The sequence below is a fragment of the Prevotella sp. 10(H) genome (assembly GCF_000711235.1).
GTDB lineage: Bacteria > Bacteroidota > Bacteroidia > Bacteroidales > Dysgonomonadaceae > Dysgonomonas.
In genome coordinates, this window is sequence record NZ_JOMI01000005.1 from 115343 (window position 1) to 173013 (window position 57671).

Annotated in this window: 38 protein-coding genes (2 of these 38 running past the window's edge); 17 read left to right on the forward strand and 21 right to left on the reverse strand. The window is 38.6% G+C overall.

Going from position 1 to position 57671, the window contains the following annotated elements; genetic code table 11:
• The 7 genes from K348_RS0111180 to K348_RS0111210 all read left to right on the forward strand — a co-directional run.
• Positions 1 to 828 carry the 3' end of a hybrid sensor histidine kinase/response regulator transcription factor gene (locus K348_RS0111180; protein ID WP_029905041.1) on the forward strand. The gene continues 3165 nt to the left of window position 1, outside the view, so only the last 828 of its 3993 coding nucleotides appear in the window; its start codon lies beyond the left edge, outside the window; its stop codon occupies positions 826 to 828.
• 176 nt (positions 829 to 1004) lie between these two features.
• Positions 1005 to 2123, forward strand: a complete 1119-nt coding sequence (locus K348_RS0111185) for a hypothetical protein (RefSeq protein ID WP_156032862.1) — start codon at positions 1005 to 1007, stop codon at positions 2121 to 2123.
• Entirely contained in the window at positions 2120 to 4930 is a 2811-nt protein-coding gene (locus K348_RS0111190) for an SUMF1/EgtB/PvdO family nonheme iron enzyme (RefSeq protein ID WP_029905043.1), read from the forward strand. The genes K348_RS0111185 and K348_RS0111190 overlap by 4 nt, the downstream gene beginning before the upstream one ends.
• 156 nt (positions 4931 to 5086) lie before the next feature.
• The gene (locus tag K348_RS0111195; RefSeq protein WP_036930479.1) at positions 5087 to 7684 is read left to right on the forward strand and encodes a glycoside hydrolase family 3 protein; all 2598 of its coding nucleotides are present in this window, start codon (positions 5087 to 5089) and stop codon (positions 7682 to 7684) included.
• A 123-nt stretch (positions 7685 to 7807) separates the two neighbouring features.
• Entirely contained in the window at positions 7808 to 9652 is a 1845-nt protein-coding gene (locus K348_RS0111200; protein WP_029905045.1) for a glycoside hydrolase family 127 protein, read from the forward strand.
• A gap of 64 nt (positions 9653 to 9716) precedes the next feature.
• Positions 9717 to 11762: a beta-L-arabinofuranosidase domain-containing protein gene (locus K348_RS0111205; protein ID WP_029905046.1), complete on the forward strand. Its 2046-nt coding sequence runs from the start codon at positions 9717 to 9719 to the stop codon at positions 11760 to 11762.
• A 278-nt stretch (positions 11763 to 12040) separates the two neighbouring features.
• The gene (locus tag K348_RS0111210; RefSeq protein ID WP_029905047.1) at positions 12041 to 14092 is read left to right on the forward strand and encodes a beta-L-arabinofuranosidase domain-containing protein; all 2052 of its coding nucleotides are present in this window, start codon (positions 12041 to 12043) and stop codon (positions 14090 to 14092) included.
• A gap of 171 nt (positions 14093 to 14263) precedes the next feature.
• Here the strand turns inward: K348_RS0111210 and K348_RS0111215 are convergent, their stop codons facing one another.
• From K348_RS0111215 to ftsH, 7 genes are all read right to left on the reverse strand, one after another.
• Entirely contained in the window at positions 14264 to 14743 is a 480-nt protein-coding gene (locus K348_RS0111215; RefSeq protein WP_029905048.1) for a hypothetical protein, read from the reverse strand.
• Between the two features lie 104 nt (positions 14744 to 14847).
• Complete coding sequence (locus tag K348_RS0111220; protein ID WP_029905049.1) at positions 14848 to 15954, reverse strand: DUF5007 domain-containing protein; 1107 nt, start codon at positions 15952 to 15954, stop codon at positions 14848 to 14850.
• Between the two features lie 18 nt (positions 15955 to 15972).
• On the reverse strand, positions 15973 to 16749 hold the full coding sequence (locus K348_RS0111225; protein WP_156032863.1) for a hypothetical protein: 777 nt from the start codon (positions 16747 to 16749) through the stop codon (positions 15973 to 15975).
• 11 nt (positions 16750 to 16760) lie between these two features.
• Positions 16761 to 18377 (reverse strand): RagB/SusD family nutrient uptake outer membrane protein, encoded by a 1617-nt coding sequence (locus K348_RS0111230; protein WP_029905051.1) that lies wholly within the window; start codon positions 18375 to 18377, stop codon positions 16761 to 16763.
• Positions 18378 to 18394: 17 nt separating this feature from the next.
• On the reverse strand, positions 18395 to 21718 hold the full coding sequence (locus K348_RS0111235; RefSeq protein ID WP_081852559.1) for a SusC/RagA family TonB-linked outer membrane protein: 3324 nt from the start codon (positions 21716 to 21718) through the stop codon (positions 18395 to 18397).
• Positions 21719 to 22111: 393 nt separating this feature from the next.
• Entirely contained in the window at positions 22112 to 22684 is a 573-nt protein-coding gene (locus K348_RS0111240) for an HdeD family acid-resistance protein (RefSeq protein WP_029905053.1), read from the reverse strand.
• A 28-nt stretch (positions 22685 to 22712) separates the two neighbouring features.
• On the reverse strand, positions 22713 to 24578 hold the full coding sequence (gene ftsH / locus K348_RS0111245) for an ATP-dependent zinc metalloprotease FtsH (RefSeq protein WP_029905054.1): 1866 nt from the start codon (positions 24576 to 24578) through the stop codon (positions 22713 to 22715).
• A gap of 164 nt (positions 24579 to 24742) precedes the next feature.
• Here ftsH and K348_RS0111250 point away from each other — a divergent pair, with 164 nt between their 5' ends.
• On the forward strand, positions 24743 to 25615 hold the full coding sequence (locus K348_RS0111250; protein WP_029905055.1) for an AraC family transcriptional regulator: 873 nt from the start codon (positions 24743 to 24745) through the stop codon (positions 25613 to 25615).
• On the opposite strand, the gene K348_RS0111255 is transcribed toward K348_RS0111250, so the two are convergent.
• Positions 25612 to 25917 carry a hypothetical protein gene (locus K348_RS0111255; RefSeq protein WP_156032865.1) on the reverse strand — a complete coding sequence of 102 codons (306 nt, stop codon included), beginning with the start codon at positions 25915 to 25917 and terminating at the stop codon, positions 25612 to 25614. The two genes, K348_RS0111250 and K348_RS0111255, sit on opposite strands and share 4 nt — an antisense overlap.
• Before the next feature lie 158 nt (positions 25918 to 26075).
• Between K348_RS0111255 and K348_RS0111260 the strand changes: the two genes are divergently transcribed.
• Positions 26076 to 26975, forward strand: a complete 900-nt coding sequence (locus K348_RS0111260; RefSeq protein WP_029905057.1) for a TIM barrel protein — start codon at positions 26076 to 26078, stop codon at positions 26973 to 26975.
• 4 nt (positions 26976 to 26979) lie between these two features.
• Positions 26980 to 27501, forward strand: coding sequence for a DNA-3-methyladenine glycosylase (locus K348_RS0111265; RefSeq protein WP_029905058.1), 522 nt, complete (start codon positions 26980 to 26982; stop codon positions 27499 to 27501).
• Positions 27502 to 27543: 42 nt separating this feature from the next.
• Here K348_RS0111265 and K348_RS0111270 read toward each other — a convergent pair whose 3' ends face one another.
• The 4 genes from K348_RS0111270 to K348_RS0111285 all read right to left on the reverse strand — a co-directional run bounded on the left by K348_RS0111270 (position 27544) and on the right by K348_RS0111285 (position 33797).
• Positions 27544 to 28953, reverse strand: coding sequence for an efflux transporter outer membrane subunit (locus K348_RS0111270; RefSeq protein WP_029905059.1), 1410 nt, complete (start codon positions 28951 to 28953; stop codon positions 27544 to 27546).
• A gap of 2 nt (positions 28954 to 28955) precedes the next feature.
• Positions 28956 to 32123 carry an efflux RND transporter permease subunit gene (locus tag K348_RS0111275; RefSeq protein WP_029905060.1) on the reverse strand — a complete coding sequence of 1056 codons (3168 nt, stop codon included), beginning with the start codon at positions 32121 to 32123 and terminating at the stop codon, positions 28956 to 28958.
• Positions 32124 to 32210: 87 nt separating this feature from the next.
• Entirely contained in the window at positions 32211 to 33335 is a 1125-nt protein-coding gene (locus K348_RS0111280) for an efflux RND transporter periplasmic adaptor subunit (protein WP_029905061.1), read from the reverse strand.
• A gap of 6 nt (positions 33336 to 33341) precedes the next feature.
• Positions 33342 to 33797 carry a MarR family winged helix-turn-helix transcriptional regulator gene (locus tag K348_RS0111285; RefSeq protein WP_051697797.1) on the reverse strand — a complete coding sequence of 152 codons (456 nt, stop codon included), beginning with the start codon at positions 33795 to 33797 and terminating at the stop codon, positions 33342 to 33344.
• Positions 33798 to 34079: 282 nt separating this feature from the next.
• Between K348_RS0111285 and K348_RS0111290 the strand changes: the two genes are divergently transcribed.
• Together K348_RS0111290 and K348_RS0111295 are read left to right on the forward strand one after the other, a co-directional pair.
• Positions 34080 to 35114, forward strand: coding sequence for a sensor histidine kinase (locus K348_RS0111290; protein ID WP_029905063.1), 1035 nt, complete (start codon positions 34080 to 34082; stop codon positions 35112 to 35114).
• 16 nt (positions 35115 to 35130) lie between these two features.
• Positions 35131 to 35862 carry a LytTR family DNA-binding domain-containing protein gene (locus tag K348_RS0111295; protein ID WP_029905064.1) on the forward strand — a complete coding sequence of 244 codons (732 nt, stop codon included), beginning with the start codon at positions 35131 to 35133 and terminating at the stop codon, positions 35860 to 35862.
• Positions 35863 to 35935: 73 nt separating this feature from the next.
• Here K348_RS0111295 and K348_RS0111300 read toward each other — a convergent pair whose 3' ends face one another.
• From K348_RS0111300 to K348_RS0111315, 4 genes are all read right to left on the reverse strand, one after another.
• On the reverse strand, positions 35936 to 37504 hold the full coding sequence (locus K348_RS0111300; RefSeq protein ID WP_029905065.1) for a calcineurin-like phosphoesterase family protein: 1569 nt from the start codon (positions 37502 to 37504) through the stop codon (positions 35936 to 35938).
• A gap of 26 nt (positions 37505 to 37530) precedes the next feature.
• Positions 37531 to 40677, reverse strand: a complete 3147-nt coding sequence (locus K348_RS0111305; protein WP_029905066.1) for a TonB-dependent receptor — start codon at positions 40675 to 40677, stop codon at positions 37531 to 37533.
• Between the two features lie 120 nt (positions 40678 to 40797).
• Positions 40798 to 41442 (reverse strand): hypothetical protein, encoded by a 645-nt coding sequence (locus K348_RS0111310; RefSeq protein WP_029905067.1) that lies wholly within the window; start codon positions 41440 to 41442, stop codon positions 40798 to 40800.
• 134 nt (positions 41443 to 41576) lie between these two features.
• Positions 41577 to 42539 (reverse strand): AraC family transcriptional regulator, encoded by a 963-nt coding sequence (locus tag K348_RS0111315; RefSeq protein WP_029905068.1) that lies wholly within the window; start codon positions 42537 to 42539, stop codon positions 41577 to 41579.
• Between the two features lie 100 nt (positions 42540 to 42639).
• On the opposite strand from K348_RS0111315, the gene K348_RS0111320 reads away from it, so the two are divergent.
• From K348_RS0111320 to K348_RS0111340, 5 genes are all read left to right on the forward strand, one after another.
• On the forward strand, positions 42640 to 43923 hold the full coding sequence (locus tag K348_RS0111320; protein ID WP_029905069.1) for an MFS transporter: 1284 nt from the start codon (positions 42640 to 42642) through the stop codon (positions 43921 to 43923).
• A gap of 425 nt (positions 43924 to 44348) precedes the next feature.
• A complete protein-coding gene (locus K348_RS0111325; protein ID WP_029905070.1) occupies positions 44349 to 46502 on the forward strand; it encodes an alpha-galactosidase in 2154 nt (717 codons plus the stop codon).
• A 30-nt stretch (positions 46503 to 46532) separates the two neighbouring features.
• The gene (locus K348_RS0111330; protein ID WP_029905071.1) at positions 46533 to 49343 is read left to right on the forward strand and encodes a beta galactosidase jelly roll domain-containing protein; all 2811 of its coding nucleotides are present in this window, start codon (positions 46533 to 46535) and stop codon (positions 49341 to 49343) included.
• 74 nt (positions 49344 to 49417) lie between these two features.
• Complete coding sequence (locus K348_RS0111335; protein WP_029905072.1) at positions 49418 to 50518, forward strand: glycoside hydrolase family 43 protein; 1101 nt, start codon at positions 49418 to 49420, stop codon at positions 50516 to 50518.
• A 31-nt stretch (positions 50519 to 50549) separates the two neighbouring features.
• Positions 50550 to 52088, forward strand: a complete 1539-nt coding sequence (locus K348_RS0111340) for a hypothetical protein (RefSeq protein WP_029905073.1) — start codon at positions 50550 to 50552, stop codon at positions 52086 to 52088.
• A 98-nt stretch (positions 52089 to 52186) separates the two neighbouring features.
• Here the strand turns inward: K348_RS0111340 and K348_RS0111345 are convergent, their stop codons facing one another.
• The 5 genes in view from K348_RS0111345 to K348_RS0111365 are tightly spaced (at most 28 nt apart) and all read right to left on the reverse strand, a layout consistent with a single transcriptional unit that may run on beyond the window.
• Positions 52187 to 54541, reverse strand: a complete 2355-nt coding sequence (locus K348_RS0111345; protein ID WP_029905074.1) for an FtsX-like permease family protein — start codon at positions 54539 to 54541, stop codon at positions 52187 to 52189.
• 25 nt (positions 54542 to 54566) lie between these two features.
• On the reverse strand, positions 54567 to 55235 hold the full coding sequence (locus K348_RS0111350; RefSeq protein WP_029905075.1) for an ABC transporter ATP-binding protein: 669 nt from the start codon (positions 55233 to 55235) through the stop codon (positions 54567 to 54569).
• Between the two features lie 28 nt (positions 55236 to 55263).
• Positions 55264 to 55716, reverse strand: a complete 453-nt coding sequence (locus K348_RS0111355) for an energy transducer TonB (RefSeq protein WP_029905076.1) — start codon at positions 55714 to 55716, stop codon at positions 55264 to 55266.
• An 18-nt stretch (positions 55717 to 55734) separates the two neighbouring features.
• Positions 55735 to 56985, reverse strand: a complete 1251-nt coding sequence (locus K348_RS0111360; protein WP_029905077.1) for an efflux RND transporter periplasmic adaptor subunit — start codon at positions 56983 to 56985, stop codon at positions 55735 to 55737.
• A gap of 6 nt (positions 56986 to 56991) precedes the next feature.
• Positions 56992 to 57671 carry the 3' end of a TolC family protein gene (locus tag K348_RS0111365; RefSeq protein ID WP_029905078.1) on the reverse strand. It continues 805 nt past the right edge of the window, so only the last 680 of its 1485 coding nucleotides appear in the window; its start codon lies beyond the right edge, outside the window — the gene reads right to left on this strand; the stop codon is at positions 56992 to 56994.

The following is a 57671-nucleotide window of genomic DNA, read 5'->3' on the forward strand; positions in this document are numbered from 1 at the left end:
GATGAAATTGAAGAAATAAAGAAAGAACATACCAGTCATAACGATGACCCTTTAAAAATAGATAACCGCAAAGTTATCCTGTCGGTAGAAGATAATGAAGAATTTCAACAGTTCATGGCTAAACAACTGAATGAAGAATATCAGGTATTGATGGTCCAGAACGGGCAGCAAGCACTGGATACTTTAAGCACTCATCATGTAGATATTATCCTTTGTGATATTATGATGCCTGTCATGGATGGGCTAACTTTCTGCAAGGAAATAAAGATGAACCTCAGATACAGCCATATTCCCATTATTCTCTTGACAGCCAAAACATCTCTGAAATCGAAAATAGACGGTTTGAATATAGGTGCAGACGAATATATTGAAAAGCCTTATTCTATAGATTACCTGAAAGCCCGAATAGAAAATCTGCTGGAGAACCGCAAAAAGATTAAAGAATCTTACAAGAATTCGCCGGAACTGAATTATGATACGATTGCACATTCGAAGGCCGATGAAGATTTTTTGAATAACCTGATAGCAATTATACATTCGCATCTGGATGAAACAGAACTCGATGTGGATAAACTTGCGGCAGCCATGAATATGAGCCGTGCGACATTATACCGCAAAGTGAAAAATATATCTGAACTCACTCCGAACGACTTTATCCGCCTCATCCGTCTGAAAAAGGCTGCTGAACTCTTAGTACAAAAAGAGTACAGGGTAAATGAAATAGCGTATATTGTCGGCTTCCGGTCATCGTCTTATTTTTCGAAGTGCTTTCAGAAACAATTCGGAGTATTGCCTAAAGATTTTGAAAAAAGCAGAATTCCTGAATAGTGAGGTCTTAAATAAACGGAAATACAGATTGATAAAAATTTAGCTTTTTTTGATACGAAAATCACACACCTGAATACATATATGATGTGATATTTGTATAAGCAAGTCTTGGGATGCACCGTTTTTTGAAATCTTACGATGCATTCATATCTATTATTAATCTTAAAACTAATACTATGAATTCCAAATGCCTTTTTTTTCTGGTTTTTTCCTTGTGTCTGTCATGTACTATATCGGCTCAGAAAAAGAAAAAAAATGAGAATGCCGACCCTCTTAAGATAAAAGTTGCTGTTGTATACGAAAATCCTGTATACCCTCAGCATGGCAACAAACGGCTGCACGAATGCTTTTTTACACCCAATCTGAAAGGGCGTATATGGTACGATCCCGTACAACTATCTGCCGAATATGAAAAGACACTGGAAGAAGTTTCGGGTTATACTGTAGACTACGAAGTTGTCAAAGAAATAGATGCCGACCGCTTCTTCACTTATTTTAAAAATGACCCGTTCAAACGTCCCTTTACAAAAGATGAAGTAGCCTTTCTTATGGGTGAAGAAGATTGGAAAACACTGAAAGACATCGGTACATCCTACGATTATAATGCGATGGTAAAATATTACGGATTCGATAAAATGAGGGATAACGGTGAAATACACGAAGTATGGGTATGGACATTCCCTTACGGTGGCATGTGGGAATCGCATATGATGGGTAAAGGTGCTTTCTGGATAAATTCACAGCCGAATGAAAATCCGTCATGTACCGAATTACTGAGTATAATGGGATTAAATTATGAACGTGATTTGGCATGTGCAATGGAAAGCTACGGGCATCGATACGAATCTACCATGATGCAGGTATTCGGATGGTGGGCATATGATAAGAAAAGTGAGAAATCTGAACTGACCATGTGGGAAAGGTATACAGGCTATGTTAAGAATTACGATAAGTTTGATAAAGGCAATTCGAATATCGGTAATATCCACTTCCCGCCTAATGGAGAAAAAGACTACGACTGGAGCAACAAAACACCTGTTTACAGCTATGCCGATGAATGGGTCAATTATCCCGACATAAAAGAAAAGAAAGGCCGTATAATGGACTGCTCGGAATGGAACTGCTCGCATATCGGATATATGAAGTGGTGGTTCTCTCATACGCCGCATTTCAAAGGTTTGGATCCGGTTAACGGGAAGCTGAATAACTGGTGGCATTACGTGGTCGATTATAACAATGCCGTTAAAGAAGAAGCCCGCCTGAAAGAAGAATTGAATAAAAAGAAGAAAAAATGACAATAAAAAAATTCTGTATTGCTGTACTTATCTTGTGCAGCAATATCTTTACCATTACTTCCCAAAGCCTGAATTCAATACAGGTCGACACAAAGGACGGGCTTGTGGTGCATTCTCTTGGGCCCGGTGTAGAATGGGCGGCTCCCCGTCCGCTGGTATCCTTCAAGATTGGAGAAGAGTCCTATACCTCTGATAAGAATGTGCGAGGTATGGAGATTACTTATTCAAACGAAAACTATGCACATGGCATCAAAGGAAAGATATTTTTCAAAAATACAAGCTCGGATACTATCATTCTACATAATATTGTTCCCTTAGGTGAATCACCAAAGAATGTTTATATAACAGGAAAAGGAAAGCACGGGCTCTCGCGTACCCATCTCTTCCGCCCCGGTTATGCACCCATAAACGTTACTGTGCCTGATAATGCTTGGGAACTCGGCTTTACATCTATAGATTTGCCTAAAGGTAAAAATATAACAGCCCTCACACGACGCGACCGTGAAAATATGCAGAACGCCCGCCGCGGCCGTTTCGAAACTACTATATACCCAGGAGGGACGGTTGCCTACAACATATGGATTGATAAATATGAAGGCGACTGGCAGGAAGGCCTTCGCCTCATGTTTCAGAAAAGGTATCTGTATGATGTGGAAGTCGGTACATTCGATGATTCGCTTATCCAGCGCGACGACCTGAAATGGTTCCGCAAATGCTTTGCCGTGAACCTGATGATGAACTGGGATAAACGTTTCTTCGACTATAAAGACGGCAAATTCCACATAAAGGAACATCTGGAGAAAATGAAAAAACTCATGGGTGGCTATGATGTATACAGCATCTGGCCTACATGGCCGGCTCTGGGTATGGACCAGCGCAACCAGTGGGATATGTTCAGGGATTTGCCGGGCGGATATGATAAACTGAGGGAAATCTCCGATCTGTGTCATAGCCTAGGCACCTATTTCTTTGTATGCTATAATCCGTGGGATGAAAGTACTCGCTCTGAAGAAGGACATTTCGATGGGATGACAACTATCACTAACTGGGTGAATATCGACGGCTTTGTACTCGATACTAAAGGAGGCTCCAGCAAAGAATTGCAGGATGCTGCCGATGCTGCCCGTCCGGGAGTGATGATGTACAGCGAAGGTATGGCTGTACCTGTAGATATGCAGGGAATCGCATCGGGGCGCGTACATAATGCGCTCTACTACTGCCCTATGCTCAACCTGAATAAATTTATCAAGCCCGACTTTGCCATTTTCCGTGTAGCGGAAGAAGCACGCGAGCCGATTCAACGGGAATTCAACGTGTCATTTTTCAATGGTTACGGAACGGAGATAAACAATTTCCCTCCGGGTCATTTCGAATGGTCCGACGACCAGATGCGTTATTGGGGAAAGCTGTTACGCATTCAGCGGGAGAACAGCGAAAATTTTGTACAATCGTCTTATATACCGCTAGTTCCAACGTTAACAGACAATATATATGTCAATAAATGGCCTAAAGAGGATAAAGTACTTTATACCGTCTATAATCTGCAGCCGGAAGGCTATTTCGACAATCTTTTTGAAGTAGAAATTAATGAAGAAAAACATTTTGTAGATATTTATCATCACAAAGAGTTGAAACCTGTAGATAAAGACGGAAAGAATTATCTTCCTGTAAAGGTAGATGCATTTAATAAATTCGAATTAGGTACGAATAATGAAAGTACTGTTACTACGATTGCCGAGTTTCCGCATTTAATAGATTATAAACTCAAAAGTGATGAACTTTCATTCTTTTCTAAAAAAGGAGATAGAATTCGGATATGGGCGGGCATGCCGTCTTACGAAAAAGAATATAAAGAATATGCTGTTACCGGAAAAACAATACGCCTGCTCGATGAATTCCCGGACTATGAAGGAAAATTTATCATACAGGCATTTGAGGGTGAAGAATTATTGGATGAACGTGTCCTTATGATTAAACCGGGCTCGCCTCGGAAAATATCTTTACCTGAAATTACCGAGCTGGCAAGAAAAGACCCGAAAGGTATGGTAGAAATTCCTGCCGGAATATTCTCCTGCGATAATTACAGGATAGGCGATTCTTTTATCCCATATCCGGAAGATATGACGGAGAAAGGAGAAAAAGTGCAAATGAAATGTTTCTTTATGGATAAATATCCGGTAACGAATGCACAATATAAAGAGTTTATCGATGCTACAGGATATACGCCTGATGATAAAACAAACTTCCTGAAACACTGGGAGAATGGCAAAATAAAAGCAGGAGAAGAAAATTATCCGGTCATATATGTTACTCTCGAAGACGCCCAAGCCTATGCAAAATGGGCGGGAAAGCGTCTGCCTACCGAAATGGAATGGCAATATGCCGCCCAGACAGAGAAAGGAAACGACTGGCCATGGGTGCAGAAAACTCCTGTAAAGAGAGTAGAAGACTTTATTACTAATACGCTTTCGGTATGGAAACTCGAAGGAATTGAACCCGACAGATGTAATCTGGGCGACGGCAAACTGTATCCTGTAGGCAAATATCCGAAAGGAAAGAATTTGTATAATTTACATGATCTGGTAGGCTGCGTATGGCAACTGACATCTGATGTATACGACAATACTACTTACAGGTATATTATGATAAAAGGCGGCAGTTATTTCCTTCCGTCATCCAGTTTCTGGTATGTACAGGGCGGTCCGCGTGAATTATATTTCAGACAATACCTTTTGCGTGTGTCCCCGTCTTTCGAACGAAAAGCTACGGTTGGATTCCGTTGTGTAGTGGATGCTTATTGTAAATAATACAGTTAAACCGTATATCAGGTTTTATTTTGTCTTATTTTCTGCTTATTTTTAACATTCGGTAAGCAGAAAATAAGACAAGTTTTTAATAACGGTCGGAGTTTCTATGTTATTTGAAAATCAATATAAAGAATATATTTAAATAGATTTATTACTATGAAAAAAAGTGTAATTATTATTTCTGCACTTATTCTACTCACAGGAAAAACAGCGGCGCAGCAAAAGCCGTGGATGGACGAATCCAAGCCTGTAGAACAACGTGTAGAGATGCTTGTAAATGCAATGACTCTCGAAGAAAAAATCGGGCAGATGATGAACAGTGCTCCGGCAATAGACCGTCTGGGAATTCCTTCATACGATTGGTGGAACGAGTGCCTGCATGGTGTAGGCCGTGCCGGATTAGCCACTGTATATCCTCAGGCAATCGGACTTGCAGCAACTTTCGACGATGACGCGTTATTCAAATCGGCAACCATCATATCGGACGAAGCACGGGCAAAACATCATCAGTTTGTGCGCGAAGGTTCCCGGCAAATTTATCAGGGTTTGACTTTTTGGTCGCCTAATATCAATATTTTCCGTGATCCGAGGTGGGGACGCGGACAGGAAACCTACGGCGAAGACCCACATCTGACTACCCGCATGGGTATCGCCTTTGTAAAAGGATTGCAGGGTGATAATCCTAATTATTATAAACTGGTAGCTACCGCCAAGCATTTTGCAGTACATAGCGGCCCCGAATACGAGCGTCATACATTCGATGCTTATCCTACAGCTTACGACAACTGGGCTACTTATCTGCCTGCTTTCAAAGCCTTGGTAGACGAGGGCAAAGTTGCTTCTGTGATGTGTGCATATAACCGTCTCGACGGAGTACCGTGTTGCGGCAGTCATCCTTTACAGGTAGATATTTTGAGAAATCAGTGGAAGTTTGACGGTTACATCGTATCAGACTGTGGCGCTATCGACGATTTCTACAGAACACATAAGACTTCACCAGATGCAGCAACCGCTTCGGCAGAAGCTGTCATAGCAGGTACCGACCTTGAGTGCGGTTCCAGCTACAGAGCGTTGAAAGAATCTGTAGATAAGGGAATGATCTCTGAAAAAGAACTCGATGTATCTTTGAAAAGACTTTTCTATGCACGATTCAAATTGGGTATGTTCGATTCGGACAGTAAAAATCCATATGCACAAATCCCGTATTCAGTTTTAGATTCGGAGAAGCACAGACAGGATGCATTGGACATGGCGCGGAAATCTATTGTATTGCTGAAAAACAATAACCGCACACTGCCTTTATCTAAAAATATAAAGAAAATAGCGGTCATCGGGCCGGGAGCAACAGACTCTGTTTCTCTTCTAGGAAACTATAACGGCACGCCGGGTAAAATTGTTACTATCCTGCAAGGTATAAAAGACAAATGCGGAGATAACATCGATGTTGTTTACGAAAGAGGTGTCAATCTGCTTGACGATAATATGGTCTCCTCTGTAGATATATGGTCTATGATGCGAAGCGGCAATAAGAAAGGAATGAAAGCCGAATACTATAAAGGAATAGAACTGAAAGGTAAACCGCAGCTTACACGTGTAGAAACTAAGATAGATTTCAAAGGAGGGGTTGCGGACGAAATAGCTCCCGGCATAAAAGCTAACTGGGTTTCAGTTAGGTGGACAGGAACATTCACCCCTGAAGAAACGAAAGACTATACTTTCCACGTAACAGGCGATGACGGATTCCGCTTATTCGTAAATGATGAAAAGGTTATCGACCATTTTTCCTACCACGAAGCCATGACGGATTATTACACCCTGAAAGCTGAAAAAGGAAAGAAATACAATATTCGTCTCGAATATTTCCAAGGCGATCAAGGTGCAGTTATAAGATTTGGTGCGGGATATATGTATAATACAGATTACGACAAGGTACTGGCTGCTGTATCGGATGCCGATGCTATCGTATTTGCCGGAGGTATCTCCCCTACTCTCGAGGGTGAAGAAATGCCTGTAGACCTGCCCGGATTCTTCAAAGGTGATCGTAATACAATAGCCCTGCCTGCAATACAGACACGGATGATGAAAGAACTGAAGAAAACAGGAAAGCCGGTGATATTCGTTATGCAAACCGGAAGCGCTTTGTCTATCAACTGGGAGAATGAAAACGTACCTGCCATTATCAATTCATGGTATGGCGGACAAGCTGCCGGAGTGGCAATTGCCGATGTTCTGTTCGGAGATTATAACCCTGCTGGGCGTCTGCCTGTTACATTCTACAAATCGGATAACGACCTGCCGCCTTACGAAGATTATAATATGGCAGGACGTACTTACCGCTATTTCGAAAAAGAACCGCTCTATCCGTTCGGACACGGGCTAAGCTATACTTCTTTTGTTTATTCCGATCTGAAAGTGAATAAAAAGAGCCGCTTAGGGGAAAATATTCCGGTTTCGGTGACAGTACAAAATACCGGAGAGAATGACGGTGACGAAGTTGTTCAGTTGTATATTTCGCACGAAAAGAATGCAGCCCAAATCATACCGATAACCGAATTGAAAGGATTTAAACGTATATTCCTGCGAAAAGGTGAGAAAAAAACGGTTAACTTTACTCTATCCCCTAATGATTTGGGAATAATAGACGGAGCAGGTAACTTGATAAAAGAAGCAGGAAACATAAAAATATTTGCAGGAGGCGGACAGCCCCGCTACAGTAAAAACGGCGTGGATGCTGTTACAGAACTTATAGATTAGTTATAGAATGGTATTATAAATAGAAATGATATGATTTTTTCATTTAATGAGAAAATTATCAAATTATTTTTATTTATAATACCATTATTTTGTGCTTATGTTTTACAAGATTAGCCTTAAATCATGAAAAAAAGCACAATACATTTTATATTATTGTCATGCCTTATTTTATTCACTTACTGCACTAAAAATAAGGAAAACAACTTTCAGAAGAATTATCCAGTCAATTTCTCGAAAGTAAAAATTACGGATAATTTCTGGACTCCCCGCCTGAAAACACATGCAGATGTTACTCTCAAAGCCTGCATTCATCAGTGTGAACACGAAACACAGCGTATCAAGAATTTCGCCATTGCCGCCAAAATGGAAGAGGGCGAATTTAAAGGTTTGGTATATGACGACTCCGACCTGTATAAGATGTTGGAAGGTGCTTCATATTCTCTGATGAATAACCCCGATCCCCAATTGGAAAAAAAGCTGGATAGTATAATTGCAAAAATAGCAGGGGCGCAACTTCCCGACGGATACCTGATGACGTATTTCCAGCTGAATAATCTGGACGAACGCTGGACTAATATGGATAAGCATGAGATGTACTGTTGCGGACATCTTATCGAGGCAGGAATAGCTCATTACAATGCTACAGGAAAACGTTCGTTATTAGATGTGGCAATAAAATATGCCGACCATATAGATAACACATTCGGTAAAGGAAAACGGGACTGGGTACCGGGACATCAGGAAATCGAACTGGCACTTGTTAAACTGTACCGCGTAACAGATGACCAACGTTATCTGAATCTGGCGCATTGGCTGCTCGAACAGAGAGGGCACGACAAAGCCGACTGGAAAGCAAAAGACTACTATCAGGATCTGAAACCGGTAAAAGATCTGGCGAAGATAAGCGGACATGCTGTACGTGCTATGTATATGTTTACAGGTATGGCCGACTATGCAGCCATAACAGAAGATACAACTTATATAAAGGCCCTCGACCGATTGTGGGATGATGTAGTACATACCAAAATGTACCTGACGGGCGGTATAGGCTCGTCACGTAAAAATGAAGGTTTTACCGAAGACTACGACCTGCCTAACGAAGAAGCATACTGCGAAACCTGCGCATCGGTGGGAATGGTATTCTGGAATCAGCGGATGAATATGCTCAAAGGCGACAGTAAATATATAGACGTACTGGAACGTTCCTTGTATAACGGCGCTCTTGCGGGAATATCACTTTCGGGAGACAGATTCTTCTATGTTAATCCACTGGCCTCATCGGGTAATCATCATCGCAAACCATGGTACGGTACAGCTTGCTGTCCGAGCCAGATATCCCGTTTCCTGCCGTCGATTGGCAGCTATATATATGCCACATCCGATGATGCATTATGGGTTAATCTTTTTATCGGCAATGATACAAAAGTACAACTAAGTGGTACAGATATAGCAGTAAGTCAGAAAACCGAATATCCATGGGACGGAAAAGTAGCGATTTCAATAGACCCGGATAAAGATAAATCTTTTGAACTCAAATTGCGTCTGCCGGATTGGTGCAAGAAATATACTTTGGCAATAAACGGAAAACAAGCGGACGCAAAAACTGAAAACGGTTACATATCAATCGACCGCCTGTGGAAAAAAAGCGACAAGATAGAATATACGATGGATATGCCGGTAGAAGTTGTCGCAGCCGACCCGCGCGTGAAAGCGAATATCGGTAAGAGGGCTATTCAGAGAGGGCCGCTGGTATATTGTGCAGAAGAAGCAGATAACACTGATTTCGACAATATGCTTCTTAATCCGTCAACTACATATAATACTTCTTTCCAACAGGATTTACTCGGCGGTGTTGTATCTATTGCAGCCACCAATGCAGACAAGACATATATACTCAACCCGTACTATGCATGGGATAATCGACAGCCGGGCAAAATGAAAGTCTGGATCGATTATGACGGAAAATAAGTTCACAGATTGTATCAGGCATTGCCGTTAAAAAATAGACCGGACAAGTTTAATAACGACAGGTATGGAACAGAAATATAAATACATCGCATTAATTCTTCTCATTATGAGCGGTTTGCTTTCTTCCGGCATTGTTAACGGCCTGAATCCGAATAACAGACATCCTCTCATCTCCAAACCATATAACGAGTTACCTCTGGGTACAATTAAACCCAAAGGGTGGCTCAGGGAAACACTCGAACGTCAACGAAACGGCATGACTTCGCAGATGGATAAGCTCTATCCCGAAGTAATGGGTCCCCGCAACGGTTGGTTGGGCGGCGACGGAGATCAATGGGAAAGAGGACCTTACTGGATAGACGGGCTCATTCCACTGGCCTATATACTGGATGATAAGGAATTGAAAGATAAGGCTCAGCCGTGGATAGAATGGGCACTAAAGAGTCAACGGGAAGACGGTTTTTTCGGCCCTGACAAAGATTATCCTAAAGAAAGAGGTCTGCAGCGCAGCAATTCAGAGGACTGGTGGCCGCGCATGGTAGTGCTGAAATATATGAAGCAATATTATTCGGCTACAAGAGACGAGCGCATTATAGAATTTATGAAACGCTATTTCCGCTACCAGCTCAATACTCTACCTGAAAAGCCGTTGGGACACTGGACTTTCTGGGCAGAATACCGTGCCTGCGACAACCTGCAGATTGTATATTGGTTGTATAATCTTACAGGAGAAAAATATTTACTTGATTTGGGCGAACTGCTGCATAAACAAAGTTACGATTATGTAGATATGTTCCTCAACAGGGATGACCTAACACGTATAAATACAATCCACTGTGTGAATCTGGCACAGGGAATTAAAGAACCGATCATATACTATCAGCAAAATCCGGATAAGAAATATATCGACGCAGTAAAAAAGGCGTTTAAAGATATCCGTCAGTTTCACGGGCAGCCACAGGGAATGTACGGAGGGGATGAAGCCATACATGGAAATAATCCTACACAAGGCTCGGAGTTATGTGCTGCTGCCGAACTCATGTTTTCATTGGAAGAAATGAGCCAGATAACAGGCGATATTCAGTTTCTCGACCATTTGGAACGCATTGCATTCAACGCCTTGCCTACACAGATTACAGATGATTTTATGAACCGCCAGTATTTTCAGCAACCCAATCAGGTGATGATTACGCGACACATTCACAACTTCGACATAAATCATGGGGAAACAGACCTCATATACGGACTGCTCACAGGATACCCCTGCTGCACTTCGAATTTACATCAGGCATGGCCTAAATTTACCCAAAACCTATGGTACAGCACAAATGACGGAGGTCTGGCTGCACTCAATTATTCCCCTTCGGAAGTTGAAACCACGGTAGCCGAAAATATAAGGGTAAGAATGACAGAAGATACTTTTTACCCTATGGATGATAAGTTGGACTTTACATTTAATCTGTTGGATAAAAACGTAAAAGAAGTACGTTTCCCTTTTCATCTCCGGATTCCCGCATGGTGTAAATCGGGAAAAGTAACAGTTAATGGAAATCTATATAAAGAATATGAAGGTAATACAATAGCTGTTATCGACCGTAAATGGAAAGACGGAGATAAAATACAGCTTGAACTACCGATGCATATCCAAATAGAAAACTGGTATGAAAATTCCATTTCTGTAATCCGCGGGCCATTAGTGTATGCATTGAAAATAGAAGAAAAATGGGTGGAACACACGATAGATGAACCGGATAGTATCTATGGAGAAACCTATCTTGAAGTGCTTCCTCAGTCTAATTGGAATTACGGAATAATGAATTTCGATTATGATAATCCTGCCGAAGTATTCGAAGTATTTATAGATAAGGAAAAGGTAAAAAGTAACTATCCATGGTCTTTTGCCAACGCACCTATACAGTTAAAAACAAAAGCGAAGCAAATACCTTCGTGGAAATTATACAATGATATGGCGGGGCCCCTACCCTATAGCAGGATGATATACGGGCCGGGTACGAACGATATTCCGGAAGAAAAAGTAACACTTATACCCTACGGATGCACCACGCTTAGGATATCCGAATTTCCGATAATAAAAGAAAATGTGAACTAATTATCAATACTTTATCTATATAATGTAGCTGATAATAGTACTGAAAATAAGAGTAAAAAAATATGTTTTACGAAAAAGTGTATAATCCGTTACTTTTGTTACTTTTTAACAAAATGTAGTTAACAAAAATTAAAATAATTATAGTTATGAATTATAACTTATGAATTTTCTCGCTTGGACAATTGGCACATTTACATATTTACCAATTAGCATATTGTTTTCTGTTACTTTTGTTACTTTTTTTATTTTAGATGAACACATATAATAAACATAAATATATGATAACTAAAAGAATAAACCTTATTTCATTGATGCTATTAACCTGCTTGTTTGCACCCCGGTTAACGGCAGATAATAGCATTTACGGTAATATAAACTACCCGAATAACCGTTATCCGCTGATAGAAAAGCCATATATAGAACTGCCTATAGGATGTATCAGACCCGCAGGCTGGCTCGAGGAACAAATGATCCGTATGCGCACAGGACTCACTGGTAATCTCGACAAAGTATATGAAAAGGTAATGGGCAGCCGTAACGGCTGGCTTGGAGGAGACGGCGACGTTTGGGAACGCGGCCCTTACTGGATAGACGGGCTTCTGCCCCTCGCCTACTCATTGAACGATGAGGCATTGAAAGCAAAAGTACAGCCTTGGATAGAATGGACGCTGTCGTCACAAAAAGAGAACGGATTTTTTGGTCCGGATACCGACCGTCCTGCAGAGTCGGGGTTGCAACGCAACAATTCGCATGACTGGTGGCCGCGCATGGTAGTTCTGAAAGTGATGCAGCAATACTATTCTGCTACGGGAGATCAGAGAGTCATAGATTTTTTGACTAAATATTTTAAATACCAGCTTGAAAAGTTGCCTGACACACCGCTCGATAACTGGACATTCTGGGGTAAGCAACGCGGCGGGGATAACCTGATGGTGGTATATTGGCTGTACAATATTACTGGGGATAAATTCCTGCTCGATCTGGGCGAATTAATCCATAAGCAGACACTCGACTGGACAGATATATTCCTACACCAGGATCATCTGAAACGGCCTTACAGCCTGCATTGTGTGAATCTGGCTCAGGGATTTAAAGAGCCTGTGATCTATTACCAGCAGAATAAAGATATTAAACAGATTTCATCTGTAAAAAAAGCCGTCAACGATATACGTAATACAATCGGTTATCCCACCGGATTGTGGGCGGGAGATGAATTATTGAGGTTCGGTAGTCCGACGCAAGGGTCGGAACTATGCACTGCCGTGGAAATGATGTTCTCACTGGAGAAAATGCTGGAGATAACAGGTGATGTACAATGGGCCGATCATCTGGAACGTGTGTCGTACAATGCTCTACCGACCCAGATAACAGATAATTTCGATGCAAGGCAATACTATCAGCAACTTAACCAGATTGAGATTTCGCGACATAAGCGCAACTTCGTTACAGCATACGAAGGAACAGATCAACTGATGGGTGAACTTACCGGCTACCCTTGTTGTACATCGAATATGCATCAGGGATGGCCTAAATTCATGCAAAACTTATTCTATGCGACCAATGATAACGGAATTGCGGCGCTTGTGTATGCTCCTGCAAAAGTGAGGATGAAAGTTGCAAACAATATCGTTGTGAATGTAGAAGAAACGACCAATTATCCTTTTGATGAAGCGGTAACTTTCAATTTGGCTTTTGAAGATAAGAAAGTAAAATCTGCCTTTTTTCCTATGCATCTGAGGATACCAGCATGGTGCACGAATGCCAGTATAACTATTAATGGAAATCCTGTAACTGAAGAAATAATTGCAGGGGAGATTGTCAAGATTAATCGCGATTGGAAATCCGGCGACAAAGTAGTATTGCATTTACCAATGAAAGTAGATATTAGCAGATGGTACGAAAACTCAGTGGTAGTAGAAAGAGGACCGCTCATTTACGCTTTGAAAATGAATGAGAACTGGCAAAGAGTTGCTGACGACAGAAAATATGGTGACCGTTTCGGCGACTGGTATTACGAGGTGAAATCTGATTCGCCATGGAATTACTGCCTGATTGAAGAGCATGTAAAGAAAGAGAATATAGAGAAGTATTTTGTCGTGGAAAAGTCCGGCAATATGGCAAAATATCCATGGACACTGACAGGTTCATCTGTTACGATAAAAGCGAAAGGTAAACGTCTGCCTGCGTGGATAAAATATGACGGTTCGGCAGGTCCACAACCTTTCAGTTCGCAATATCAGGCTGAAACAGGCCCGGAAGAAACTATAGAACTCATCCCCTACGGATGTACAACACTACGTATAACAGAATTCCCCGTTACCAGAAAATAAGTATTACGATTCATAGAGCACTACGATTAACAGGTTTAAACAAGTGGTAATAAGGGATATTATGCGGGCTTCTTTGTGTTAAGAGGCCCGTTTTCTTTCTCCTACTACAAAAGAAAAAAGGCAGAATCGATATTCCGCCTTATTTTTCTAAGTACTGAATTGATAATGGGATTAAGGAATAGGTGTTCTGAAAGTAGTGAAAGTTCCTGCAGCTACCTTATTATGAGTTGGGCAATATATGAATGCTTCTACATAACCCTCCTCTTCCGGCATAAAATGAGGGAATTTTATCACGAAATTATTATTCCCTTTATATACAGTCTCTTCTCGGGAATATTGTTGAAGCTGAATAGTATATTTTAAAATCATCTTTACAGAAGATATTGATGATTCATTCCAATTCCAAAAACAGTTTACATTCATTTGTGTATTATATATCTGGCTACAAGACACAAAACCTGAAGCAGCATTACATATACAATTTGTAGCATTGTTATGGGAACTTACATGCGAACATTGTGCTTCATGGGATGCAGAATCGTTCAAAGTTATTAACTCACCCTGTTCCTTATCTTTATCATAACCGGCGCTTGCCTGAAATGAACATAAAAAAACGGACAACACCAATACTAAAAGTCTCATACTTTTCATAATCTGTTTGTTTTTTTAAGATTAATATAACTACACAAAACAATTAAAATATATGATAGAATTCAGCCCGAATCTGGTTAGATTCGGGCTGAAATATATTATGTTTAGAAAGTTCCGTCAACCGAAGTATATGGCACAACACATGATATTTCCCACGTTCCTCCTTCGTAAAAAGTTATCTTCGACCTGATTCTTACAAACCATGCAGAAGCATCTGCCCAATCATTGGCCGGCCACGCATCAGGAGCTACCAAGCTTGGCAAACTACCTGCACGGAAAGCAGTCGACATTCCGGCCAGATCAATAGTGCTCATATCTGTAAAAGTAGGCCCCTTCAGATACGACATGAAGTTTACATCTACCGGCCACGGTGTAGTCGGGAATTCCATTATCATACCTTCCGGAGTATTCTGCCTGTTAATCGACTGATCGATATAACTATAAGTTCCGGCAGCATAGGTCGCATAATCTGCAGCATTGAATATTTTACCCTTACTGTCAACCAGTTTGAAGATTACCTTTATACCGATCTCCGGTTCATTGGATATTTTATGTATACGAGCAAATTCTTTCCCATTATCGGCATATATATTATCCCTACGGGTAACAAAGTCCGGCTGATCTCCATTAATTATATCATAAAGAGCAAAGTTATTTCCTCCGTCTTTGACAATGGAAATACCATTAATCACTTCGTTCAATACAAACGCTCGGCTATCAGAGGTTAGCTTTAATATGGCATAATCGGGATAAACTTTCGATCCACTTGAATTGGTTACCCTTACATCTACATGAAATACATCGCCCGGACCTGTCAGGTTAGTCGTAGTCTCTAAATACTGAAGCTGCCCGTTTGTAGGATTGATCATAAAGCAAGGCAGTAATCTGTCCTCTAGTTTGGCCATAATAGCTTCTTCCGTTTTATCGGTAAGGAAGTCGTAAGGTTTAATCCATGCACGATACATATAATCCTTAAAGAATTGGTCGGAACGGTTTCCTGATTTATCACGGACATTTTCGATGCTAAAAATACAAGGGATGGACGAATTATCCAGCCATGCATAATCAGTCTGTCCTTTTCCGCCGATAGGTAAATAAAGAGTATCGCCTCCTTTCAGATATATATCGTCACTTAAGAATCCGATTGAATCAGATCCTTCATAGCAGGAAGCCATAAATAAGAATAGCAGTAAATAGATATATTTATTCATAGTAATCGGTTTTTAAAGTTATAATTTATCGTCAGTTGTTGATCCAAAGAAGAATAACGAATGATAATACGCATGGTCTGAAAAACTATTATCGCCCTGATACAATACATGGACTACTCCATTCGTGGTCAATATGTCCGACACATACATACGATATACCTGATCGCATTCGGGATTATTGTACTGGCCATCCATCTTAGTACGTTCATTAGCTGTCCATTCCCAGTTATCACCCCTTTTGAAATGCACATGTATTATATAAGGGACTTCCTCCATAAAGTTCGAGTATTGGTAGCCATCTCCTGGCCTTCCAGCTCCATCCCACGCTGCTCCTGGATCGGTATTAGTCCTGTCTATGCTGATAAATACTTCTGTACCGTCATGTGCTACTACTTGCTTCCCTTCTTTAGGGATAGTTTCTCTCCAAAGCTTTCCGGGAAGAATGTATGCTCCCATTTTCTTCAATTCTTCTGCAGTAATATCATCAATAGTTACCGGCGATGCATTCGGGTCGATGCGTAATGCCTGATTATAGCGACGCCGTAAATATCGGTTAACCGACCATTGATTTGGGGCAACGATAGTAACATCTCCATTTACCACATCTTTCAACCCGGCTCTCTCAAATAATGTAGCTACCGTTTGAGTTTCTTCCATACGGCTCAAAAGCTCAAAAGTGGAGATATCCATCCTGTTGGTTTCGTTTATTTCACCACCAATGATATAATCATCACTACATGAAATAAAAACCGTAGCCATTAAGGCAATGATGCCTGTATATATATACTTTTTCATAATATTATTTTTTACCATTTTGTTTTACCATTCCAATATGGGGTTTGAGATACCTGCTTATTTGAAGTCAGGATATAGCTGGATACCGGCCAATAATAACCTTGCTGATCATATCTGGCTTTCTCCATTACTTGCTGGTTAGGGAAATAATTATTCCTCACCATATCGAAGAAAAGGTGTCCTTCTCCAAACAGTTCGCATATACGTTGCTGCAAGACTTCTTTCAATAAATCGCTTCCTGAATATGCTCCAAGGCCCGCTCTGCTTCTAATCTCATTCACTATAGGCAATGCTTTTCCCTGCTGATTTATTTTGCAATAAGCTTCGGCCAAAAGCAAACTTACATCTGTATATCTGAATACAGGGATATTAGCTTCGGCAAAATAAGCAATGTACTCATTCCATGCGCGCATAGGATCAACTGTAACCATATTGTATTTTTGCATCCATGTTACAAGATTCCTGTCGGTAGAAGTCTGGCTCACATCACTAAACGGATCTTCGTATGGAGAGTCCCATACTTTGAAGAACAGGTTAGCCCTTACATCACCTTTACCTGTATTTATATCATATTCGGGATACATCAGTGATTTCTGAGACTTAGGTATAAAATTGATATAAGATGCCCTATCTTTAGTTTCATCATTATCTAATGGAACCAGTTTACATGTAAATGATTCTACACCGCTTCTGTCCACACGGTAAGATTCATTCTGGTCGTAAGATATGTTGAGTTCGAAAACGGCTTCGGTCGAACCTCCTTTATAGAGTTTTTCAATAGCGTCTTCTCTCGTATAGTCTACATAGCTGTAATTACCGTTCGTGCGCAAAGATTCCAGCGCAGTAATAGCAGCTGTAAGGTATTGGTCTTTGTCTGCCAGACCGTCACGTTGAGCAAGGAAATGCATCCACATATTAGCATGTCCGGCAAGAGCTTCGGCAGAAGCCTTATTGGCTCTTATTCCCCAGCCTTCATCACCCGGTGAAGAGTATTTCAATTTGCTTACTGCATTGTTGACATCCGAAAGTACATTTCCTGCAATCTCGATATCTTTGGTTCTGGCTCTCATTATAGGTGTGAGATCACCATCGATAACCTGAGTAGAAGATTCGATCGCTTCGCTTATATATGGTGCATTGCCCCATATTCTTAGTATATTGAAATATACTAACGCCCGTAAAAAATAGGCCTCGCCCAGCAATTTGTCTTTGCCTCCTTCGCTGAATTTATCTTCCGGTATTTCGTCTATTTTTGCTATCACAAGGTTTGCCTGAGCAATAACTTTATAAAAATTAGACCAGTCGGCATAATCTTCAAGGCCGCCCCATGATTTTTGATCGCTGGATACAGAAGAAAAATCTCCCGGTCTGTATAGTGCATCAGGGGAACCGCCGTTCCATCCTTTTTTCAGGAATCCGGTTGTAGCATCCCCACGTTGATACCAGTTTTTAGAATCTATCATCAATGCGCGATAAAGGGCATATGTTCCCAAAAGTCCGATTTCGGCATCGCTTTGCTTTTTCCAGAACACTTCATTATAAACCAGATTTATTTGTTCCGGTTCCAGAAAGTCGTCGCATCCGTGTAAGAATGGAAGACATAATAATATGATTAGTATCTTTTTCATCAGAATATGATTTATTATTAGTATTGAAATTGAATACCGAAAAGAAAAGTAGAAGAAAGAGGATATCCCGATCCGTTGTAATATCCGAGTTTTGAAACCTGACGAGGATCAAAAACTCCCGACTCTTTCCACATACATACATTCCGTGCAGTTCCATATACGTTTACACCCCGAAGGCCTATTTTCGATACGTATTTATCAGGCAGATTGTATGACAATGTAATATTATCCAGACTCCAGTAATCTCCTTTTTCGATAAACATGGATGATCTGCGGAAAGCCCTCACCGATCCTCCGTCGGAATATCCGAGATAAATCATCGGATAGTAAGAACCATCTCCCGGTCTTTCCCAGAACTTTTTGCTGTCGAATTTATATAGAGCAGAGTTAAAGAACTGATCGATATTGTCGAATTTGGTCAATTGTTCCTGTAAAGTTGTATTGAAAATATGATGACCGAAAGCAAAAGAAGATTGTACACGAAGCGATAAATTCTTAAAACGGATAGTCGTATGTAATCCACCCATCACTTTTGGTTCCGGAGATTTATCGTCTATAATCTTCTTGTCATTCCCATAATCACCGGCATCTATCATATAATCACCATTCACGTCTGTAAATAATGGCATACCTGGGAATATACGGCCCTGAAGACCTAATGCCAGTCCTGCATCACCCCAGAGATACTTCATTGCTTCACCCGTCATGGGATTTACCGGAAGGTCATCGAACGAATCTAAAGTTCCTGCATATTCATATGTATAATACTGGAATGCCGGGCGACCAACCACGAAAGCATAGTCACCACTTATATAATCGCGGCCTCCATTTCCAAGTTTAGCAACTTTAGATTTATTCTTCGCTAGATTCAACGTCCATTCCCACTGGAAGTCACTCTGACGTGGGAAGAGATAGCCCGTAATACCTAGCTCAAAGCCATTGTTGACCATGTCTACAAGATTTGAACGTAGGGAATTATAACCTACATATGGTGCGAGATTAGATGTGTACACCAAACCCGCCAGATACTTGGAATATATGTCTCCTGTTATAAATAATCTTCTATTGAATAATTCCAAATCGATACCATAGTTCAGTTCTTTCGACTTATTCCATGACAGGTCTTTATTGGCAACCCTATCGAAATTACTTACAAGAAGGGATTTTCCCCCGTACGTTTTCACATCCATTTTATTCTTATAGAAATCGTACATTCCGGCTCCTATATTGCTTATAGGCTCAAGCGAATTGTATTGCAATAACGGGTCTCCATCAACCGATCCGGATTTACCCCATGAAAAACGCAGCTTACCAAAGTCGAGCCAACTGGAAAGCCCCTCCATCCATGGTTCTTTGGAGAATGCCCAGTGTACTTTTACAGAAGGGAAAGTGGCCCATTTATTATTGGCTCCAAAACGGGATGAAGCATCGCGACGGACTACACCTTCCACTTTATATCTGTTTTCTTTGTAGCCGTACGAAAGCATTCCGAAATAGGATAGCATATTAGTAGTTACCTTATTCGAGAAGCCTTTTGTATTCTCGCTCTTATAACCCTGTATCACTTTCATGTAATCGGATGGACCGTCGAAAACTTCCGTCCATGTACGTTGCTGTGTATTCGTATTGATCTCAGCTGCTAATAATCCTACAATTGAATGGTCTTCGCCGAAATCCTTATAGTAATTCAATACTGTATTTGCCAATACAGTAGACATCGTAGATGATTCGGAGTTGGCAAAGCTCTTGTTGTCCGATCTCGCTGTAGATGGTATAAAATAGTCGTTATTAGTAAAAAGCAAAGACAAGGAAGCCTGACTGTTCAATGACAGGTTTTCGGAGAAATTTATCCGCAAAGCGTCACTGATAGTCAAGTCATGCGTCTTATCTTTATTATATATCTCACCAAGCTCACCCGACATTCTGTCCAATTCTTCAGTTGTACGGGAGAATAAAGAAGACGGTAGATTAGTCGGACTGGATGGCATCGCTTTCAGGAAATTCTTCTCTGAATTGCTGAGACTTTCTTTCAATCCGCCCTTTCTGTCCAGATAGCTGTAACGCATCTGGAATTCGTTATGAAAATACTTATTGATATCATTAATCAAGCTTGCATTAATGGATGTACGCGAGAAACCATAACCAACCAATACCCCATCTTCTTTATAATGTCCTATACCTACACGGTAAGAGTTACTTTCTCCACCACCGTCTATGCTGACATCGTAGTTCTGAGTGAAACCACTCCGATAAAACATATCCTGAAAGTCGTAAGCATTGTTGAATGCAGGATTGTACTTATCCGTAAGTACCGATGGTAATGCATATCCCATTATTTCATATCCATTTCGCACATCGACCCATGCCTGCTCTCCAAACAGGTTTGTCAATGTCCTCTTGAAATAATTAAGCTTCTCCTGTCTCTCGGCCTCACCTATATATACTTCCATTTTTTCAGGTGTTGTTATAACCCCCAGTGTTACGCTGGCATTTACACGGGCTTTCCCGCTGGTCCCTTTTTTTGTAGTCACAATGATTACACCATTGGCACCGCGAGAACCGTAAATAGCTGTAGCTGCTGCATCTTTCAGGATATCTATAGACTGGATATCATTAGGGTTAAGGCTGGATAGATAATCGTTCATTGTAGCTCCAAATCCGGCTACATCCTGTAAAGACATAGGCACTCCGTCGACTATATACAACGGATTACTCAATCCTCCCAATCCGTCGCTGGAAGAAAGTGAAGTATTACCACGGATAACCAATCCGCCGCCTGCACCACCCGGAATACCGCTACGTATTACCGTTTGCAGTCCGGGAGCTTGTCCGGCAAGCAAAGTACTGAGCGATGCTGTCGGATTCTGTTCGATAGATTTCATGTCGATCTTGGCAACAGATGCCGATACATCGCGTCTCCTCTGGGTAGTATAACCCATTACGACTACTTCGTCGAGCGTATTATTGTCTACCATTGTGACAAGAATTTCTTTCCGGTTGTTAATCGCAATCTCCTGTTTTACAAATCCTACATATGAAAAAATCAATGTAGCATCAGCAGGGGCTGTAATTTCATACTGACCGTCTGCATCGGTTGTAGTTGCAGTATTTGTTCCTTTAATTTGAACAACCACTCCAACTAACGGATCTCCATTTGAATCTTTTACATGACCTGTCACCTTAGAGGTTTGTTGTACAATACCTAGTTCGGCAGGTAGATTCTCGGCAAACATAGAGGTATATGAGGATATGGTGAACAGTGCTAAAAAGATGCACGTTCTCCTTATCATTACCCAAATACCCGATTGCCCTAAACTTAGTGTTAGTTTCTTTTTCATCATAGTAATGAAATTTGAGGTTAAATCGTGTTTTTCTGTGAATAAAATAGTGAAACTCAAATATTGGGAAGTTGCACTTAGCTTCTTTTAATCAATTTCAAAAATAGATATCATCCGGGAAAGCTTACTAGTATTTTTGTATCATAAAAAAACAAAATTATATCAGATACAAAGTTTTGTGCTGTAATATTGTCTCACTTATTCTATTTAAGGCTTGCTAGATATTTAATCGTTATGAATACCAAAATACCTAATATAATTTAAATTCCAAGCTTCTCTGACTTAATTAACATAGATAATAGAAAAACCAAAAGACCAACAGACTCTTTATCACTAAAAAAACAGATCTGCCAAATTACAGACCTGTTTCAAATAAGAGTAATTCCTTATATCAATCTAATCCTTCTTAATAATATCATTTATCGATTTCAGCCTGAAAGCATATACTATCCTGAAAATACCGTATGTAAGGAAAGCAAGCGATACAAGCATAACAACAAAGATACCATTGAATATCAGGCTAAGCATATAGAAAATAGAAAACAGTATCCCTAAAATAGATAAAGCCAATAGCCATCCCCAGTTTTTCACCCCGTATTGCTGAAGTTCACAAGCAAATCCTAACGTAAGGATAGAACGGAACAGTATCCAGAAACCGATGAAATATACCAGCATTGTAGTTACTAAAGGCATCGGTAAAGAGATAAGTAATACACCTAATATAATGTCTATAATGCCTCCGGCCAATGGCCACCCCCAGTTACTCGAGGTCTTTCTGTTAGCAACAGCGTATATGATATCGATAATACCACTGATAAAGAAAGCAGCTATAAAGAAAACTGTGAGAGCAACGAGTGTTGTATCAGGTGTAACGAGCGACCATATACCCATAATAAGAGCAAATATCCCAATCAGTAATGACAGCCACCAGTATTTTGGCTTTTCTGTGTAAAAAAATCTTGTACTCATAACATTTCAATTTAATATTTATAATCGGTTAATTGTTTAGTATTCCCATAAACTCCTCTCCGGTTATAGTTTCCTTTTTGAGGAGATAATCGGTCAGTTCGTGCATTTTATCTATATTATCCCTGATAATCTGTAAAGCTTTTTCATGCCCGTCTTTTATCATCTTCAGTACTTCGCGGTCTATGCTGGCAGATGTTTCGGCAGAGCAGGCAAGCGTACTGTCGCCACCCAGATATGCATTGTTTACAGTTTCCAGAGCCATCATATCGAATTCTTCGCTCATTCCGTAGCGGGTTATCATAGCCCTAGCCAGTTTTGTAGCCTGCTCAATATCATTGGATGCACCTGTAGTAACCGTATTACAGATTATCTCTTCGGCTGCACGTCCACCTGTAAGAGTAGCTATTCGATTTAGAAGTTCGTCGCGACTCATCAAATTCTGTTCTCCTGCATCTACCTGCATGGTATATCCTAATGCTCCTGATGTACGGGGGATAATGGTAATTTTATGTACAGGTGCGGAATTCTTCTGCTTAGCAGCAACCATAGCATGCCCGATCTCGTGATAAGCAATTATCTTCTTTTCTTCATCCGATATAACCTTGCCTTTTTTCTGTGCTCCGGCAATAACCACTTCCACACTTTCTTCGAGATCGACAGTTGTAACATATTCTTTTCCTAATCTTACCGCTCTCAAAGCCGCTTCGTTAACGATATTGGCCAGTTCGGCACCGGAAGTTCCGGCTGTAGCCCGGGCAACAAGATCGAGATCAATATTCTGATGCTTAACTTTTTGCAGATGTACATTCAGAATAGCTTTCCTGCCCTCAAGATCGGGTAATTCCATTTGAATGCGCCTGTCGAAACGTCCGGGGCGCATAAGTGCATTGTCCAGGCTCTCGGGACGATTGGTAGCTGCAAGTATTACAACTCCTGTTTTACCGTCGAAACCATCCATTTCAGTTAATAACTGATTGAGAGTCTGCTCTCTTTCATCATTACCGCCGAACCTGCTGTCACGTTTCTTACCTATAGCATCTATTTCATCTATAAAGATGATACACGGTGCTTTCTCCTTTGCCTGCTTAAACAGGTCGCGAACTTTGGCTGCCCCTACTCCTACAAACATCTGCACAAACTCGGAGCCTGACATGGCAAAAAACGGAACTTTTGCCTCTCCTGCGACAGCACGAGCAATCAATGTCTTACCTGTACCCGGAGGACCTACCAGCAATGCTCCTTTAGGCAGGCTTGCTCCTATCGATGCATATTTCTGAGGATTGTGCAGGAAGTCAACTATTTCTGCTAAAGCTTCTTTTGCTTCGTCTTGTCCGGCAACATCGGCAAAAGTTGTTTTGACTTCCGATTCGGCATATATCTTAGCATTGCTCTTTCCGAACGACATCACATTATCGCCTCCACCCATGCGCTCCTGAATCATTTTCGAACCGGAACGGAATATCCAGAAAAAGATAACACCGGGTAATACCCAAAACAACAGGAAGCTGATAAAAGGAGAACTTTGCTGAGGAATAGTCTGCGTAAATTCTATCTTACCGTTTTCGTTCGGACTACGTGCTGCGAGTAATCTGTTAACTAAATCGGGATCGTCGACTGCTCCTGTCTGATAAGTCTTTTCTTCTTTATTTTCATCTAATGCGGAATAGTAGATTTTTCCTTCATCTATTTTTACCTGTTTTACATCTCCATTATCTATTTTCTTAACGAAAGTACCATAATCCGTATTGATAATTTTCTTATTAGATATATGAGGAACAACCAAGGCATTGAGTAGCATAAGGACTACCAGTACTATAAAAAAATTATAATAGGGTATGGATGAGACATTCTGTGCCGAATCTTTTTTCGGACTTTCTTTTTCTTTCTTTTCCATATAAAATATATTTTGAGTTTATTATTTCGTTAATACAAAAGTCCTGTTTTATAATTGTTTAGATGTAACTGAATTAAAGATAAAAATGTCCTTAATAACGGATTATTAAGAAAAAGTCGTATAATTGCATAATTGTTACTTCATTAACTGTCAAAACACGATTTATGGAAGAAAAGCATATAAAAATAACCTTAGATAAAGTGGATAAAAATGCAGGTGACGCCCTTTTAAAGAATTACATAATCTCGGACAGTAGCAAAATACCCGAATACATAAACATGGATGAGACATTCATCTTTGACGGTTTGATCTTAGGGGTTTGTATTAAAGGGAATGGTCATTTGAAGGTAAATCATCATCAGTATGAAATAAAAGAGGATACAATTACTTGTTTATTCCCCAACAATATAAGTAAGATGATTCAAGCTTCCGAAGACTTTCTGGTAGAACTCATGTTTTTCTCACAGGACTATATCAGTTCTCTTCCCCTGCGTATGGATAAAGATATCTTTCTTAGGATGAATGAAAATCCTGTAATAGAATTAAAGAAGGAAGTAATATATAATATCCTTGAACTGCATGCTATCATTATTAAGCAATATAATGAGAACTTGACTTTTAAGGAAGAAATCATCAAAGCCTTAATATATGCGCTGATGCTGGAGATAGCATCTTATTATAAAACTGAAAATGATAGCGATGTATTAAAAAAATCGTCCCGTGAAGATGAGTTGACAAAAAGATTTTTCGTATTGCTTATAGATAATTTCAGAACAGAGAAAAAATTATCATTCTATGCCGATAAGCTTTGCCTTACTGCCAACTATTTGTCTTCCATTATAAAAAAGGTTACGGGCAATTCTTTTCAGGAATGGATACAGATCATACTTATAACCGAGATAAAAAATCTATTGAAAACAACAGATTTATCCATTCTCCAAATTTCCGAAGACCTGAATTTTGCCAATCCCTCTTTCTTCGGACGTTTTTTTAAGCAATATACTGGAATGACTCCATTGAAATACAGGAATTCTTAATCAATATCTATAAGAAGAGACGACAACAAAGGATTATCTTTCATTTTATCAAGTGGCTCCACAGTCATTATGCCTGTCCGCTCAATAACATTACGGATATATTCTATAGGTTCGCGCATATAAACTTTTTCGACTCTTTTTGCCAATAGCCATGTTATCAGATAATTTATATTATATATCGATAAAAGTTGTTGCCCGACAGCCCTTACTAAGCTATCGTCGACATCAAATAACAAAACGGTCTTGATGCCGTCGTTTATTTCTCTATAATTTATATTATCTAAAAAAACAGCTATGCGCATATTCACTACCATTTGTGCAAAGGAGCTAAAAAAAGCTATTAATATTTATATCGAATTAACGAGAGAAATGTCCTATTTCAAGGATTAGCTTGATTATCCAATATATGGAAAACAATATAACCTAAACGACGTTATCTTAATTATATAAAAGAATAATTATGCTAAGAATAGGCGTTGGAGGCTATCCTCCTGCATACAATGAAACTTCATTCAGAAACAACAGGATGAGAATATTTGAATGGCTTCGCAGTCTCGACATCAATGCTTTTGAGGCAATGATGACATACGGGCCGCGGACTCCTGTTGCCACATGTCAGACAATGCGGCAGTTAGCTAAAGAATATGATATAAAGTTATCGGTACATGCAGCCTATTATATCGTATTAACGTCTTCTGACAAAGAAAAAGTAGGGCGTTCGATTGAGATGCTTAAAAAGACTTTCGAAATGGCAGATATAATGGGCGCTGATGTCGTAGTGCTTCATCCCGGATCGCTTTATAAAAAAACTCCGGTGGAAATAGCAGAAATATTAGAGAATAATGTCTCTGATTTCTTTAGTCAGACAGGAAAAACTAATATCGGATTGTTTCTTGAAACTGCTGGTAAAAGGGCCCAATTCGGATCGGTAGAGGAAATATTGTCTGTCACTCAAAGAATTGAAGGCGCATATCCCTGCATCGATTTCGGACATGTACATGCAAGATTAGGTGGAGGATTGGCTGATGATAATACTATAGATCAAATATTTACTATACTCGCCGACAATGGTGTATTTTCTGCGACCAACAGGGTACACTTCCATTACACACCCATACATTACGGAGCAAAAGGAGAAATACAGCACCGCAAGGTCGACGATATATACACCGAGACGGATGCTACCATTTCTTTAAATAGTGCTCAAACCGGAAATTTATACCTACCCAGATATAACCGTATCATTGAAAATCTATCGAAATTGAACAATCCGGTTACAATAATTTCAGAAACTCATAATAGTCAGGAAAAAGGGGCAATGGCTATGAGAGCATATTATAAACAATTAGGATTTAAATAGTATAATGGCAAATAAGCTTACAGAAAAATTCTTCCAGAGAGATGTACTCGATGTAGCACCGGATTTATTAGGGAAAATACTTGTACGACAGTTTGAAAATGGAGAAAAACGCCGTTACCGCATAACTGATGTAGAGGCCTATAGAGGAGAAGAAGATAAAGCCTGCCACGCTTCGAGAGGTAGGACTGCACATACAGAAGTATTATATAGCAAAGGTGGAACAATATATGTATACTTGATCTATGGCATATACTGGCTTCTGAATATTGAGACGGGAGATAAAGATTGTCCTCAGGGAGTAATGATCCGGGCTGTGGAAGGCATTTATGGGCCGGGCAGAGTAGGAAGAGCATTGAAACTGGATAAATCTTTCCGGGGTGAATCCATAGAAAAGAATGACAGGATGTGGATTGAAGATTCGGATGAGAAACCCGAATATATTACTGCTCCCCGCATAGGAATAGATTATGCACAAGAGTGGAAAGATATAGAATGGAGATTTATCGTAAAAGAAAAACCTCTGTAAAGTTTATTTACAGAAGCTTCCCTTTAACTATTTAATATATTATTATTCTACTCCTCCGCCTAATGCTTTATATAAATCTACAGAACACTGCAATTGCTCTAATCTATCATTCACACGATTAAGTTGTGCTGACAAAAGATTTTGTTCTGCATTGAGCACTTCCGTATAATTGGCATCTCCTGCCTTTAATAACTCCTGTGTAAAATAAACGGAATTTTTACAGGCTTCTATCTGTTTCTCGCGTGTATCATTCTTCTTTAAAGAGGATTCGAAAGAAAACAAAATGTCTGTTATTTCCTGGCCAGCCTGGAACACAGTCTGCTCAAATGACAATAAAGCTTCTTGCTGCTGTGCTTTTGCTATCTTTAAATTCCCTGTTAGCTGTTTTTTTGCAAAAATAGGTTGCGTAAGTCCGCCTATTACGCTCGCAAAAATATTTTCAGGCTTGAAGAAGTTCGACAAAGTGTTATTTGTTCCGAACCCTATCGTTCCTGTGCTAAGAGTAATGGACGGATAGAAACTTGCCTGTGCCACATTAGTCAGTTCGAATGCAGAACGGAAAGAAAGTTCTGCCTGCTGTACATCCGGACGCTTTGCCAGCATTTGTGCAGGTATACCATATTCAAGCTGATCAGGATATTGCTGAATCTTGATCGAAGAACGTGTAATAGTTCCCGGTTTACGGCCGAGTAAAGTACATATCGAATTTTCAAGATGCCTGATCTGGCTCTCTAAGTCGGGAATACTTGCCTGTGTACTATACAACAATGATTTACTTTGTTCTACTGCTGCACCGTTTTGTAGACCGGCTTTTTTCAAATCATCGATTGTTTGTACATTTTCTTCCAATAACTTTACTGTTTCAACCGTAATAGCCAGTTTTTCGTCCAATGCTAGTAAAGAATAGTATGATGTAGCAATATTGGCAACAAGTGATGTCTGAATCAGATTCTTATAAGCATGGCTACCGAGGAACTGAGCGTATTTCGCCTTCGATTGACTGTTGAGTTTTCCCCAGATATCCAGTTCCCAACTTGCAGATACTCCTAATGAATAATCTGTAGAATGATAACCTAGAACATCTTTTCCATTCTGTCCGTTACTTCTCCGCGAATGATTGACCTGTCCTACCAATGCCACATCGGGAAAATAAGCAGCTTTGGCCATACCGAGACTTGCTTCTGCCTGTTGTATACTGGTATATGCTATCTGCAAGTCGTAATTATTTTCTACACCCTCCTCTATTAATGCTACAAGAAAATGGTCTGTAAAATATTCTTTCCATGTAACATTTGCAATTGTAGTGGTATCGGATGAAGTCATTTCACCATATAAGTTACTTGAATTATATTCCGGTGCCTTGTATTTATTTGTTACCTGACAGGAAGGTAATCCTATCAGGGCAATAAGCCCCAATAGAATAATTCCTTTTATATATTTGTTTTTAGCCATAATTATTTTTCATTTTGCTTATTTATGAACTCATCATTTGAATTTATCATACCCGATTTACTAAATTTATCCTGTATAGATTGGAATATGATATAAAGAGAAGGTATTACCAATACTCCGATCATTGTACCTATAAACATACCACCTACAGCACTGAGCCCCATAGATCTATTACCGATTGCGCCAGCCCCTGTAGAAATTGCCAAAGGCAATAGCCCGAAAATAAAGGCAAAAGAAGTCATCAATATAGGTCTGAAACGCGCTACCGCGCCATTTACTGCGGCATCGACAATATTCATTCCCTGCTGACGGCGTTGTATGGCATACTCCACAATCAGAATAGCATTCTTTGCCAGCAATCCGATAAGCATGATCAGTGATATCTGTACATAAATATTGTTTGTAATTCCCTGACTTAATCCGAATGCAGACAGAAAGATGAATACTCCAGCCAGTCCTACAGGCAGTGAGAAAATTACTGCTAACGGTAAAATATAACTTTCGTACAAGGCACACAATAGCAGGTATACGAAGATCAGACAAAGCCCGAAGATCAATACGGTTTGACTGCTGCTTTCAGACTCTTCTCGTGTCATGCCGGAAAACTCGTAGCTATATCCTGATGGCAAAGCCTCATCTTTTATTTCTTCGATAGCTTTGATTACGTCGCCGGAGCTGAATCCGCCCTGATAGTTAGGGATAATCGTCAATTCCATAGAGGAATAGAGGTTGAATCTAGTACGTGTTTCAGGTCCCGTCACATCGGTTACTGTGATAAATTCTGTTACCGGAGCCATTTCGCCGCTTGCTGTTTTTACAAATAAGCCGTCCATATCTTCTAATTTCGAGCGATATTCGGGGGCAGCCTGCACCATTACCCTGAACTGCTTACCATACAGGTTGAAATTAGATATATACTGGCTGCCGATATAGGCCTGCAAGCTTCCCATCACATCACTCAGCGTTATACCTGCATCTTTTATCTTAGGCATATTTGCTTCGAGTTGCTTTTGAGGAAAGTTAGGATTGAATGTTGTCATAGCCATCATCACTTCTTCCCTTTGATTCATTTTTGCAAGGAAGTCATTTGTAACATCGTAAAACTTATAAATATCGCCGCCTGTTCTATCCTGCAGATTTACCGATACTCCGTTGCTCAGTCCGAAGCCCATTATAGTAGGTGTGCCGAAGAACATAAAGGTTGCATTATTTATCGATTTGGTTTTCTCTGTCATAATTGCAGCAACTTCATTTGCCGTAATCTTACGGTCATCCCAATGATCCATTTTGATAATAAGAGAGCCATACGAACTTCCCATCCCGCTCATAAAACTTATTCCGCTGATACTGCCGACATTTTTTACTTCGGGAATCTCATTCGCCAGTTCTGCAACAGCGTATACTACCGAGTCGGTTCTTTCCATAGATGATCCCGGAGGTAGTGTTATCATTCCCATAACGGCACCACTATCTTCCTGCGGAACAAATCCGGTAGGAATCATTTTCATTAATCCGAATAAGATAATCGAACTGACTGCTATAATACTGACTGTAATCCAGCGATGCCCTTTCTTACCCAAAAAGATAAGTGATTTTTTATACTTTGAGGTAGCCGCTCCAAATCCTATATTGAAAAAATAATAGAATCTTTTCAGGAAACTTTTCTTCCCATGATTTTCATCATGTGGTTTCAGGAAAAGTGCGCATAGAGCAGGGCTCAGGGTCAATGCGTTTATGGCGGAGATAAAAATAGCAACAGCCATAGTCAATCCGAATTGCTTATAAAATATACCGCTGGTTCCACCGATAAAACTTACAGGAATAAATACCGACGCCATCACCAGCGTAATAGATATAATAGCCGGAGCTATTTCTCCCATAGCTTTAATAGCTGCCTGTTTTGGGTCTTTAGCACCGCTTTCGAGTTCGGCATGTACCGCTTCGACTACCACAATGGCATCATCGACAACTATACCGATTGCGAGTACCAGAGCTGATAAAGTGAGCAGGTTGATAGAGAAGCCGAGTATCCACAGGAAGAAGAATGTGCCGACAATGGCAACCGGTACAGCTATAGCCGGTATCAGGGTGGATTTCCAATCCTGCAGGAAAACGAAAACTACAATAAAAACAAGTAAGAAAGCTTCCAAAAGAGTCGTAATCACCTTACTGATAGATGCATTTAAGAAATCACTGACATCCATAAGATATGTAAACTTCAATCCCGGAGGAAGGTCTGATTCAGCTTTATCCAATTCTGCCTTTACATCTTTGATAACCTGTGTAGCATTCGAGCCTGCTGTCTGGTTTATAGCCATCATAATAGAAGGATTACCGTCAGTTATAGTAGCTACATTGTATTGCAACGAGCCCAACTCGACATTAGCAACGTCACTCAATCTCACTATTTTCCCTTCCGATGAACGGATAATTATATCCTCAAATTCTTCTACGGAAGACAATCTTCCTGTATATTTCAATGTATACTGGAACGCCTGATTGCTGTTTTCGCCCAACTGGCCCGGAGCAGCTTCGATATTCTGATCCCTCAATGCGCTGATTACTTCATTGGTAGATATTTTGTACGAAGCCATTACATCAGGTTTTAGCCACACCCGCATCGAATAATCGTTTGCTCCATATACGGCGGCATTCCCTACTCCATACACACGTTTTATCTGAGGAATAACATTGATATTGGCATAATTCTGTAAAAACTTAGCATCATAATCCGGATTCTCCGATGTAAAAGATATCATTAATATATTACTTGTCTGCTGCTTTCTTACAGTGACTCCGGTTTGTGTTACTTCAGACGGTAATAAAGGAGTAGCCTGATTGACAAGGTTCTGTACATTAACTGTTGCCATATCGGGATTCACTCCCTGTTTGAAATAAACGGTTATGCTGGCTGAACCGGTTTCGGCAGAAGAAGTCATATAAGTCATTCCTTCCACACCGTTAATAGCTTCTTCCAGAGGCACGATAACACTGTTCATTATCACATCGGCGCTGGCTCCGCTGTAAGAGGCTTCTATTTGTACAGTGGGAGGTGCAATATCGGGATATTGCTCTATCGGCAACATATTCATTCCGATTATACCTAATACCACTATTATAATGGATATTACGGTAGATAATACGGGGCGTTCTATAAATGTTTTTAGCATATTTTCTTGTTTTTATAAGTGTAGGTTCCTTAGCCTCCTGAATAACAGGAGGTAAATAAAAGTATATATCAGCTTTATAGTGCTGTTTTAATTAGAGGCTGTAAGATTTTGTTTCACAGATATTTTCATTCCGTTTCTAAGGGTTGCAACACCGTCGGATACTATTTTATCTCCGTCGGCCAGTCCGCCTGTGACTGCATAATCCTGTCCGTTTGGCATAGTCTGAACAGATATGATTTGTTGTTGTACAGAATCTCCCGACAATTTGAATACCATAACTTTATCCTGCTGTGAGAATGTTGCTTTCTGAGGGATGACAAAAACATCCTCCAGTACTTTAGGAATAATTATTTTACCGCTGGTTCCGCTTCTCAACTTACCCGATTTGTTTGGAAACTCGGCACGGAAATTAGCAGAACCGGTTGTAATATCTACGGTTCCTGTTATTGTTTCTATCCGGCCTCTTTCGCCATATTCCGAACCGTCGGAAAGGACAAGTGTTACAGCAGGCATATTTTTTATTTTCTCATATTGGGTAGAACCTTCAACACCTTCCAAAAAATCCATTAGTTTCCGTTCATTCAATGAGAAATATGCATATACATTTCCCGTATTGGCTATGGTTGTCAGTGTATTTGAACTATTTACCAGACTTCCTTTACGATATGGAATAGAACCTGCTACACCGTCCACAGGGCTGGTCACTGTTGTCCAGCTCATAGTAGCCTGTGCATTTTTCAGAGTAGCTTCAGCTTGTTGCAATGTAGCCAATGCTGTTTCATAGGCATTCTCGTATGTCAGTAATTGTACTTCACTTACAATGCCTTTCTCTGCCAATGGCCGGTAACGTTCCACATCTACTTTTGCTGTATTGACCCGTGCTTTCTCGCTGTTTACAGCAGCTTTTGCAGAGGTCAGAGATTGTTCCGATGCTGGGGAATTGATTTTGAATAATGCCTGTCCGGCTTTTACGGCTGAGCCTTCATCTACATATATGGCTTCGATATAACCATCTACACGTGGTTTTACTTCAATATCTTCCTGCCCTTTTATGGTTGCAGGATATACCGATTGCATATTGGCTTCCTGCTTGTTTATAGCCATTACCGGATATTCCTGTACAGGTATTTCCTGACTCATTTGGTTGTTGTTGCTGCATGAAGCGAGCCCTAACAGAGCTATCGCCCCGCTTAAAATCATCTTTGCTTTCATTGTTATCTAATTATTTAGTTTATTTAATTCATTCGAAAGTACGAGCAGTTGGCTGGTAAGATTTTTTTCGTCAATGTTACGGTAAATATTATTACAGCATATCGACATTTTAGAAGATGCCGTATTATAAAGATTATTTCCTTTTTCGGTGAGTTCGACATATACAACACGGGTATTTATCGTTCCCCTTACGCGAGTAATTATATCGTTTTTCTCCAGATTGCGCAGAATGGTAGAAATAGTCATCGGGTCTATCCCTGTTTCTTCCGATAAATCTATCTGTATAATTTCCTTCTTACGATTGCCCAAATAGCAGATTGCAGACAACACATCAAACTGAGGACTTGTAAGACCGAATTCATCTAATATCTGCTTTTTATTTCTCATCCACAATTTAAAAACATGCCCGATCAATGAATCCACATTGATACCTTTCATATTCATTATTTTAACTTTTTCCATTACATTATAAATTGAGATAGTAAGTGTACTTATTTTCGAATGCGAAAGTCCGAAACAATTAACATATCTCAAAAAAAAATCAATGAACGTGAAAACTATCTGCACGAAACAATTAGAATCTTCAATAATATCGTTTTAAAGAGAAAAATCAACGGTAAATCCGGTTTGGTTGAAGATTTTTGAAAATTGGTAGATAGTTTCGGGCAGTTGGTTGAATTTATTTGTTTTTATATGACGATTATTATTACATTTAGATCATATTATAAAATCTGATACTAAGTGATGAATAAAATAATAAACGCTATACGAACCTCTGTGCTTCTCCAAACAATACTTGTATGGATAATTGTATACTTAATCGGATTTCTTCAAAATCTATGGATTAGCGTAGAATGGGCATTTAAAGTAGGTTCCTTAAATTTCACATGTCTACTGATTGTATATTATATAACATATGAAGCTTTGATACCTAAACTACTAATAAAAGGGTGGAAGGTATTTTATTTTGTATTTTCATTTATAGTAATCGCTTTGTTTGCCAACGTATGCGCCAGATTTGAAATATACATGTTTGAGAATCTCAAAATAGAAATCGATCATGAATTCAAGTATGTTTTTTCAGTATCGAGATATGCTACTGCTTTCATATTAAGCTATAGTATATCCAACATAATTTTCTTTACAAGAAAAACTACTGAGGACGCCAAACAAAAAGAAGAATTATTGTCTGAGAAAAAAACGCTTGAAGCGAGAGTACTCAAATCACAGATCAACTCCCATTTCATATTCAATGCCTTGAATAACATTTATTCCATGACATACTTCAAAGATCAGTATACATCGGGATATGTATTGAAAATGGCGCAAATGATGCGTTATGTAATGGAAGACTGCGAAACGGAATTGACCCCATTATCCAAAGACATAGAGTACATCGGTAATTTTATAGATTTTCAAAAACTGCGGTTCGAAAATGATAAAGACATAACTTTTGAATATAAAAATGAGGAGGATGTTAGTCTCTTGATACCACCAATGATTTTTCAACCGTTGGTAGAAAATTGCTTTAAGCATACACCTTTGGACGTAGACAAGAACAGTTTTATTCATATCTTCATGGAAATTAAGGAAAAACATATTTATTTTATTGCAGAAAACAGTCAGCCGTTAATTAAAAATAAGTCTGCTTCGAGCAGGCATGGCATAGGCATTGAAAATGTAAAAAGACGACTCGAATTATATTACGAAAACAAACATACTTTGGATATTTCTGACAATGAAAAATCATTCAAAGTTGAATTATCAATCAATTTATAACTACACAAAGGTCATTATGTCCGAAACGTTGAAAGTCCTTATAGTAGACGATGAATATCATGCACGCAAGTTATTATCGGAATATGTATCAAAACTGGCTTTCCTAGAACTGATAGGAACAAGCGCAAATGTATTCGAGGCAATGAATATCTTACGGCAAGAGGATGTTGATATTTTATTATCAGATATACAGATGCCGGAAATCACGGGACTTGAATTTGCGCGTAGTCTCAAAAATTCACCTGCTGTAATATTTACTACTGCATATTCCGAATATGCAGTTGAAAGCTTTGAACTTGATGTAGTTGATTATTTACTAAAGCCGATTGCTTTCCCTCGTTTCCTACAGGCAATTAATAAAGTGATAGAGAGAAAAGGAAATAATGCAATTAATAAGCCTGTGACCGAAATAGTCAAGCTATTGCCTGAGAAAACAGAAGAAGATAGTATTGTAATAAAAAGCGGATATAAGCTATATAAAATCAATTATTGCGATCTGCTTTATATCGAAGGACAACGCGAGTATGTAACTTTCCATACTACTAAACAGCGTATCACTACACTTTCTTCCTTAAAAGACTTGGAGGAGAAACTGCCTTCACATTTATTTGTCAGAATACATAAATCTTATATTGTTTCTATAAAATCCATAGAATTGATTGACAAAAACATCCTGCACATTGCAGGGAAGAAACTACCTCTTGGAAGTAGTTATAAAGATAATTTTATGAAAATATTTGAAAAGTAAATAGTCTTAGTCTAAAAGGGAACCAAAACAAATTGGCTGCCTTCTAGACTAATTCCAAACAATCGTCAAAACCTTATTCTATCCTATAATTACTTGTCTGCGTAAATAGATTTCCGAACATATCCGTGGCCCTCACTTCTATTACATGATTCCCTTCATCTAGTTTTGTAGGTATACCGGCTGTCCACAAGTGTGTGGATAGAACAGCATTGCTCGGTCTACGTTCTATTTTTGGTTTATCGGCATAATCCCATTTGAAAAGAGTATTAGTATATGATGGAATGACACCTTTTGTATGAATCATTTCTTTCCATTCTCCATTATCTACACGATATTCGACTTTGTCATTTTCACATCCCATAAAGAAGTTTGCCACTATCTGCGCACTTGTCTTCTTGTCTTTCGCAACTACTTTAGGATTAAAGATTTCTATCTGATAATCTCTCGGCTTTCCCGCAACTTTATAATCGATCGTATATTTGTTGCCCGATATATTAAGAAAAGCATATCCTTTAGGGGTTCCATCCCTCATTGTTGATACAGGGATACCCGACTCGTTCATTTCTCCCGAATACCAATCTCCCGATGTTGTTCCTACATTATATTCGTGAAGAGGTTTATTCCCTTTCCATCCATCTGCTTGTTTATGGAAATAATGCATTTGAAAATGTGTATGCGCTGATAATACAAGTACATTAGGGTAATATCTCAATAACTCGAACAGTTTATGACGGTCTTCAGTTCTAAAGTCCTCATTTCCTGTTTCATCAAACAAAGGAATATGCATCGCCAAAACAATCAGTTCATCCTTACGTACTGTCTTTAAATAATTTGCTATAAATTCCAGTTGATCGGGACGAAAGCCTGCCCAATAGCTTTTATCATCGCGTGGATCAGGATATATAATATCATCCAATATGATGAAGTGAGCCTGTCCGTAATTAAAGGCATAATTGTTCGGGCCAAAATGTACCTGAAAACTTTCATCCGAATCTGTATCGATAGTCGTATCGTAATTCATATCATGATTACCCATTACATTATACCAAGGCATGCCCATTTCTTTCATAGCTTTCTTGTATGGTTGATGTAAATCCAGCGCATCACCGACAAGATCACCAAGACTGATACCGAAACTTATATTCTGTTCTTTAGATGCTTCGGCAATTATTCCCCGTGCGAAATAATCCAGTTCATCCATATTGTATGGCTGAGGATCGCCGAAAATAAATGCTTTGAAATTATCTTTTTCATCGGCAGGTATCAATGCAAAATCAATGGATTGCGGTAAAGGTCCGGTTGGCGGTATACCTTTAAATTTCAGATTTGCAGGCGAGCCTTTCGGTTTATGTATATAATAAGATTTTGGCAGATTATTTTCATCCAAAGGAATATTATATCCGGATGGTTTTATTACAAAAATGATGTTATCATCCCCGACAGGTAATTCATAATAGCCGTCTTTATCTGTAAGAATAACTTCCCTCCCATTGGACACTGCCACATCCGCAACACCTTTCTCATTCTTATCTTTTTTCCCGTTTTTATTGGAGTCTTCGAATATTTGTCCTTTTGCTATCGATTGGGCACATACATAGCCGCAAAAGGTCAGGCTAAGTATAATAAAAACCAGTTTCTTCATTCTTATTTGTTTTATATTATAAGTTATTAAAAGGCGTAGCGCAGCCCTATCTGTATCTGGTAAGGATTTCCATTCAAACTCGATACTCCGGTATTACTGTTTACATTATATACATATTGCTGGCCGGCTGTATCGAAACTCTTGATAGTATATATATTCTGCTTGCCTAAATTATGTCCTGCACCCCAATCTTTATTTAGAAGATTGGCCACATTGAATATATCGACAGAGCATTCCAGACTGTGAGTCTTATAAAGTTTTACATTTTTCGATACCCTTAGGTCAAATACGCCATAAAAACCATTTACACCACCGTTGCGCTCTGCTACTTTGCCAAAGCTATCACGTATATATTTTTTTGTATTTCCTTCTACATCCGGATTATCGAGTATTTTCTGAACTCCCTCGCGAAGATATTGAGGAGTTCTGGAATCGTTAGGGTCATAGATAAAAGCCAGATCGTTAGAGGATACAAAGTCTCCATTCACATTCCCGTTTACAGCTAATGAATAACGGGTGCCTCCCATACCTGAAAAACGAAGGCCGACACTTACTCCCCAAAAGGTAGGCGCAGTACCATACAAAACCACTTTATGCCGGAACTGGTTATCCGAATACGACATTTTATCAAGATTCCGTGGGTCATCTTTTACCATTAGCGATAGTGTTGCTGTGTTTGCTACATTTCCGTTATAGGACGTATTGTCTTTCGAATCGTTCCATGTATAACTCATAGAAAGCTCACCGTCTTTGAAGTAACGCCACGTACCGTCTATTACAAAAGCATATTGATTAACCTTTCCTTCACTTACCAGTTCCAATACACGTCCTACCCGTTTTGTTTTTCGTCCTTCCATCCAGTCAGCAGCACCATTATTCGGATTGATTGTGCTAGCCGGAACATATACTCCGCGATTACCTTCTGCTGCTAATATAAAATATGGATTATCTACCATGTTGCGGTCTACATACATATAGTTGTTACGCGCCCAGTTGCCATAAAAATTGACACTGGCTTTTAAACTATTGCTGAAGAAGTGAGTATACGAAAAATTAGCTTTGTAAACAACCGGAACCTTTGTCTTATCGCTATTTGTATTAATAGTCGATACTTTTTCGATACCCGCGATGTCAAACAACTCTGTTCCCGGTGCAGTGGACGGATCTTTACGATACTTTTCAAAATCGGGAAGTGGAACCAAATTTCCTGAAATGTCTACCGAAGCCACTTTTGTTCCGTCGAACAACATATTATTAATCATCGAATAATTATTAAGATCAGAACCGAAGATACCTCCTCCTAAACGGATTATATCAGTATGTTTTTCTCCTAAATCCCACGTGAATTGTATGCGTGGTTGCAATTGAAATGTAGAGATAACATTATCCGTATTCAACCCTAAATCATCATACACAGTCTGATTAAAATTGGCCTTATCGAAATAGCGTGTATAATCCATACGTATTCCTGCAAGCATTTCCAGTCCGGGATATATTTTAGTCTGCATTTGTCCGTATAATGCCGAATTCAGAATATTCATCTTTACTGTAGGATCTGGCACAAGGGCTACTTCACGGGCGTAGCGGTATGGAGTAAGGTTATCAAAATTATCTATTCCTGTAAAATAGAAGCGTCCGTTCATCTCACTGCCGTAAAGCGATTTCAGGTTTGTATACATAAAGTCGGCACCGAATGTATAATTTATCTTATCGGTATTATAATATACATTATCAACTAATTGAAAGACATGATCCTTAAAATTTTCAGGAGCAAACCGTTGCCCTCCCAACTGTATGGCTGTATACATCTTATCCCCGGAAGCGGACACCGATTCTATATTCTGAACGATGGCGCGCGGTATATTCGCTGTAGGTAACTCATCATTTGTAAGCACTTTTTCGCGTACAAGAAAATGCTGGGCTTTCAATTCATTTGTCATTCGTGGGCCTAATACCGAACGCAATGTAGCCATCAGGCTGTTATTGTACGACTTGCGTGAAATGTATGTTTCGTACAGATTTATACTTGTATTATCAGCTTCGGAATGATTATCGTTATCATTAATAAAATTATTACGGATAGTTAAGAGATTCGTTGCATTCAGCTGCCAGTCTATACGGGCAAAAATCGCATCCGTACTTTTTTTCTTGTCGAACGAACCGAACTGCGGATTATCAGATACCCCATATTTGCTGCGGGCAATATCCAGATACTTATCCAGAGTAGATTGTGTCACATTATAGCGTTTTTCATCTTCCGGCCCTTTTATATCTGCGATATAGAACGGACGAGAGTCGGCCTGATGATCCCATACTACAAAAAAGTGAGCTCTGTTTTTTATAATAGGACCTCCCAGCGAAAAGCCATACTGATATGTAGAAAATTCGTTATCCCTCTTATTTCCTCTGATATCGTAGGGACTAGCCAGCCAGTCGGTACGGCCATATCCGAATACGCTTCCCTTAAGGGTGTTTGTTCCCGATTTTGTTACTGTACTGACTGTACCGCCGCCCATACGACCGTAAGTAACATCATATTGGTTAGTAACAATCTCAAACTCGCGCACCGCTTCCATCGATATGGAGTATGCTCCCGAGGTTGTACCTGAGGCTACAGTACCTTTTGCTGTCATACCGTCTATTGTATAGTTGGTTGAAGAACCCAGCTGACCCGATATATTTCCCCCCTTACTCAGTGGGGATAAGTCTATCAGAGATGTGAAGTTACGTCCGTTGACAGGCAGCTTCGCTATATCGTTCGATGTAATAGAAGTTGCCGACCCTATATTCGGTATTGTCTTTTTCAGTGAATTTGCTACTATTTCCACAGCTTCTATCTCTATGGCATCTTCTTCCATCACGAAATCTACGCGGAGCATATCCCCCTGATTCAGTTTAAAACCTGTTTTTCTTTGATTGCCATAGCCTATATATGTTACAGAAACAGTATAAGGAGAGCCTAACGGTAATTGTTTAAATGTATATTCCCCGTTTTCGTTAGTCGATGTATTGGAAACAAATCCGGTAGATTCGTTTTTCACCTGTACTGTGGCACCTATTACCGTTTCACCTTGCTTGTCTGTGATGGTTCCTGTAATTACGGCTTGTGTACCCTGAGCCGTCAGGGCAGAACAGACAAAGAAAAACAGGGTTGAAAATATCAAAAATCTCATTGTTTTTATCATAGCTGGTTTTATATTCAGTATTAAAAAATTTGGGCATAGTTTTCTGTATGTGTAAACATTATTGATTTGGTTTACACAAAAGAACATTATTGATAAATAAAGTGTTAATTAAATTTGTTCCAGTGTTTTTATTATTGATGAGGCTATTTTTGAAGTACTTTTACGGCTGATCTTACGCACCTTCTCAGGCTTTTCCAGATTGATACTGGTAAAGTAGTTATTGCCGTGTAATAAGTCTTTCTTATTTTTATCGAATAAAGTGAAACTCACAATATGGAATATTGTATTCATAGGCCTTTCCTGATATTTTAAATAATGCTGATTCAAAACCAGCAGATAATCTGCATCCGATTTATTCAATAAATCCTGTAAGTCATTTTCCAGAACATTTGATAAATCCGAATGACATCCCTCTCCTTCCCCTTCAACCTTTATTCCTTGTGTAATTTTTTCACACACCTGATCATCGCTTATCGGAATAAATTTATAATTTTCCTGAGAACCCGTAGAGGCAATATTATCGGCAATAATATAATTGTATTCCGAATCGATATTCTCTACTTTCATACCGGTTTCTTCCGCAATCCAATCATCGTAAAAATGGTTTGATTTTACATTATCGGTCAATCCTACAATCAGAATTTTCTTTTCATTACTTACTTTGTCTTTTCCTCCTTTAGCCGAACTATCTGTTACAAATCCGAAAAAAAGAATACTTGCTGCTAAAAACCGAAAAAAGAATAAATTTTTCATAATCATATTTTATTTTGTTTTCGGTAGCGAAAGTAGGTAAGTATTATTACCGGTATGTTAAGTAAATATTAACTGTTATGCACATTTTAGTTTCGTTGGATAATATTATAATAAATAAAAAAGAGTAGTACTCATCACGACTTGCTATACTGTTTCGGATTCATCCCTATGTGTTCTTTAAAAACTCTTGAAAAATGGCTTAGATTAGTGAAACCCAACTGATATCCTGCATCCGAAACAGATAGCTTTTCTTCTTTCAGCAGGCGGGCAGCTTCTTTCATTCTAAATCCTTGGTAATAACTGAAAATACTGTTACCAAAAATTTGCCGGAATAAACGTTTTAGTTTAGACGGACTCATATTTGCATAAACTGCCAACCCTTTAATGATGGGCGGATTCTCCAAATGCTCAAGTATTCTTTCTTTTACTTTGTAAATAGTTTGTATATCCTGACCGTTTAAAGCATAAATTTGTTTTTCCTCCCGTTTGTCCAATTCCATCAACAAACGGCAAATTAATTCTTCTGTTTTTATTCTTAAGAAAAACAATTCAAACATCCTGTCGACTCCCCCAGATATAATTTCATCTACTATTTTCTGTATGGAAGGATAAATTATCTGCTCGAAAATTAAAGGTTGAGTATTATCCAACAGACTTTGCAGAAGAGGTGATTTTTCGGATAAATCAAATAACCCGTTTAAATAATCGGCATCTACCTCAATATTAATGGTGGCCGTATTAGAATGAATTGGAATCATTATATCCGTATTTATCCGGCTCGTTGCAATTAAAACCGACGGTATTACCTTTAGCTGGTCTTCCAGCCGGAAGATTTTTCCTTTAGGAAAAATATTTTGGAATTTGAACACTATCACTCTGCCTAAGGCGTTCATATCCGGATTTTCAACGATTATATCTTCATACAATTCATAATTACTTATATGCATTCTGATATGTTCATTAAAAACAAACCCCACACAATAGCCTCTACCAAACTTCGGAGGTATTTCCAGTCTTCTGTCTCTTACTTCTGTTCCCAATAAAAGGGCAAGCTTCATTAGGATATTCGGTACTATTTGATATTTTTCTTTTTTCATTATAAGTCCTTTACGACTATTTTAAAGTTAAATATAACTATTTTAGCTCAAAAGCATCAGATAATTTTACAATATAAATTTAATAAAAAAAGAAGGATATATGGCTCTAGGTAAAAATACAATACTTTCAAAAGATTTTATACTTGTCGCAACAGGTCAAATCATTTCCATATTCGGTAATCAGATATTAAGATATGCACTTCCGCTTTATATGCTGAATCAAAAAGGTTCATCGGCTTTGTTCGGAACCATTCTGGCAATTTCGTTCATCCCAATGCTTTTATTGTTCCCCATAAGAGGAATTATTGCCGACCGCATGAACAAACGAAACATAATGGTAATGCTGGATTTTATTACAGCTATTCTTATTCTCCTGTTTTACCTGCTGATAGGAAAGGTAGAGATTGTTCCACTTATAGCAGTTACGATGATTATTTTATCGGGGATACAGGGTGCTTATCAACCCGCAGTGAACGCGAGCATACCTGTTTTAGTGGCACCGGAACATATCATGAAAGCCAATTCGGTTATAAACCTGATAAATTCTGCAGCCAGTATGGCTGGCCCGGTAATTGGCGGCATTCTATTTTCCATTGTCGGCTTAATACCTATCTTGTATGTAAGTATCGGCTGCTTTTTTGCATCTGCAGTAATGGAGATATTTATTAATATTCCATTCGAAAAAAGAAAAACAAAAGGAAATATATTCACGACCGGTACTAATGACCTGAAAGAGAGTTTTAGATTTATGTTCAAAGAACAGCCTGTTCTGTGGAAAGCATCTCTGATATTCGCTGCCCTCGGATTGTTTTTGACAGCATTGATTATAATTGCTGTTCCGGTTATAATCACACAGCATCTTGGCTTTGCACCTGATACCGCAAATCGGCTATATGGATATGCACAAGGTATTATCGCTGTGGGAGCCATACTTGGCGGATTACTCGCAGGATTATTATCAAAAAAATTAAAGTTAAAGTCAGGTTCATTGATTCTTATCGGGTCTGCTTTCTCTGTACTTATAGGAGGTATTGCCCTGCACTTTCTTAGCGAATCAATTCCAGTATACGTTATTCTGGCAATCGGATGTGGACTGTATGTAACTTTGTCAACATTACTTCAGATTCAAATAATGACATTCATCCAAATTATTACACCTAAAGATCTGATAGGAAAAGTTATTTCGTGTTTTATGTGTGTATGTATGTGTTCTATTCCTATTGGTCAATTTATATATGGGATTATTTTTGAAAAAATAGAAAGCTACTTATATCTTCCGTTTTACATAGCAGTAATGATAATAACAGGAATAAGTGTCTTCACCCGGCATATTTTCTGTCAAATAGATAATTTAATTGAAGGAAAAGGAGAAAGGAAGAGATAAATAATATTTGGAGGAATAGAATGTTTTTTCCAATATTTAATTCCTTTTTCAGCTTTGATATATTCAAAAAATAAATGAATCAATTTCAAGTTTAACCTATTTTCATCATAAAACCAATCTGATTAATTTAATCTAAATTATAGGAATATTTTACATGCTAACAGTAAAATCTTACATTATTTTTTCTTTCCAATATTGTAATTTTATCACCGTGAATTATAATCAGTACAATATATGAAAAACACGAATCCATATATTTACCGATAATGCATTTATTTCTGTAACGGGAAATTATTCTTTAGTTATTACTATAGATCAAAAGTAATAAAAAGACCTTTTCTCAACTATACAAAAATATCCATTTTTATTTATTAAGCATGAATCAATTAGGCTTCAATGAGTTTGTAATATTTTAATTTTTATATATGAAAAACATAGTATCTTATTTACTAATTACACTTTTACCTTTGTCATTTTTTGCTCAAAACAATAGTATTGAAGTAGGAAAAGATGAGCGGAGTTGGAATATTTATACAAAATCTTCAACTTATAAATTGAAAGTCGATAGGAACAACATCGTTCAGGTCGTATATTACGGAAACAAACTGGAACCGGATAGAGATGTGAAGGATTGGGAATACTGGGGAAATGAAATTCCAGTCCGAGGTGGTTTCGTTAATTCAAAATCAATTTTGGAAGTCATTTTCCCCGACGGAGTACGTGACATTGAGCTGGAATACAAAAAATATGAAATAACTGATATCGGAGGATATAAAACTATAAAAATTACACAACAAGATAAATATTACCCACTGGAAGTAAACTCCTTTATTCGGATTTTGCCTGAATATGATTTTATTGAAAAATGGATAGAGGTAAGGAATTTAGGGAAAAAAGGTTCGATAAAAATTGAAAAACTTAGTTCCGGCTCTATATTTCTGCCTGATAATGCCTACGAATTAACTCATTTTTCAGGAATATGGGGACATGAGTTTACTCCACAGACTACCAGGCTGACACAAGGTACAAAAACAATTGAAGTCAAAGACTTTAAATCATATGGATCGTCCACATTTATGATCAGGCCGGAAAAAGAGAATGACCGTTACAACGGAAAAGTCTGGTTCGGTACATTTACATATAGTGGAAACTGGCGATTAGATTTCGATAAATCATTTTATGGCAAGATACAAGTTACCGGTGGTATAAACTTTTGGGATCAGGAAGTATATCTGAAACCGCTGCAATCGTTTACCACACCGGTTATGATATACGGTTATACGGAAGAGGGAACAAATGGTGTTACTCAGAATCTGGCATCTTATAGCAGAGAAAAACTTTTGCCACAAACATATCGTGATAAAGTACGGCCAGTACTTTACAATAGCTGGTATGCAACAGCAATGGACGTAAATGAAGAGCAGCAACTTGCCTTAGCCAGAGAAGCGAAAAACATGGGAGTGGAAATGTTTGTAATAGACGACGGATGGTTTAAAGGCAGAATAGATGAAAAATCCGGTTTAGGTGATTGGACCGTAGATAAAAATAAATTCCCGAACGGGCTGAATAGCCTGATAGAAAAGGTGAATGCAATGGGGCTTCAATTTGGATTATGGATAGAACCGGAGATGGTAAATCCTAATAGCGATTTATACCGTGCGCACCCCGATTGGGTCTTTTATTTTCCTAACCGTACACGTCACGAAGGACGGAATCAGTTAATACTGAATCTGGCCAGGGAGGATGTATATCAATATCTTTATAAAAGCCTGAATAAGGTGTTGAAAGAAAACAATATTAAATTTATAAAATGGGATATGAACCGGCATATGACAGATCCGGGCTTTGCTTCTGCTCCAGCTGAAGAACAAAGGGCTGTAAGGATTAAATATGTTGAAAATCTTTATCGGCTTGTCGAATCTTTGCGTAAAGACTTTCCGGAAGTATGGTTCGAAAACTGTTCAAGTGGCGGAGGACGCATTGATTTAGGGATGATTTCGCGCTACGACTTCAACTGGGTAAGTGATAATACCGATCCTGTAGATCGTATTTTTATACAAGATTCTTATCTGACCCTTTTTCCGGCTAATACTATGATATCATGGGTAACACACGAGGATTGGCACAAACTCAATCCATCACTAGAGTTCAAGTTTGATGTATGTATGGCTGGGGTATTGGGAGTCGGATACGATATTACTAAATGGAATGACGCTCAAAAACAAGTAGCAAAAAAGAAAATTGAACAGTACAAAGAAATAAGAGAAGTTATACACAAAGGCAAAACGTATAGGATTGTATCTCCGTTCGACGAAAACAGAAGCATTCTTCAATATGTTTCGGTAAACCAGAAAGAAGTGGTTGTATTTGTTTATAACTTGGGAGAATATCCCAGACAATCCGTAGAAGAAAACCGAAGAAGTAAACTTACCAAACTGAAAGGTTTATTACCGGATGCAACATATAAAATCGAGGATATGAATTCTACATATACAGGTAAATATCTTATGGAGGTAGGCATCTATTTCCCTGTAGGGGGAGCTTATAACAGCCATATTTATTCAATCAAAGCATTATAATATATTAATTTTTAAAATGAAATATTGAGAATGAAAAGAATAATAAATATTATATCAATCCTCTTATTCTGTATAGTATCTCCAGCACAGAATATTGATCTGAAAGGAGTATGGAAATTCAAAATGGATCCTGAAGATGTTGGATTAATGCAAAATTGGCAAACTAAAGACTTCGATGAAACTGTTCAATTACCGGGTTCTATGGCTACTAATGACAAAGGATTCGATATCAGTATGGAGACAAACTGGACAGGAAAAATAGTTGATTCGGCCTGGTTCAATGATAATAAGTATGCCAAATATAGACAAAAAGATAACCTAAAATCAGTTTTTTGGTTACAGCCCAACAAAAGTTATGTAGGCGTTGCCTGGTATAATACAAAATTCCAAATTCCAGAATCTACAGATGTACGAAATTATATAGTTTCATTAGAAAGGCCACATTGGGAAACCACAGTCTGGGTCGATGGTTATAAAATAGGAATGCAGAATTCTTTAGGTACTCCACACGAATACATATTAAGTAACCTAAAAAACGGCGAACATATCCTGACAATCCGTGTAGATAACAGAATAGAAGATATAGATGTCGGAATAAATGCCCATAGTGTATCAGATCATACACAAACCAACTGGAACGGGATAGCAGGTAATATTACAATTAAAGCAAGACCAATTGTTTTTATAGAGAATGTACAGGTATATCCTGATATCGACAAAAAAGAAATAAAGGTCATCATAAATGTCGACAATAGAAGCCAAACTTCACAAAAATCTGTGATCACATTAAATGCTAAATCGAAGTTCACTCCTACCCTACACCAATTACCAGAACTGTCTATTGAAAAAGAGTTTTCATCAGGATTAGGTGTAGTAGAAGTTACATATCCTATGGGAGAATCTTTTTATAAATGGGATGAATTTGAACCATATCTATACGAACTGGATACCCGGCTGGCATCTGGCCCGACAATCGATAAATTCCAAACTAATTTCGGAATGCGCAAACTGGGAATAAAAGGAACTCAATTTATAATTAATGATAAAACTATATTTTTGAGAGGTACACTCGACTGTGCCGCTTATCCATTAACAGGCTATCCACCAACGAATGTCCCCGAATGGAAAAGAATATTGAATGTTATAAAAAAGCATGGGTTGAATCATGTCCGGTTCCATTCCTGGTGTCCGCCTAAGGCTGCTTTTGAAGCTGCAGACGAACTAGGTGTATATCTTCAGGTTGAGGGTAACGGATGGACTACAGTAGGAAACGGGAGTAAGTTTGATAAATGGATTTACGATGAGTCTGAACGAATATTGAGAAGCTATGGCAATCATCCGTCTTTTATATTATATACGTATGGTAACGAACCGGGAGGTGGAAATCAATCAAGATTCTTGGGGGATTTAGTAATACATCTTAAAAAATATGACTCAAGACATTTTTATACATCTGGTGCCGGTTGGCCGGATATTCCAGAGAATGAATTTTATAATAATGGTTATCCCCGTCTTTTTCAATGGGGAAGCGGATTAAAAAGCCATAATAATGCAAATCCTCCTTCCACAGATTTTGACTGGTATAAAATGATTGAAAAGTATAATATACCGTATGTTTCACACGAAATCGGTCAATGGTGTGTATATCCTAACTTTAAGGAAATTGATAAATATACGGGAGTATTGAAAGCCAAGAATTTCGAAATATTTCAGGAAACTTTGAAAGATAACGGGTTGGATGATCTCGCAGATAGTTTTCTTCTTGCTTCAGGTAAACATCAGGCTTTAACATACAAAGCCGAAATAGAAGCCGCATTGCGAACTAAAGGTTTTGCAGGATTCCAGCTTTTAGGACTGAACGATTTTCCCGGACAAGGAACAGCCCTTGTTGGAGTATTAGATGCATTCTGGGAAGAAAAAGGATATGTTACAGCTGAAGAATTTAATCAATTTTCAGGTCATACAGTTCCACTTGTGAGGCTTCCAAAAATGACTTATGTAAACAATGAAGTGCTTGAGGCCCCGGTGGAAGTAGCTCATTTTGGATACAATGAATTAAAGAACGTATCACCACAATGGAGATTAATAAATACGGATGGTAAAATAATTGGTTCTGGTAGTTTAAATAAACAAAATATACCGATAGGAAATTGTATAAAATTAGGAACAATACGGCAATCTTTACAGGAAATATCAGAACCTGTCGCTTTGAAACTTATAGTTGAAATTGGTAATAATAGCAATAGCTGGGATATTTGGGTATATCCTGAATCAGATTATAAGCCAAATAACAATATTTTAATCGCAGATAAATTAGATACAGAAGTCATTCGGATTTTAGAGCAGGGAGGAAAAGTTTTATTATCGCCTAAAAAAGGAAGTATTAAGAAAGAATTTGGTGGTGATGTTGTTATGGGTTACTCTCCTATTTTTTGGAATACGGCATGGTCGCGCAAACAACCTCCTCTAGTCATGGGTATATTGACTGATCCACAACACCCGGCTTTTAGATTATTTCCTACAGAATATCATTCAAATTATCAATGGTGGGCAATAATGATGAACTCTAATGCAATAAGGTTAAATATATTAGGAGATAATTTCCAACCGATAGTAAGAGTTATAGACGATTGGTTCTCAAATCAGTCCTTGGGATTAATAATCGAAGCTCAGGTAGGAAAAGGTAAGATTATTATCTCAGGTGCCGACTTATTAAGTAATCCCGATAACAGGCCGGAAATCAAACAAATGAAAAATTCCTTAATTAATTATATGGACATGGAATCTTTCAATCCTGCAAATAAATTAAATATCGATATATTAAAAAAGATGTTCAATTAATCATCTGCGAACAATAGCCTGATAATAGAAAAATGACAGCCACATCAAAATATATTCTGTATTTGTATTATTGTATGGTAATAAGCATGCTTTCGTGCAGTTCTGCCAAGTATTCCGAATCATTTACACCCGGTGAATTATGGAAAGACAATAATGGGGTACACATTAATGCACATAGCGGAGGAATGTTATTTGTGAATGGAAAATATTACTGGTTTGGCGAACATAAAACAGAAGGAGAAGAAGGTAATTTGGCGAATGCCGGAGTACACTGTTATTCATCGGAAGATCTTTATAATTGGGTAGATGAAGGAATAGCACTGGCTGTTGATCCCGAAAACTCAAATAGTATTATAGAAAAGGGCTGCATCTTGGAGCGGCCTAAAGTTATATTCAATACCAAAACAAAAAAATATGTCATGTGGTTTCATCTCGAACCCAAAGGACAAGGCTATAAAGGTGCGCTGAGCGGTGTGGCTATAAGTGATAATATAACAGGGCCGTATAAATTTATTCATGCCCGACGTGCGAATGCTGGTCACTGGCCATTGAATGTTACCGAATGGCATAAAACCGGTACTATCCCTTCTAAAGGCCAAAGTTATGGAGGAGGTAGCTTACCCGCACACCCCGATTCTCTGAATATTCTGGCAAGAGATATGATGGATGGGCAAATGGCGCGTGACATGACATTGTTTGTTGATGATGATGGAAAAGCGTATCATATTTATTCTTCGGAAGAAAACAGCACGTTACACATAGCCTTACTATCAGATGATTATACGAATCACAGTGGCATTTATACCCGCAATTTTGTAGGCCGGTTCATGGAAGCTCCTGCAATGTTTAAAAGAGACGGTAAATATTATCTTATGATGTCCGGTTGCACAGGCTGGTCTCCCAATCAGGCACGTTCTGCTGTAGCTGATTCAATCCTGGGCGAATGGAAAGAACTAGGTGATCCTTGTATCGGTGATACGACAAAAACGACTTTTCATTCACAAAGTACATATATACTACCAGTACAGGGAAAAAGAAATCAGTATATTTATATGGGAGATCGATGGCATCCTCAAAATGCAATAGACGGAAGATACGTTTGGTTACCGGTTGATTTTCAAGGAGAACACTTCTTTATCAGATGGAGAGACCGCTGGAATTTAAAGGATCTTTAAATACACTATTCAATGGTAAAATGCATTTGTAATGAAACAGAATAAAATTACACTATTAATATTAATATTATTAGTTATAACATCTTGTAAAACAAATCATCCGGGTTCTTTGGTACCAGATACACCATCACAGGCGCCAGATTATTTTTGTAGCTGGAGTACACAGGGATATATCGTAAATTTTTCAGGAGCTGACAACACCCGCGCAGCAATGAACGAAAAAAATATATTCGGTTCCGGCAAATATGAAAATTGGATTAATTTTTTCCCTAAAATCCGTAGCGATTTGTATTTTGTTATGGATGATTCATGGGATATTCCACAAAATGTAAACAGCGGAAATAATGAATATTTGGGCTTAACAGAATTAGATACAGCACGTTTTCCTTCTTTTTATGGTACATCCGCTGAGCGATTGAAAAATCTGACTCACAAAATAAAATCATATGGATGGAAAGGTGCAGGGGGATGGATATGCGCACAAGAATCTACCATTGATATAGATCATACTAATATAAAAAAATATTGGACGAAAAAATTAAATGATGCAAAATATGCAGGTTTTAATTATTGGAAAGTAGATTGGGGAAGACACGACCGTGATAGAGAGTGGCGTAAGACCCTGACTGATCTCGGACGCCAATATGCTCCTAATTTATTTATCGAACATGCAATGGTAAACGAATATATCGAGTTCAGCGATGTATTTCGTACATATGATGTGGAAAGTATAACATCTGCACCGGTCACAATTAAACGAGTAGCGAATGCCCTCAAATATAGTACAAAAGAAAAAGCTAAAGGCATTATAAATTGTGAAGATGAGCCTTATATAGCTGTTGGATTAGGATGTGCCATAGGAATTATGCGTTATCCTTTCGATGAGAAATTACCAAATGGCGAACAAGATTTTGTTTTTCCGCCTGTTGGACGGAATCTGAAAAAACGTATGGACGAGATTACACGTGCCGTTCGTTGGCATAGGATAGCTGAACCCTTTGGGGTGAATTCAGATGCACAGATCGATTCTGCACTATTGAAAGATTATTGGATATTCGGAGAGAAAGAATCATGGATAAACAGAACAATTGGCGAAGAAATTCAGGTCGAAGCCCCGGCAAGAATAAGCCGTAATATGCCCCTTCCTCAGATAAGTAACCTGCATTCAACAGATCAGCCTTTCGTTTTGGCTTCCAGATATCCAAATGGTGCAACCTCGATAGTAACTATCGACCGTACATTAGGTCGAGAATGTATTTTGAAACCCGAGACTGTAATTATAGAGCTGGCGAATCTATCTGCTCCAGTTGGGATTTTCGGCTATTACGAAAAACTTATTTTAAATTATCCACAGATAATAGAAAAAATTAATATAAAAATTTATGGACAGGATATGGCTGGTGATAGTCCCGTTAATATTTCTGATCAAGTAATGATAACAGATAATAAAATAATAATTGATGGAGAGTTAATTAAAAGAATTGGATTGAAAGAAGCCTCAGAAGGAGATATATCCGCTCCGGGTATGGTGTTACAGGTTTTTCAAAATGATTATAGAAACTTATATTAAATATTTAGAGTTATCTCTTAAAAAAACAGATAGCTACAAGACCGACTTGTAACTATCTGTTATCCTAAATTTTCAACTTTTAGAAAAACTATTAATATTCACTCGCTTCGTAACGATTCCGCAGGTCTTTTTCCAGCAGTAAGTATAACTTGTATGCCCACAACCAAACATATAAGCAACATCAATAATAGCGGAACAGCAATAAATATCCACCAACTCAACGATGTACGGTAAATATAACCTTCGAGCCAGCGATGCATCAGTAAATAGCATAACGGAATAGCAATGACAGATGCAATAATAGCTTTCTTTAGAATATCTTTCCAGAAAAGGACTATAATATGTGGTGTCTTTGCTCCATTGATGCGCCGGATAGCAATTTCTTTAGTTCGTTTCTCTATCATGAATGACACCATACTGACTGCACCCATAAGTGATAAGAATAAAGAAATGACAGAAAATACGGATAACATTTTTGCCGAACGTATCTCGCTTTCGTACATTTTGCTGTAATCATCCTCAATTGTAGAATACATAGTCGGACGCTTTGTAAGCGACTCCTTCATCTCTCTATATTTTTTAAGTATATAATCCAAAGTAGCCTGTTTATCCTTTCCGGTTGTCTTGATATACATATACAATTGGCTTTCCGGATTGAAAGATAAGAATAGTGGTGAAGACTTTTCTTTCAAAGGCTTAAAATTAAAATCTTTTACTACACCTATGATTTTTCCGGTAAAACCTGCGTAGTTTACAGATATTCCTAAAGGATTTTCAACATTCATCAGTTTCAAGAAAGATTCATTAATAACAAGATTGAAAGATTTAGCTTCTGCATCCTGCCACCATGGTAATCCGGGCTGAATAAATTCTCCCATAATTATTTCCAGTCCGAATGTATTAGCATAATGGCTGTCGCATGCTATTTGGGTAATGCCAATATCGCCCATATCATTTTTCATTCCTTCCCATGTAATACCTGCATAAGCCCAAGGAGCATTATACGGGGGACAGTTTGCCATAGTGGCATCGATAATATTAGGATTTTCTTGTTTTATTATTTGTATAAAGTCTTCAGACTGATACCATAGACTGGTATCTAATACAATTATATTATCCCTGTTCATTCCCTCACTTTCGTTGAATATGGCATTCATTTGTTTATAAATAAATACCGTGCAAATTAGAATACCTACCGAAAGAAAAAACTGGACACCCAGAAGCGCTCCCCTCAGACGGTCTTTCGAATTGCTTTTTGTTCCCCCGCGTAATATAACAGCCGGCTTGAATAAAGAAAGATAGAAAGCGGCGTATGCACCCGAAAGAGTTGAAATAATAATGCATACAGCAATTGAGATAACTATTGTCTGCCAATCGAAAGTCAGGGCGATTTTATTACCCATTATCTCACTGAAGACCGGAAAAATATATTTGACAAAAGCAAAAGATATAACCACACCCAAAGCTGTGATAATAAACGACTCGAAAAGAAAACGCTCTACCAGTTGCTTTCTTTTTGCTCCCGACACTTTACGAACCCCGACTTCTTTCATGCGGTTCATGGCGCGGGCAATAGATGTATTCACATAATTGATAATGGCCATGATGAGGATAAGCAAAGCAGCCGCAGAGAAATAGATAAGTTGCGGATAATTACCGTATATCAGTTTAATTCCATAACTATCTTTACTCTTTATCTCTTCGGGTGTATGCAGGTGAATATCAGCTATCTTCTGAGTGACTATTTTATTTGTGGTTTCCTTCTGAGTGGACAAAAATGTAGAAAGCTGCTTTTGAAGGCTTTCGGTCATTTTTTCATTCTCTTTTAACATGATAAATTGTATCCCGGCATCTAAGACTCTTTCGTCGGGAACTAAAATATCGAACTGAAAGTTGGTGTTTTTAGGCAGTTTTACCACTCCTACTACTGTATACGACATCATATAATAGGAAAGTTTTTGACCTATAGGTGAACTATCCCCGAAGAAACGTTTTGCTGCCTCATCTGTCATGATAACACTTCCTTTATTTTTAACTATTTGTTGAGGAGAGCCTTCAATATATTCAAAAGCAAACATTCGTAGGAAATCATAATTGGTATAAGTAAGATTAGCCATAATCCCCTCTTTCGCATCTTCCCTCAGTAAGGAAGTGCTTGTGTTAGAAAACAAAGCCGCAGCTTCAATCTGAGGATATGTGTCTTTCAATTTCTTCGACATATCGCGTAAGGCACCTGTATAGTGGACGCCATCTTTCCTGTTTTCTTCTATCATCAGCCTGTATATCCTGTCTTTATTGGGATACATATCTTCGAAACTGGTTTCAAATTTTATCCAGAATATCAATAGAAAACAACAGGCTATAGCTACCGCCAGGCCCAAAATATTGATAAAAGCGAAAGCTTTGTCTTTGTATAGTCCCCGAAGGGTTATCTTTAAATAGTGTATCAGCATAATTCTCCTTTTTTACAACGAACTATTAGGATTGCATAACAACCTGCCCGTCAAACAGACTTATAATTCTGGATGCATAGTCGGCATCATGCTGGTTGTGTGTAACCATCACAATGGTTGTTCCGTTATTATTCAGTTCGGTAAGCAGATTCATAACCTCTTCACCGTTTTTAGAATCGAGATTTCCCGTAGGCTCATCCGCAAGTATCAGTTTGGGCTCAGCCACTACGGCGCGGGCTATGGCAACACGCTGCTGTTGGCCTCCCGATAACTGCTGCGGAAAATGCTTAGCTCTATGTGCTATTTGCATTCTGTCCATTGCTTCATTCACTTTTCTCTTACGTTCCGAAGACGAAAATCCCATATAGAGCAAAGGCAGTTCAATATTTTCGGTCACGGTCAGTTCATCAATCAGGTTGAAGCTTTGAAATACGAATCCAATCAAGCCCTTGCGAACGTCTGTCAGTTTCGATTCACTGAAATTTGCTACATCTGTTCCGTTCAGGATATATTTGCCACTTGTAGGATTATCCAACAGTCCGAATATATTCAGTAGAGTAGATTTGCCGCAACCGGAAGGTCCCATTACTGCCACAAATTCCCCTTCATTAATCTCAATATTTACATCTCTGAGCGCTTTCGTTTCAACTTCTTCTCCACGAAATACTTTCTGCAAATTTTCGGTCTTGATCATCATATTTATATTTTGTTTTTCAGTATAGTTATTTTGCCGGAAAATCTATCATAATAACCATATTACCTACACGTATCGGATTACCGTCAGGATCTGTTCCCGGCTCATCATACTTGAGTTCCCTTACGATTCTCAAAGCTTCCTCATCGAGCTCTTTTACCCCACAACTCTTCTTTATGTTGGCATAAGAAGTAGTACCGTCTTTTTCACCGACAAAACCTACCATTACTTGTTTCTTGTTGTTTGCATCCCAATCTCTGTATTTGTTGTGCTTTTTAAGATATTGTAATGCCTTATCCAGATATGGAGTGCTTTGTACAAGCGCTATATCTGTAACAATAGTTGTATCTTCCTGAGGCTGTATATTCACAGCTTCGGCCTTTAATTCCTGGGTATTATCCGCTTCCAATGTTTGCTTTACCGGTTTATTACACTCGATGAACGAACCGATTACTAAGATAGAAATTAAAAAACTTTTCATAATTCTTTTATTTTATATTTATTCTAATATTAATTCCTGCACATTTTCAAAATTATCATATCCTGAAATAATCACTTGTTCGCCTGCACTGAGACCATCCAGAATTTCATATTGCAATGGATTCTGACGACCTATCTCAATTTTCGTTTTTATGGCTTTATCTCCGTTTTTATTCAGTTTGAAGACCCATTGACCTCCTGTCACCTGATAGAAGTTTCCTTTATTTATAACCAGTGCATTCTCCGGCTGTCCCATTTCTATTTGTATACGACAGGTTTTTCCTATACGGATATTATCGGGAACTTTATCTTTGAACAACAGGTCGATTTCAAAATTACGATCCTTTACTTCAGGATTGATTTTTGAGATATACAGGGAGTATTTTTCGTCTTTATACGTAATTGATGCCGGCAATCCCAGACTGATACGGTCGATATAATATTCGCTTACACTAGCTGTTATTTTCATATTATCCATTCCTTTGAGTTCTCCGATATTAGTGCCTGCACTAACACGTTCTCCGGGGATAACGCTAAGGAAACTCAACTGACCATCGATCGGCGCACGTACCACAAGACTTTCCAACCGGTCTCTGTTCCTCAGATATTTTCTTTCTTCCCGTTCGATATCGCTTTTTAATAAATCCCGTTGGTAGATATTCTTAATAGAATCTTGTTGAAGTTCATTCAATAAAAGTCGTGCATTTTTTTGGTTGTAATTATATTCTTCGGTAGATACATCCAGTTGTGCCTTACTTTTTATACCTATAGCGTATTCTTCTTTATCCAGTTCATGTTGCTTACTCAGCCTGTTTAGATCGTAAACCGTTTTCATGGAATTTCTCTTCAACTCCGAAGTTTTCTGATCCATTTGCAAAAGTTTTTCCTGATGTGAGATACGTTGCTTTTCCAGATTGTCATGTTCATCTTCTATGGTTTTGATCAGTTCCGGATTAGTGAGTATAAGAATCGTATCTCCTTTCTTCAACAAGCTGCCTTCATCAGAAACAATACGCTCTACCAGTCCGGCCTCCATATTATTTAGTTTAACTGTCATTTTAGGCCGGGCGATTCCTTCCAGATCGAGATATTCAAGGAACTTATCTTCCTTGACTTCCGATATCCGCAGATTCTCTTTTTTCTGACGTTGTACCGACGGGCCTGTAGCAGCGACAAGCAGATATATTATCAATCCTGCCAGAGCTACAATACCTGCAATATAATAGCGGTAGCGTATAATAAAGGGTTTCTTTTCAATTTTTACATCCATATGTGTCTATTTTATCAAAGCATTATAATCTTCCGTTAACTGAATTTTTTTATCAAAATCGAAAAGAGTAATGCTTCGGATTGTATAATATAATTGCCAATAATTATATAAAGCGTTTACATAGTTTCTCCGGGCTGAGTTCTGTTCGGCTATAGCTGCATTCATATCCAAAATTGTAGACCGTCCCAAGATATATAGCTTGCGCGCAACATCATTTCTTCGACTAGCGGTATAATCTGTTTTTACAGCTACTTTTACAAGATTGGCCTGTAAGTTGAACTGTTTGACGAGTTTGTTTATATTCAACTCAAAATTTGTCCTGTCCTGCTCTACCTGTGTATATACCATATCCCTGTTAGATTTGGCAACACTTATTCTACCCTTTCCGCGTCCCCAATCTAAAATGGGAATTTTAATTCCAAGTTCGATGTACTGGTAACTCTGAGGGTCTCTATAGGCACGACTTATATTTTCATTTGTTTGTGTCAGCCCCAGTTGTGCATAGATATCAGCTTTCAATCCATTCTGAGATCGGGCGTATGCTACATTACTGTCGCTTTCCCGTTTTCTGCGCTCCATATTTACAATATCGGAACTATTATTTATTGCTTTTGACAGTGCATCTTCAATATTTATCACCAGATCGGGAATTTGGTGAGTGATATCTGTCTCTATCATAATCTCGT

Bases quoted from the DNA above. Each gene is read 5' to 3' on its own strand.
- K348_RS0111185 (WP_156032862.1), top strand. From the start codon at position 1,005: ATGAATTCCAAATGCCTTTTTTTTCTGGTTTTTTCCTTGTGTCTGTCA.
- K348_RS0111190 (WP_029905043.1), top strand. From the start codon at position 2,120: ATGACAATAAAAAAATTCTGTATTGCTGTACTTATCTTGTGCAGCAAT.
- K348_RS0111195 (WP_036930479.1), top strand. From the start codon at position 5,087: ATGAAAAAAAGTGTAATTATTATTTCTGCACTTATTCTACTCACAGGA.
- K348_RS0111200 (WP_029905045.1), top strand. From the start codon at position 7,808: ATGAAAAAAAGCACAATACATTTTATATTATTGTCATGCCTTATTTTA.
- K348_RS0111205 (WP_029905046.1), top strand. From the start codon at position 9,717: ATGGAACAGAAATATAAATACATCGCATTAATTCTTCTCATTATGAGC.
- K348_RS0111210 (WP_029905047.1), top strand. From the start codon at position 12,041: ATGATAACTAAAAGAATAAACCTTATTTCATTGATGCTATTAACCTGC.
- K348_RS0111215 (WP_029905048.1), bottom strand. From the start codon at position 14,743: ATGAAAAGTATGAGACTTTTAGTATTGGTGTTGTCCGTTTTTTTATGT.
- K348_RS0111220 (WP_029905049.1), bottom strand. From the start codon at position 15,954: ATGAATAAATATATCTATTTACTGCTATTCTTATTTATGGCTTCCTGC.
- K348_RS0111225 (WP_156032863.1), bottom strand. From the start codon at position 16,749: ATGAAAAAGTATATATATACAGGCATCATTGCCTTAATGGCTACGGTT.
- K348_RS0111230 (WP_029905051.1), bottom strand. From the start codon at position 18,377: ATGAAAAAGATACTAATCATATTATTATGTCTTCCATTCTTACACGGA.
- K348_RS0111235 (WP_081852559.1), bottom strand. From the start codon at position 21,718: ATGATGAAAAAGAAACTAACACTAAGTTTAGGGCAATCGGGTATTTGG.
- K348_RS0111240 (WP_029905053.1), bottom strand. From the start codon at position 22,684: ATGAGTACAAGATTTTTTTACACAGAAAAGCCAAAATACTGGTGGCTG.
- ftsH (WP_029905054.1), bottom strand. From the start codon at position 24,578: ATGGAAAAGAAAGAAAAAGAAAGTCCGAAAAAAGATTCGGCACAGAAT.
- K348_RS0111250 (WP_029905055.1), top strand. From the start codon at position 24,743: ATGGAAGAAAAGCATATAAAAATAACCTTAGATAAAGTGGATAAAAAT.
- K348_RS0111255 (WP_156032865.1), bottom strand. From the start codon at position 25,917: ATGCGCATAGCTGTTTTTTTAGATAATATAAATTATAGAGAAATAAAC.
- K348_RS0111260 (WP_029905057.1), top strand. From the start codon at position 26,076: ATGCTAAGAATAGGCGTTGGAGGCTATCCTCCTGCATACAATGAAACT.
- K348_RS0111265 (WP_029905058.1), top strand. From the start codon at position 26,980: ATGGCAAATAAGCTTACAGAAAAATTCTTCCAGAGAGATGTACTCGAT.
- K348_RS0111270 (WP_029905059.1), bottom strand. From the start codon at position 28,953: ATGGCTAAAAACAAATATATAAAAGGAATTATTCTATTGGGGCTTATT.
- K348_RS0111275 (WP_029905060.1), bottom strand. From the start codon at position 32,123: ATGCTAAAAACATTTATAGAACGCCCCGTATTATCTACCGTAATATCC.
- K348_RS0111280 (WP_029905061.1), bottom strand. From the start codon at position 33,335: ATGAAAGCAAAGATGATTTTAAGCGGGGCGATAGCTCTGTTAGGGCTC.
- K348_RS0111285 (WP_051697797.1), bottom strand. From the start codon at position 33,797: ATGGAAAAAGTTAAAATAATGAATATGAAAGGTATCAATGTGGATTCA.
- K348_RS0111290 (WP_029905063.1), top strand. From the start codon at position 34,080: ATGAATAAAATAATAAACGCTATACGAACCTCTGTGCTTCTCCAAACA.
- K348_RS0111295 (WP_029905064.1), top strand. From the start codon at position 35,131: ATGTCCGAAACGTTGAAAGTCCTTATAGTAGACGATGAATATCATGCA.
- K348_RS0111300 (WP_029905065.1), bottom strand. From the start codon at position 37,504: ATGAAGAAACTGGTTTTTATTATACTTAGCCTGACCTTTTGCGGCTAT.
- K348_RS0111305 (WP_029905066.1), bottom strand. From the start codon at position 40,677: ATGAGATTTTTGATATTTTCAACCCTGTTTTTCTTTGTCTGTTCTGCC.
- K348_RS0111310 (WP_029905067.1), bottom strand. From the start codon at position 41,442: ATGAAAAATTTATTCTTTTTTCGGTTTTTAGCAGCAAGTATTCTTTTT.
- K348_RS0111315 (WP_029905068.1), bottom strand. From the start codon at position 42,539: ATGAAAAAAGAAAAATATCAAATAGTACCGAATATCCTAATGAAGCTT.
- K348_RS0111320 (WP_029905069.1), top strand. From the start codon at position 42,640: ATGGCTCTAGGTAAAAATACAATACTTTCAAAAGATTTTATACTTGTC.
- K348_RS0111325 (WP_029905070.1), top strand. From the start codon at position 44,349: ATGAAAAACATAGTATCTTATTTACTAATTACACTTTTACCTTTGTCA.
- K348_RS0111330 (WP_029905071.1), top strand. From the start codon at position 46,533: ATGAAAAGAATAATAAATATTATATCAATCCTCTTATTCTGTATAGTA.
- K348_RS0111335 (WP_029905072.1), top strand. From the start codon at position 49,418: ATGGTAATAAGCATGCTTTCGTGCAGTTCTGCCAAGTATTCCGAATCA.
- K348_RS0111340 (WP_029905073.1), top strand. From the start codon at position 50,550: ATGAAACAGAATAAAATTACACTATTAATATTAATATTATTAGTTATA.
- K348_RS0111345 (WP_029905074.1), bottom strand. From the start codon at position 54,541: ATGCTGATACACTATTTAAAGATAACCCTTCGGGGACTATACAAAGAC.
- K348_RS0111350 (WP_029905075.1), bottom strand. From the start codon at position 55,235: ATGATCAAGACCGAAAATTTGCAGAAAGTATTTCGTGGAGAAGAAGTT.
- K348_RS0111355 (WP_029905076.1), bottom strand. From the start codon at position 55,716: ATGAAAAGTTTTTTAATTTCTATCTTAGTAATCGGTTCGTTCATCGAG.
- K348_RS0111360 (WP_029905077.1), bottom strand. From the start codon at position 56,985: ATGGATGTAAAAATTGAAAAGAAACCCTTTATTATACGCTACCGCTAT.